This is a genomic window from Streptomyces sp. NBC_01244, assembly GCF_035987325.1.
Classification (GTDB): Bacteria; Actinomycetota; Actinomycetes; order Streptomycetales; family Streptomycetaceae; genus Streptomyces.
In genome coordinates this window covers 3,541,382-3,598,667 of the sequence record NZ_CP108488.1, presented here as the reverse complement: position 1 = coordinate 3,598,667, position 57,286 = coordinate 3,541,382, and the positions used below count along the sequence as shown (strand labels likewise).

47 protein-coding genes, 1 tRNA gene and 1 pseudogene (2 of these 49 cut by a window edge) are annotated in these 57,286 nt (G+C 71.8%); 26 read left to right on the top strand and 23 right to left on the bottom strand.

The window, feature by feature from the left end:
• The 3 genes from OG247_RS15940 to OG247_RS15930 all read left to right on the top strand — a co-directional run.
• On the top strand, positions 1-273 hold the final stretch of the coding sequence (locus tag OG247_RS15940; RefSeq protein ID WP_327252878.1) for a disulfide bond formation protein B. The gene continues 369 nt to the left of window position 1, outside the view; 273 of the gene's 642 nt are visible here — the last part of the coding sequence; its start codon lies off the left edge, out of view; its stop codon occupies positions 271-273.
• Positions 274-385: 112 nt separating this feature from the next.
• Entirely contained in the window at positions 386-1,060 is a 675-nt protein-coding gene (locus OG247_RS15935; protein WP_327252877.1) for an NADPH-dependent F420 reductase, read from the top strand.
• Between the two features lie 79 nt (positions 1,061-1,139).
• Positions 1,140-1,439 carry a hypothetical protein gene (locus OG247_RS15930; protein ID WP_327252876.1) on the top strand — a complete coding sequence of 100 codons (300 nt, stop codon included), beginning with the start codon at positions 1,140-1,142 and terminating at the stop codon, positions 1,437-1,439.
• On the opposite strand, the gene OG247_RS15925 is transcribed toward OG247_RS15930, so the two are convergent.
• Together OG247_RS15925 and OG247_RS15920 are read right to left on the bottom strand one after the other, a co-directional pair.
• The gene (locus OG247_RS15925) at positions 1,357-2,661 is read right to left on the bottom strand and encodes an MFS transporter (RefSeq protein WP_327252875.1); all 1,305 of its coding nucleotides are present in this window, start codon (positions 2,659-2,661) and stop codon (positions 1,357-1,359) included. The genes OG247_RS15930 and OG247_RS15925 overlap by 83 nt on opposite strands.
• A 121-nt stretch (positions 2,662-2,782) precedes the next feature.
• Positions 2,783-3,283 carry a MarR family winged helix-turn-helix transcriptional regulator gene (locus OG247_RS15920; RefSeq protein ID WP_327252874.1) on the bottom strand — a complete coding sequence of 167 codons (501 nt, stop codon included), beginning with the start codon at positions 3,281-3,283 and terminating at the stop codon, positions 2,783-2,785.
• A 102-nt stretch (positions 3,284-3,385) separates the two neighbouring features.
• Between OG247_RS15920 and OG247_RS15915 the strand changes: the two genes are divergently transcribed.
• Positions 3,386-4,237, top strand: a complete 852-nt coding sequence (locus OG247_RS15915) for an NmrA family NAD(P)-binding protein (protein WP_327252873.1) — start codon at positions 3,386-3,388, stop codon at positions 4,235-4,237.
• Between the two features lie 82 nt (positions 4,238-4,319).
• Positions 4,320-6,041, top strand: a complete 1,722-nt coding sequence (locus OG247_RS15910) for an FG-GAP repeat domain-containing protein (RefSeq protein ID WP_327252872.1) — start codon at positions 4,320-4,322, stop codon at positions 6,039-6,041.
• 50 nt (positions 6,042-6,091) lie between these two features.
• On the opposite strand, the gene OG247_RS15905 is transcribed toward OG247_RS15910, so the two are convergent.
• The 4 genes from OG247_RS15905 to OG247_RS15890 form a co-directional block, all read right to left on the bottom strand.
• Positions 6,092-6,164, bottom strand: a tRNA-His gene (locus OG247_RS15905).
• Between the two features lie 96 nt (positions 6,165-6,260).
• Entirely contained in the window at positions 6,261-6,863 is a 603-nt protein-coding gene (gene orn / locus OG247_RS15900; RefSeq protein ID WP_266877785.1) for an oligoribonuclease, read from the bottom strand.
• A gap of 82 nt (positions 6,864-6,945) precedes the next feature.
• A complete protein-coding gene (locus OG247_RS15895) occupies positions 6,946-8,115 on the bottom strand; it encodes a helix-turn-helix domain-containing protein (protein ID WP_243337100.1) in 1,170 nt (389 codons plus the stop codon).
• Between the two features lie 376 nt (positions 8,116-8,491).
• Complete coding sequence (locus OG247_RS15890; RefSeq protein WP_442813296.1) at positions 8,492-8,812, bottom strand: hypothetical protein; 321 nt, start codon at positions 8,810-8,812, stop codon at positions 8,492-8,494.
• Between the two features lie 475 nt (positions 8,813-9,287).
• On the opposite strand from OG247_RS15890, the gene OG247_RS15885 reads away from it, so the two are divergent.
• Both OG247_RS15885 and OG247_RS15880 read left to right on the top strand, forming a co-directional pair.
• Positions 9,288-9,818, top strand: a complete 531-nt coding sequence (locus tag OG247_RS15885; RefSeq protein WP_214951587.1) for a universal stress protein — start codon at positions 9,288-9,290, stop codon at positions 9,816-9,818.
• Positions 9,819-9,917: 99 nt separating this feature from the next.
• The gene (locus OG247_RS15880) at positions 9,918-10,484 is read left to right on the top strand and encodes an acetate uptake transporter (RefSeq protein ID WP_327252870.1); all 567 of its coding nucleotides are present in this window, start codon (positions 9,918-9,920) and stop codon (positions 10,482-10,484) included.
• A gap of 102 nt (positions 10,485-10,586) precedes the next feature.
• On the opposite strand, the gene glmS is transcribed toward OG247_RS15880, so the two are convergent.
• From glmS to OG247_RS15865, 3 genes are all read right to left on the bottom strand, one after another.
• Entirely contained in the window at positions 10,587-12,404 is a 1,818-nt protein-coding gene (glmS, locus tag OG247_RS15875) for a glutamine--fructose-6-phosphate transaminase (isomerizing) (protein WP_243337094.1), read from the bottom strand.
• A gap of 79 nt (positions 12,405-12,483) precedes the next feature.
• Complete coding sequence (locus OG247_RS15870; protein WP_327252869.1) at positions 12,484-12,759, bottom strand: hypothetical protein; 276 nt, start codon at positions 12,757-12,759, stop codon at positions 12,484-12,486.
• Between the two features lie 107 nt (positions 12,760-12,866).
• Positions 12,867-13,808, bottom strand: coding sequence for a DUF4429 domain-containing protein (locus OG247_RS15865; RefSeq protein WP_327252868.1), 942 nt, complete (start codon positions 13,806-13,808; stop codon positions 12,867-12,869).
• A 52-nt stretch (positions 13,809-13,860) separates the two neighbouring features.
• Here OG247_RS15865 and OG247_RS15860 point away from each other — a divergent pair, with 52 nt between their 5' ends.
• Positions 13,861-15,453 (top strand): beta-N-acetylhexosaminidase, encoded by a 1,593-nt coding sequence (locus tag OG247_RS15860; protein ID WP_327252867.1) that lies wholly within the window; start codon positions 13,861-13,863, stop codon positions 15,451-15,453.
• A gap of 28 nt (positions 15,454-15,481) precedes the next feature.
• Here the strand turns inward: OG247_RS15860 and OG247_RS15855 are convergent, their stop codons facing one another.
• From OG247_RS15855 to OG247_RS15830, 6 genes are all read right to left on the bottom strand, one after another.
• A complete protein-coding gene (locus OG247_RS15855) occupies positions 15,482-16,405 on the bottom strand; it encodes a siderophore-interacting protein (RefSeq protein WP_327252866.1) in 924 nt (307 codons plus the stop codon).
• A gap of 87 nt (positions 16,406-16,492) precedes the next feature.
• Positions 16,493-17,539: an ABC transporter substrate-binding protein gene (locus OG247_RS15850; RefSeq protein ID WP_327252865.1), complete on the bottom strand. Its 1,047-nt coding sequence runs from the start codon at positions 17,537-17,539 to the stop codon at positions 16,493-16,495.
• Positions 17,540-17,665: 126 nt separating this feature from the next.
• Positions 17,666-18,826 (bottom strand): acyl-CoA dehydrogenase family protein, encoded by a 1,161-nt coding sequence (locus OG247_RS15845; RefSeq protein ID WP_327252864.1) that lies wholly within the window; start codon positions 18,824-18,826, stop codon positions 17,666-17,668.
• An 8-nt stretch (positions 18,827-18,834) separates the two neighbouring features.
• Positions 18,835-19,767 carry a hydroxymethylglutaryl-CoA lyase gene (locus OG247_RS15840; RefSeq protein ID WP_327252863.1) on the bottom strand — a complete coding sequence of 311 codons (933 nt, stop codon included), beginning with the start codon at positions 19,765-19,767 and terminating at the stop codon, positions 18,835-18,837.
• Positions 19,764-21,995: an ATP-binding protein gene (locus OG247_RS15835; protein WP_327252862.1), complete on the bottom strand. Its 2,232-nt coding sequence runs from the start codon at positions 21,993-21,995 to the stop codon at positions 19,764-19,766. Before OG247_RS15835 ends, OG247_RS15840 begins: the two co-directional genes overlap by 4 nt.
• 16 nt (positions 21,996-22,011) lie before the next feature.
• A complete protein-coding gene (locus OG247_RS15830; protein ID WP_274553205.1) occupies positions 22,012-23,628 on the bottom strand; it encodes a carboxyl transferase domain-containing protein in 1,617 nt (538 codons plus the stop codon).
• Between the two features lie 100 nt (positions 23,629-23,728).
• Here OG247_RS15830 and OG247_RS15825 point away from each other — a divergent pair, with 100 nt between their 5' ends.
• Together OG247_RS15825 and OG247_RS15820 are read left to right on the top strand one after the other, a co-directional pair.
• On the top strand, positions 23,729-24,319 hold the full coding sequence (locus OG247_RS15825) for an SACE_7040 family transcriptional regulator (protein ID WP_327252861.1): 591 nt from the start codon (positions 23,729-23,731) through the stop codon (positions 24,317-24,319).
• Positions 24,320-24,393: 74 nt separating this feature from the next.
• The gene (locus OG247_RS15820; RefSeq protein ID WP_327252860.1) at positions 24,394-25,191 is read left to right on the top strand and encodes a phosphatase; all 798 of its coding nucleotides are present in this window, start codon (positions 24,394-24,396) and stop codon (positions 25,189-25,191) included.
• A gap of 680 nt (positions 25,192-25,871) precedes the next feature.
• Here the strand turns inward: OG247_RS15820 and OG247_RS15815 are convergent.
• From OG247_RS15815 to OG247_RS15800, 4 genes are all read right to left on the bottom strand, one after another.
• Complete coding sequence (locus tag OG247_RS15815; RefSeq protein WP_327252859.1) at positions 25,872-26,837, bottom strand: cation diffusion facilitator family transporter; 966 nt, start codon at positions 26,835-26,837, stop codon at positions 25,872-25,874.
• A gap of 27 nt (positions 26,838-26,864) precedes the next feature.
• Positions 26,865-27,743, bottom strand: a complete 879-nt coding sequence (gene tesB, locus OG247_RS15810; protein WP_327252858.1) for an acyl-CoA thioesterase II — start codon at positions 27,741-27,743, stop codon at positions 26,865-26,867.
• A 17-nt stretch (positions 27,744-27,760) separates the two neighbouring features.
• Positions 27,761-28,918 (bottom strand): acyl-CoA dehydrogenase family protein, encoded by a 1,158-nt coding sequence (locus OG247_RS15805; RefSeq protein WP_327252857.1) that lies wholly within the window; start codon positions 28,916-28,918, stop codon positions 27,761-27,763.
• A 179-nt stretch (positions 28,919-29,097) separates the two neighbouring features.
• The gene (locus OG247_RS15800) at positions 29,098-30,876 is read right to left on the bottom strand and encodes a helix-turn-helix domain-containing protein (RefSeq protein ID WP_327252856.1); all 1,779 of its coding nucleotides are present in this window, start codon (positions 30,874-30,876) and stop codon (positions 29,098-29,100) included.
• Positions 30,877-30,993: 117 nt separating this feature from the next.
• On the opposite strand from OG247_RS15800, the gene speB reads away from it, so the two are divergent.
• From speB to OG247_RS15785, 3 genes are all read left to right on the top strand, one after another.
• Positions 30,994-31,962, top strand: a complete 969-nt coding sequence (speB, locus tag OG247_RS15795) for an agmatinase (RefSeq protein ID WP_327252855.1) — start codon at positions 30,994-30,996, stop codon at positions 31,960-31,962.
• 49 nt (positions 31,963-32,011) lie between these two features.
• Complete coding sequence (locus OG247_RS15790) at positions 32,012-33,679, top strand: thiamine pyrophosphate-binding protein (protein WP_327252854.1); 1,668 nt, start codon at positions 32,012-32,014, stop codon at positions 33,677-33,679.
• A gap of 130 nt (positions 33,680-33,809) precedes the next feature.
• Positions 33,810-37,679, top strand: coding sequence for an ABC transporter ATP-binding protein (locus OG247_RS15785; protein WP_442813293.1), 3,870 nt, complete (start codon positions 33,810-33,812; stop codon positions 37,677-37,679).
• A 202-nt stretch (positions 37,680-37,881) separates the two neighbouring features.
• Here OG247_RS15785 and OG247_RS15780 read toward each other — a convergent pair whose 3' ends face one another.
• Positions 37,882-38,436, bottom strand: a complete 555-nt coding sequence (locus OG247_RS15780) for an EF-hand domain-containing protein (RefSeq protein WP_327252852.1) — start codon at positions 38,434-38,436, stop codon at positions 37,882-37,884.
• 99 nt (positions 38,437-38,535) lie between these two features.
• Between OG247_RS15780 and OG247_RS15775 the strand changes: the two genes are divergently transcribed.
• From OG247_RS15775 to OG247_RS15765, 3 genes are all read left to right on the top strand, one after another.
• Positions 38,536-40,128, top strand: a complete 1,593-nt coding sequence (locus OG247_RS15775) for an aldehyde dehydrogenase family protein (RefSeq protein ID WP_327252851.1) — start codon at positions 38,536-38,538, stop codon at positions 40,126-40,128.
• Positions 40,129-40,237: 109 nt separating this feature from the next.
• The gene (locus tag OG247_RS15770) at positions 40,238-40,639 is read left to right on the top strand and encodes a hypothetical protein (RefSeq protein WP_327252850.1); all 402 of its coding nucleotides are present in this window, start codon (positions 40,238-40,240) and stop codon (positions 40,637-40,639) included.
• Between the two features lie 84 nt (positions 40,640-40,723).
• The gene (locus tag OG247_RS15765) at positions 40,724-42,193 is read left to right on the top strand and encodes a S28 family serine protease (protein ID WP_327252849.1); all 1,470 of its coding nucleotides are present in this window, start codon (positions 40,724-40,726) and stop codon (positions 42,191-42,193) included.
• A gap of 37 nt (positions 42,194-42,230) precedes the next feature.
• On the opposite strand, the gene OG247_RS15760 is transcribed toward OG247_RS15765, so the two are convergent.
• Positions 42,231-44,093, bottom strand: a complete 1,863-nt coding sequence (locus tag OG247_RS15760; RefSeq protein ID WP_327252848.1) for a glycoside hydrolase family 3 protein — start codon at positions 44,091-44,093, stop codon at positions 42,231-42,233.
• Between the two features lie 10 nt (positions 44,094-44,103).
• Complete coding sequence (locus OG247_RS15755; RefSeq protein WP_327252847.1) at positions 44,104-45,060, bottom strand: LysR family transcriptional regulator; 957 nt, start codon at positions 45,058-45,060, stop codon at positions 44,104-44,106.
• Between the two features lie 175 nt (positions 45,061-45,235).
• On the opposite strand from OG247_RS15755, the gene OG247_RS15750 reads away from it, so the two are divergent.
• Positions 45,236-46,177, top strand: coding sequence for an EamA family transporter (locus OG247_RS15750; RefSeq protein WP_327252846.1), 942 nt, complete (start codon positions 45,236-45,238; stop codon positions 46,175-46,177).
• 61 nt (positions 46,178-46,238) lie between these two features.
• Here the strand turns inward: OG247_RS15750 and OG247_RS15745 are convergent, their stop codons facing one another.
• A complete protein-coding gene (locus OG247_RS15745) occupies positions 46,239-47,207 on the bottom strand; it encodes a helix-turn-helix transcriptional regulator (protein WP_327252845.1) in 969 nt (322 codons plus the stop codon).
• Positions 47,208-47,515: 308 nt separating this feature from the next.
• Here OG247_RS15745 and OG247_RS15740 point away from each other — a divergent pair, with 308 nt between their 5' ends.
• From OG247_RS15740 to OG247_RS15700, 9 genes and pseudogenes are all read left to right on the top strand, one after another.
• Positions 47,516-48,319 (top strand): hypothetical protein, encoded by an 804-nt coding sequence (locus OG247_RS15740; protein WP_327252844.1) that lies wholly within the window; start codon positions 47,516-47,518, stop codon positions 48,317-48,319.
• 185 nt (positions 48,320-48,504) lie between these two features.
• Positions 48,505-49,086, top strand: coding sequence for a GNAT family N-acetyltransferase (locus OG247_RS15735; protein ID WP_327252843.1), 582 nt, complete (start codon positions 48,505-48,507; stop codon positions 49,084-49,086).
• A gap of 339 nt (positions 49,087-49,425) precedes the next feature.
• Positions 49,426-50,010, top strand: a complete 585-nt coding sequence (locus OG247_RS15730; RefSeq protein ID WP_327252842.1) for a cysteine hydrolase family protein — start codon at positions 49,426-49,428, stop codon at positions 50,008-50,010.
• A gap of 58 nt (positions 50,011-50,068) precedes the next feature.
• The gene (gene hypE / locus OG247_RS15725) at positions 50,069-51,094 is read left to right on the top strand and encodes a hydrogenase expression/formation protein HypE (protein WP_327252841.1); all 1,026 of its coding nucleotides are present in this window, start codon (positions 50,069-50,071) and stop codon (positions 51,092-51,094) included.
• Positions 51,095-51,117: 23 nt separating this feature from the next.
• Complete coding sequence (hypF, locus tag OG247_RS15720) at positions 51,118-53,592, top strand: carbamoyltransferase HypF (protein ID WP_327252840.1); 2,475 nt, start codon at positions 51,118-51,120, stop codon at positions 53,590-53,592.
• Positions 53,589-54,923, top strand: coding sequence for a diaminobutyrate--2-oxoglutarate transaminase family protein (locus tag OG247_RS15715; protein WP_327252839.1), 1,335 nt, complete (start codon positions 53,589-53,591; stop codon positions 54,921-54,923). Before hypF ends, OG247_RS15715 begins: the two co-directional genes overlap by 4 nt.
• A 59-nt stretch (positions 54,924-54,982) precedes the next feature.
• A complete protein-coding gene (locus OG247_RS15710) occupies positions 54,983-55,705 on the top strand; it encodes a hypothetical protein (RefSeq protein ID WP_327252838.1) in 723 nt (240 codons plus the stop codon).
• 54 nt (positions 55,706-55,759) lie between these two features.
• A pseudogene (locus tag OG247_RS15705) lies at positions 55,760-56,476 on the top strand (hypothetical protein); the annotation flags it as partial.
• A gap of 10 nt (positions 56,477-56,486) precedes the next feature.
• On the top strand, positions 56,487-57,286 hold the 5' portion of the coding sequence (locus OG247_RS15700) for an amidohydrolase (protein WP_327252837.1). The gene runs 505 nt beyond the window's last position; the window shows 800 of its 1,305 coding nt (coding positions 1-800); it begins with the start codon at positions 56,487-56,489; the stop codon falls past the right edge of the window.

The window sequence follows — 57,286 nt, the reverse complement described above, 5'->3', positions numbered from 1 at the left end:
CTGCACCTCTACGTCTGGGCGTTGATCCTCTTCCAGGCCTCGGTCGTCGCCGTCGGCATCGTCCTGGCCTTCGCCCACGCCACCGCGGACCGGGCCGTGCCGGCGGAGGACCCGGGACCGTACCGCGCGGTGGGGACGGCCGCGCTGTGGTTCCTGGGGCTGGTGATCGCCGTGAACCTGGTGGCCGTCTTCCTGGAGGAGGGCTTCCACTGGTTCCTGCCGGACGACCCGACGCGTTACCAGTTCTTCTACGACGTGGGGATCCTGGACTAGCTGAGGTTGGCGTGGAGTTGACGCCCCGTGCGCGGGAATCCGCAGGACCTGCTTGAGTGGGTCCGCCTTCTTCGTTCTCTCCGATTCCTTCCGTATGCGAGGGGAAGCCGTCATGCGCTACGCAGTCCTCGGCACCGGGATCGTCGGCCGTACGGTGGCCGCCCGGCTGCTCTCCCTCGGCCACGAGGTCGTCATCGGCACCCGGGACCCCGGGGCCACCCTCGAGCGCACCGAGTACGCCGCCTGGCAGCAGGCCCACCCGGCGGCGGGCCTCGCCCGCTTCGCGGAGGCGGCGCGGCTCGGCGAGACGCTCGTCAACGCCACGGCCGGGCAGGTCAGCGTGGCCGCCCTGACGGAGGCGGACGCCGCACACCTGGACGGCAAGATCCTGATCGACATCGCGAACCCGCTGGACTTCTCCGGCGGGTTCCCGCCCGGGCTCGACCCGGTGGACAGCGACAGCCTGGGCGAGCTGATCCAGCGGACCTTCCCGGGGCTGCGCGTGGTCAAGACGCTGAACACGATGAACTGCCAGGTCATGGTCGACCCGGCCAGGGTCCCCGGCGACCACACCGTCTTCCTCTCGGGTGAGGACGCCGAGGCCAAGAAGGCCGTACGGGAGCTCCTGTACTCCTTCGACTGGCGCGAGCACACCGTCATCGACCTGGGCGGCATCGAGACGGCGCGCGGTACGGAGATGCTGCTGCCGGTATGGCTCCGGCTGATGGGGACCCTCGGGCACACGGACTTCAACTTCCACATCCAGGGAGCGAACCGGACGGAGTAGCCCGGTGCCCGGACGGAGGCGGAGATGTTGCCGCCTCCCGTACCCGAGCTCAGGGTGGCCGTGACGAAAGGAGCCGCGCATGAGAGTCATGCTCAGGGCCCATTTGGACACGGCGGCGGCGAACGAGGGCATCAAGAGCGGCGCCCTCCCCGATGCCATGAAGAAGCTCATGGAGACCGTTAAGCCCGAGGCCGCCTACTTCGGCCTCCACGAGGGCGTCCGGTCCTGCTGGATGGTCTTCGACCTCCAGGACAGCGCCCAGATGCCGCCCCTGATGGAGGACCTGTTCCTCCAGTTCAACGCCGAGCTGGAGGTCGCCCCGGTGATGAACGCCGAGGACCTGGCGAAGGGGCTGGCGGCGATGAAGAGTTCGGGCTGAGTCCCGGCCCCAGGACCCGGTCGGCGGCCGCCCAAGCCAGCACCGCGGAGGCGGCCGCTGCCGCGCACGAGACGGCGAAGGCCGCCCGGTACCCGTAGGCGGCGGCGAGCGGACCGGCGGCCGCCGCGGCCAGTGCCTGGCCGATGATCAGACCGCTGCCGGCCAGGGTCATGGCCTCGCCCATCCGCCGTGCGGGACCGGCCCGTTCCACGAGGCCGAACAGCGCGATCAGGTGCGGGGCGACGGCCAGCCCGATGCCGGCGACGGCGAAGGCCGCGCCCCACAGGCCGGAGACGGCGAGCAGTGCGAGCGTCAGCAGCGCCTGGACGGCGATGGTCCGGCGCAGCCGGACGGTCAGGCCGGCCGTCCCGGGCCGGGCCACGGTCACGAAGCCGGCGACCGAGCTGGTCACAGCCATGGCGGCCCATACGAGCCCGGCGGCCCCGGGTGAGCCGACCGCCACGGCGAGCGCGTTGACCCCGGTATTGGCCCCGCTCCACGCGGCGCCCTGCAGGACGGCCACGACGAACAGCAGCGCGAGCCCCGGAGACCACAGTCGTACGTCGCCCCGCGCGGCAGGGTCCGGTTCCGTCGGGCCGGGCGCCGTGGGATGCAGGGCGAAGAGCGTCCCGAACACCAGGCCCAGGGCGGCCGCGAGGAGCAGCGCCGACGCGGGATGGACGGTCACGGCGAGGATCCCGGCCAGCGCGGGCCCCACCATGAAACCGACCTCGTCGAGGGTGGTGTCGAAGGAGAGCGCGGCCCCGACCAGGGCCTTGTCCTCTCCGGCCAGCCGCGCCCACCGGGCCCGGGCCAGCGGCCCGACCTGAGCCGCCGTGAGACCGGCGGCGACGGCGAGCGCGATGCGGGCGGCGAGCGGCAGCCCGCCGAGGACGGCGGCGACGAGGGCGAGGAGCACGGCGGCGTTCGCGGCGCAGGCGACCAGGAGGACGGGCCGGTGGCCTCGCCGGTCGGCGAGCCGGCCGATGACCGGGCCGCCGAGGGCCTGGCCGAGCCAGAGGGCGGCGGCGATGGTTCCGGCGTCGCCGATGCCGTCGCGTTCGTTGATGAGCAGCAGGGTTCCGATGGGGCACAGCGCGGCGGGGAGCCGGGCGAGGAACCCGTAGACGGGCAGGGCCCGGCCGCCGAGGGCGAAGACCCCGCGGAAGCCGGCGGGGGCGGTCGTGCGCGTGGGCGCGGGCAGGGGAGTGGGCGCGGGCATGGACAACCTCCAGCCGCACGCCGACCCTCCCGTGTCTCCGGCGCGCGCCGTTGCCCGTTGAGGCGGACGCTAACGCCGGAACGGCCGGTTCGGAAGGTGTCGGCCGGGGGTCGGCCGGGTCTCAGTCGGTGTCGCCGGAGGCCAGCCGCTTGGCCTGGGCACGGCCGACCTCGGCGGCGCGGTGCAGGTAGTCGGCGATGACGGCCAGTTCGGAGTCGGAGTAGCTCGCCAGAACCGCGCCGAAGGCGCGGCCGGGTGTCTCCCAGGCGGCGCCGATCCGGTCGCGGGCGGTGGGGGAGAGGGCGACGAGGGAGCGGCGGCGGTCGTTCGGGTCGGCGTGCCGCTCGACGACGCCGGCCTTGACCATGCGGTCCACGAGGCGGGTGGCGGAGCCCGAGGTCAGGCCGGTGAGGCGGGCGATGTCGCCGGTGCTGACCGGTTCCTGCTCCATGTCGAGGAGGGCGACGCACTGCATGTCGGTGGGGTGCAGGCCTACGTGGTCGGCCATGGCCTGGTTGAAGAGCGAGTAGTCGGCGTAATGCCGCTGGCTCTCGGTGACGATGCGCGCGAGCAGCTCGGCGCGGCTCCACTCATCACTCGAACGAGCGTAATCGGTTGACATCGGCTTCTCCGTGCTCCAAATTTATCTGTGTGGCGCAGAGATTGCGTCACACAGAATCTGCGTCACGTATCCACTCTAGAGCAGGAAGAGCAGGAATCCGCCATGTCGAACACGCCCAACACGCCCAGCACACCGAAGGTCCTCGTCACGGGTGGCCGCGGCTCCATCGCCCGTGGTCTCTCGGCCCTCCTCGCCGCGCACGGCGTCCCGCACCGCCTCGCATCCCGCGAGCCGGACACACCCGGCACCGTCCACTGCGACCTCACCGATCCCGCGACCTTCCCCGAAGCCCTCGCCGGTGTCCGCTCCGTCTTCCTCTACGCCGAGGCCGCCGCCATCGATGCCTTCGTGAAGGAGGCCGTCAGCGCCGGGGTCGAACACGTGGTCCTCCTGTCCTCCTCCTCGGTCCTGGCCCCCGACGCCGCCGACAGCCCCCTCGCGGCCGCCCACCTCGTGGTGGAACGGTCCCTCCTCGCCTCCCCGCTGCGCACCACCCTGCTGCGCCCCGGATCCTTCGCGAGCAATGCCCTCGGCTGGGCCTGGTCGCTGAAATCGGGCCGGCCGGTCCAGCTGCCGTACCCGGGTGCGTACAGCGACCCGGTCCACGAGACCGACCTCGCCGAAGCCGCCTTCGCGGTCCTCAGCGACCCCTCGCTCGCCGGTCGCGCGTACACCCTGACCGGGCCGCGGACACTCACCTTCGCTGCCCAGCTGGCCCTACTCGGCGACGCCGTGGGCCATCCCATACCCTTCGAGCCCGTCTCGCGCGAGCAGTGGAAGTCCGAGGTCGACGGCTACATACCGGGCCCGTACGCGGAGGCCCTGCTCGACTTCTGGGCTGCTACGGACGGGCTTCCGGTCGACCTCACCGGCGATCTCGAGCGGCTCACCGGGCACGCGCCGCGCACCTTCGAGACGTGGTGCGCGGACCATGCGGACGTCTTCCGGGCGTAGCGACTCAGCGGGCCCCCGACGGCGTCTGCCGCCAAGGGTGCGTGCTAGCGTCCGCCGATTGATCGATTTGCTAGGGGGGAATATGCGAAGGCTTTTGGGTGCCGGTGTCGCGGTTGCGACCCTCGTCGCCGGCGGCGTCGCGAGCGCGGGAACGGCCGTGGCGGCCGGGGATCCGACGTTTTACTTCGATGGACTCTCGCACAAGGTGCTGATGCCCGGAGAGGGCCGGGTCCGGCTGTCGCCGGAGGCTTCGGGCGGGCAGAACGACGGACAACCGGACGGCACGTACGTCTATGTGGTGAGCAAGAAGCCGCTGACGGATGCCGGCTGGTCGGGCGGCGGGGTGCCGACGGGTCTGAAGGTGGACCCAACGAGCGAGTGTGCGCCGAAGGCCGGGATAGCCGGGGTGTACTTGTGTGACCTGAAGTACACGAGTTTCCCCTCGCCCGAGATATCGGCGGCGAGCAGCACGGCGGACGACGCGACGGTTTACTACGGCCTCGTCTATGTGCCGCGTGGTGCCAGCATCGCTGCGGGCATCAAGGAGGCGCAGACCGCGGGGTCACAGCCGATCGGCAGCCGTCGGGCGCACGCGACCGTCACCGTGAAGACCAAGGCACACGTCGCGCAGAACACCGTGGTGCTCTCGACGCCCACGCTGCCGGCCGGTGGTTCGGTGAAGCACACGGTGAAGCTGCACGCGGTCGACAAAGGTCTCCTGCGCCTGGGCGTGGCCCCCGCACCGGGCTTCCGGTGGTGGGACGACGGCGAGCTGAAGGTCACCGCCGACGGCATCGACGCCGGCGCCGCCGTAGGGGCCGATTGCTCGCACGGGCTCGGGCAGTTCGACGGCATCCGGTGTGACGTCGAGAAGCCCGGCGACTACACGATCACCTACACGCTGAAGGCGCAGGCGACCGCGCCGGCATGGAAGCTGCGGAACACCGCGGTCTATGAGGTCTACGAGTGGGGCACGGGCAACCCGGAGAAGTCCTCGGACTTCGCGGTCGCCAGTTCGATCCCGGTGACCCAGCGTTTCCGACTCGTGGGCCGGGACGCCGAGGGCGGGCTGTGGGACCACCGGGGCACGGGCAAGGCCACCGAGCTGTTCATACCGGTCGACCCGGTCGGCGGCCGCTTCGACTGGAACCAGTACACCGCGCTGACCCGGCTGGGACCGGTGACCGTGCAGAGCACCGGGCGGGGTGCGGTGGGGCGGGACAAGGCCGGGGTGCTGTGGCTCCACCCGACGTCCGGTGACGGCTCCATCTACAAGGACCGGATCAAGGTCGGTGGTGGCTGGAGCATCTACAACACGCTGGTCGGTGTCTCCGACGTGACCGGCGACAAGAAGGCGGACCTGCTGGCGCGGGACGCCTCCGGCGGCCTGTGGCTGTACCGGGGCACGGGCCTGAACACCAAGCCGTTCGAGAGCAAGGTGAAGGTCGGCAGCAACTGGAACATCTACGACCAGCTCGTCGGCGGCGTCGATCTGACCGGTGACGGCAAGGCCGACCTGGTGGCCCGGGACAAGGACGGCAAGCTGTGGATGTACCCGGGCACGGGGGTGGCCTCGAAGCCGCTCGGGGGCAGGCAGCAGATAGGCACCGGCTGGCAGATCTACAACTCGATCGTGGCGCCGGGTGACCTGACGTCCAACGGCAAGGCCGACCTGGTGGCCCGGGACAAGAACGGCGTCCTGTGGCTCTACAAGGGCACGGGAACCGCGGCGCAGCCGTTCGGCTCGCGGGTGAAGGTCAATGTCCTCGGTACCGGCTTCGACAAGTACAACCTGCTGTTCTGAGAAACGCGGAAGGCCCCGATCCGCTCTCGCGGATCGGGGCCTTCCCACAGGGTGAGTGACGGGACTTGAACCCGCGGCCACCTGGACCACAACCAGGTGCTCTACCAACTGAGCTACACCCACCATGCCCGGTCGGAAAACCGACCGGCCGAAGAAAAGGGTACAGGGTCCGGGAGGGTGCTCGCTCCCCCCTTTTCCCGCACCCCACTCCGGTGGGTGCTAGGCGCCGGGGACGACGTGCTTGGCGGCGATGGTGCGCGCCGTGTCCGAGTCCGGACCGGGCTGCGGTACGAAGACGGCCTCCCGGTAGTAGCGCAGCTCGGCGATGGACTCCTTGATGTCCGCGAGCGCCCGGTGGTTGCCGTTCTTCGGCGGGCTGTTGAAGTAGGCCCGCGGGTACCAGCGGCGTGCCAGCTCCTTGATCGAGGACACGTCCACGATCCGGTAGTGCAGGTACCCCTCCAGTGCGGCCATGTCGCGCAGCAGGAATCCGCGGTCGGTGCCGACCGTGTTTCCGCAGAGCGGGGCCTTGCGGGGTTCCTTCACGTGTTCCCGTACGTAGGCCAGGACCTGTGCCTCCGCATCCGCGAGGGTGGTCCCGCCGGCCAGCTCGTCGAGCAGGCCGGACGACGTGTGCATCTCGCGCACCACGTCGGGCATGGTTTCCAGGGCGGCGTCCGGCGGGCGGATCACAATGTCCACGCCTTCGCCGAGCACGTTGAGCTCCGAGTCGGTGACCAGTGCGGCCACCTCGATAAGTGCGTCGTCCGTCAACGAGAGCCCGGTCATCTCGCAGTCGATCCACACCATGCGATCGTTCATGCGCCCCACCTTATGCGGAAGGTCCCCCGCAACGGTGACCACCGAGGTGACCACTGATGCGGGGGACCTTCACGGGACCTCGTTACGCGTGCTCGCGCAGCACCCGGCCCGGGGCGTAGAGCTCCGTCACCGTGGGACCGGACGCGGCCAGTGCCGCGGCCGCCCGCTGCGGCTGCGGAGTGCGCTGGTGCGGGACCGGCGAATCCGACAGCTGAGCCACCTGGACCACGTCCGCCTGCGGGCGGCGTGCCCGGTAGGCGGAGCGGTAGGCGGCCGGGGAGGACCCCAGCTGGCGGCGGAAGTGCCCGCGCAGCGCGACCGGCGAGCGGAACCCGCAACGTCCGGCGACCTCGTCGACCGAGTAGTCGGAGGTCTCCAGGAGCCGCTGCGCCTGAAGCACCCGCTGGGTGATCAGCCATTGCAGCGGCGCACTGCCGGTGAGCGAGCGGAACCGCCGGTCGAACGTGCGCCTGCTCATGTAGGCGCGCGCGGCCAGCGTCTCCACGTCGAACTGCTCGTGGAGGTGCTCCAGTGCCCAGGCGACGACCTCGGCCAGCGGGTCGGCGCCGATCTCCTCCGGCAGCGACCGGTCGAGATAGCGTTCCTGGCCACCCGTGCGGCGCGGCGGGACGACGAGCCTGCGGGCCAGTGCTCCCGCCGCCTCGCTGCCGTGGTCCGTGCGCACGATGTGCAGGCACAGGTCGATTCCGGCCGCGGTGCCCGCGGACGTCAGCACGTCGCCGTCGTCGACGAACAGCTCGCGCGGATCGACGTGGACGGACGGGTAGCGCTTGGCCAGCGTCGGCGCGTACATCCAGTGCGTCGTCGCGGGCCGGCCGTCCAGCAGACCGGCGGCGGCGAGCACGAATGCCCCCGTGCACAGTCCGACGATCCGGGCCCCCTCCTCGTGCGCCAGACGCAGCGCGTCGAGCGCCTCCGGCGGCGGAGGCGAGGTGATGGAACGCCACGCGGGAACGACGACCGTGCCTGCCCGGGCGATCGCCTCCAACCCGTATGGCGCGGTCAGCTCGAGTCCGCCGGTGGTCCGCAGTGGACCGTCCTCACCGGCGCACACGAGCAATCGGTAGCGTGGAACTCCCGCGTCCTGCCGGTCAATGCCGAACACGGAAAGTGGAATGGAGCTCTCGAAGATCGGTCCGCCGCTGAACAGCAGCACCGCGACGATCTCCCTGCGGCGACGCCCCGCGAGCTTCCTGCCGTCTACGACGACGGCGGTGGAATCCTGGCTCATGGCGCTAAGCCCCCCTTGGGTGTCGCGACTCCTTGGTCTGGTCGCACCTGCACGTATCCCCTCGGCCTTGCACGTGGCTCCCCCGCCGTAAATACATGATCGAATCTACTGCGTCCCGTGGTGTCGGCGTGACAAGTTCAGCACGCAGCGCTATGTCGACTTGGCAACTTGGCGAAAAGCATTCGATCAGGAAGCGTTCCACTCCGCTACCCGGGTGGAAAGCGCACTGTCCGGCCATGGCCAGTACTCGTAGGGTCAAAGACCCCCTGTGGCGCCGTAGTCGCTGATGGTGAGGGGGTCGGGGGGACATTCCGGCAAGGGGGGTGACCTGCCGGGAAGTTGGCTGAAAACATGCGGGTGTGGATGTGCGATTGAGTCAGTCCTGAGGGGACATCCCAGGGGAAACCTGGCATCCGTGCCGGCTTCCGGCCCCGGCGCGCGAGTGCCGGCCCCGATGCGAGGGCGTCAATCGGTCCTCGGCGAGGACCCGGGCGGCATTCCGTTCCGTCCGCTCGGACCGGCGCAGCAGCACCCGGCAGGCCGCCGTGACGGCCGCGAGGCCCAGGGTGGCGACGGCGGCCCCGCCGAAGGAGGTCCCGTAGACGACGAGGACCACGGGGACGAGCAGGCAGCTGAAGGCCGCCCAGCGCACCACGTCACCCGCGGGGTCCTCGTGGGGCCGCCGGGCGGCCTGCACGGACGAGTGAAGAGGAGGAGGTGGCATGTGGACGGACTGCGTCGGCTGAGCGGGCGACTGAGCGGGCTGGACGGGGTGAACCGGATGACCGGGCACGGCGTGCTCCCTGCGGGCTCTTCCTGGACGGTCGGACTCCTGTCCAACGGCGTGCGACGCGGCTCGGTCACTGCGCGCACGGGTGGCACACACCCGATGGGGTGCACCTCGTCACTGGCTGTAGGGGGCAGCGGACATTGCCAAGGAGGCGTGGCTGCGGCATGCTCCCTGGGACGCTCTCCAAGGGCGGCATGACCTGTGCACCACAGGAGTGTCGCCGTACCCTGGTGGGTATGGGCTTGGGAAGATGCTTCCCGGACAGAGCTCGGTCACACTGAGTTGTCGTTTTCTGGAATCGTCCCGCTTGAATCGTCGCTTCCGCCTACTGGCGCCCCGTCCCCTTGTCCCTTCCCCTGAGGACCTCTTCGCCGAGACACCCATGGCCGGTCACGAATTCTCCGAACCCGCGGACCGCAAGCGCAAACGCCTCGCCGATCCAGAATCGGCCGACCTGCGCGCGGTGGAACAACCACGTCATCCCTGCGACCCGGCCTTCCGGCACGGGGTCGTGGTGGGCTTCGACGGATCCACGTCCAGTGAGCGCGCCCTCGCGTACGCGATCGGGATGGCCCGTCGGTCAGGCTCCGGTCTGATCATCGTCCATGTCGCGAACCGGCTCCCCACCACCGTGTGGGCGGGCTGCGAGCCGCCGGTCTTCGTGGACGTGCCGGACCACCGCACCGAGGTGCTGGGGCTGGAGCTGGCCTGCGCGGACTACCTCTCCGAGGTTCCGTGGATCCTCGTCGAGCGGGGCGGGGACATCTGCCACGAGCTGGAGGAGGTCGGCCGGGAGTACTCGGCGGACGCCATCGTGGTCGGCTCCACGCACGGCATCGTCGGCCGGATCTTCGGATCGGTGGCGGGCAGGCTCGCGAAGCGGGCGCAGCGACCGGTCGTTGTCATCCCGTAACCGACTGTATGTCGATTGTGCGGTTGTGCACCCCCATGTAAGGGGTAGATAAAGGCTGCTGGGACGCAGCAAACAACTGCAGATCGAAGGGAGCCCGCCGTGGACAATGGTGTCTCTGCGGGAAGCACGGCCTCGACCTCGACCCTCGGGCACATCGCCCTGGGTCTCACCCTTCTCGCGTTCGGTATCGGGACCACCGGCATCATCGACGGTGTGACCGCGGCCAACTCCGTGTCGCTCGCCATGTACCTCGGCGGACTCGCCCTGTTCGTGCTCGGAGTCCTCGAGTACCGGGGCGGCAACGGCTTCAACGGCACGGCCTTCGCGGGCCTCGGAACCTTCTGGTTCATCTGGGCCAACGGGGCGGACGGAAAGGTTTCGGCAGACGCGGCCGGAATGTTCCTCGTGCTGTTCGCGATGCTGGCACTGACCCTCACCGTCGCGGCCTCGGGCGGACTGTTCGGTCAGGGCGTGTACGGCCTGTTCACCCTCTCCCTGCTGCTCCTGGCGATAGGCACCTTCGCCGAGAGCGACGGGCTGGCCAAGGCGGCCGGCTGGGTGGCGGCGCTCTCCGGACTGCTGGCCTGGTACGGGGCCACCGCGGCGCTGGCGAGCTGGCCGATGGCCTTCGGGAAGGGTTCGCGCGGCGCGGTCGCCGCGAGCTGACGGACCAGGCACCACGCGCACCACGCACCATGCGCACCACGCACCGCGCACCGCACGAAAAAGCCCCCGGGGGATCCCCGGGGGCTTCTTCGTGCGCGAGACCTACTCGACCGTGACGGACTTCGCCAGGTTGCGCGGCTTGTCGATGTCCCGGCCCATGGCCAGGGCCGTGTGGTACGCCAGCAGCTGCAGCGGGATGCCCATCAGGATCGGGTCCAGCTCGTCCTCGTTCTTGGGCACGAGGATCGTGTGGTCGGCCTTCTCCTGCTTGGTGTGGGCGACCGCGAGGATCCGGCCACTGCGGGCCTTGATCTCCTCGAGCGCCGCGCGGTTCTTCTCCAGCAGGTCGTCGTCCGGGACGATCGCGACCGTCGGCAGCGAGGGCTCGATGAGGGCGAGCGGACCGTGCTTGAGCTCGGAGGCGGGGTAGGCCTCGGCGTGGATGTAGGAGATCTCCTTGAGCTTCAGGGAGGCCTCCAGGGCCACCGGGTAGCCCCGGACGCGGCCGATGAACATCATCGACTTGGCCTCGGCGTACTCCGCGGCCAGCTTCTTGATGTCCTCCTCGCCGTCCAGGATCTCCTGGATCTGCGCGGGCAGCTTGCGCAGGCCGTCGATGATCCGCTTGCCGTCGGTGACGGACAGGTCGCGGATGCGGCCCAGGTGCACGGCGAGCAGCGCGAAGGCCACGACCGTGTTGGTGAAGCACTTGGTGGAGACGACGCAGACCTCGGGGCCGGCGTGCACGTACACGCCGCCGTCGGCGGCGCGGGCGATCGCGGAGCCGACCACGTTGACCACGCCGAGGACGCGGGCGCCCTTGCGCTTGAGCTCCTGGACGGCCGCGAGCACGTCGTACGTCTCACCGGACTGGGAGACCGCGATGTAGAGGGTGTCGGGGTCCACGACCGGGTTGCGGTAGCGGAACTCCGAGGCCGGCTCGGCGTCGGCGGGGATGCGGGCCAGGCTCTCGATGAGGCCCGCGCCGATCAGGCCGGCGTGGTACGAGGTGCCGCAGCCCAGGATCTTGACCCGGCGGATGCCGCGCGCCTCGCGCGGGTCCAGGTTCAGGCCGCCCAGGTGCACGGTGTTGAAGCGGTCGTCGATCCGGCCGCGCAGGACGCGGTCGACCGCGTCGGCCTGCTCGGAGATCTCCTTGTGCATGTACGTGTCGTGGCCGCCCATGTCGTAGGAGGCGGCCTCCCACTCCACGGTCTCGGGCGTGGCGGTGGTCGTCGTACCGGAGGTGGTGTAGGTCCGGAAGTCGTCGGCCTTCAGGGTCGCCATCTCGCCGTCGTCGAGGGTGACGATCTGGCGGGTGTGGGCGACGAGCGCGGCGATGTCCGAGGCGACGAACATCTCCTTCTCGCCGATGCCGAGGACGACCGGGGAGCCGTTGCGGGCCACGACGATGCGGTCGGGGAAGTCGGCGTGCATGACGGCGATGCCGTAGGTGCCCTCGACGACCTTGAGCGCCTCGCGGACCTTCTCCTCCAGGGTGTCGGCCTGGGCGCGGGCGATGAGGTGCACGAGCACCTCGGTGTCGGTCTCCGAGAGGAAGACGACCCCGTCGGCCTCCAGCTTGGCGCGCAGTTCGGAGGCGTTGTCGACGATGCCGTTGTGGACGACGGCGACCTTGTTGTCGGCGTCCAGGTGCGGGTGGGAGTTGAGGTCGCTCGGGGCGCCGTGGGTGGCCCAGCGGGTGTGGGCGATGCCGGTGGTGCCGGCGAAGCGCTTGGGGACCCGGGACTCCAGCTCGCGTACGCGGCCCTTGGCCTTGACGACCTTCAGGGCCGCCGCCTTCGGGCTGTTGACGACGATGCCCGCGGAGTCGTAGCCGCGGTACTCCAGTCGCTGCAGGCCCTCCAGCAGCAGCGGTGCCACGTCACGCTTGCCGATGTAACCCACGATTCCGCACATAAGGTCTTTCCCCTCCTGAAGTTCGGTTGTTCTTGCCGCTGTCCGGATCCCCGGCAGGTGGCGCCCGGCCGCGGGCGACCTAGCCGTAGACGATGCGGCGCAGTTGCCGGAGCGAGAGCTCCGGCGGTGATACGGCGCGGTGCGGCAGTTCTGCCGCGATCCGCTCGAAGATGTCCGCGTTGACCGCGCCCCCGGATTGGAGCTCACGGTGGCGCCGACGGACGAACTCCTCGGTGCTCTCGTCGAAGTACGCGAGAACGTCGAGCACCACTCGGGCGGCTTCGCCCCGCTGGAGCGAGGTGCTGCGCACCAAGTGGTCGACGAGGTCGTCGTGCGACGGGCGGCGGTCGGGCATCCGTCGATATTGGCGGTACGAGCCGCAGAACGCAAAAATCCTGCCCGAAATCGGGCAGGAATGCGCTGGTCTGGACCAGGGGAGGGGTGGATTCCGGTCTTTGATGCTCAGAAACGACCCAAAATCGCCGCTTTCGCCGTCGCGAACTCCTCGGCCGTGAGGATCCCCGCCTGATGCAGCTCTCCCAGCTCGCGCAGCCGGCGCAGCAGCGCGTCGTGGTCCTGCGCAGGGGCCGGGGCCAGGGCCGGGGCAGCGGGCGGCCCGGGCTCCGGCGTGGTCCCGGCCGGGAGCGAGGCTGAGGGCGAGGGCGAGAGCGAGAGCTTCGGCGCGGACGCGGACGCGAGCGCCGACGGGTGCGGCATCCGGACCGCCACGGCGGCCGCGACCAGCGCCATCAGGGGGTCCTTCTTGAAGCCGAACAGCTCCACCGAGTGCGGGTCGTACTTCGGCGGCGCGCTCTGGGCGGGGGCGCCGGCCAGGGCGAAGCGGATCCACCCGTTCTCCAGCCCCCGGGACGGGGCCCATTCCACCGACCGCAGGTCCGCGACCCGGAACTCCCGTGCCCCGCCGGACCGTTTCGCCTCCTCCGTCGTCCAGTTCCAGTCCGGGGACACCCGGTCCCCGTCGAAGGCCACCGTCCCGTCTCCCGCGCCGACCGTGATCGGCACCGCGGGGCCCGACAGGAGATAGGAGCCGGCGGGCCCGGCATCCACCTGGTCCAGCAGCAGGGCGCTGCGCACCTCGTCCACGAAGTACTCCGCCACCCCGCCGCGGTCCGGCTCCACGGTCAGCCGGTACGGATCGGAGGCCTCGGGCAGCCGGCCGCCCGTCACCTGGAGCAGCGGGTCCGCGCCGTCACGCAGCCGCAGGCGCAGCCGGCCCGCCTTGCGCCCCGGTTCGTAGGAGATCCCGGCCAGCGCGCGCAGCGGGACGAGGACCTCGCCCAGGGTCTGGCGCAGCAGTCCCACCCCCTTGTCGCGGCCCGGCACGATGCGCACCGCGTCCCCGTCGAAGGTCCATGTGCCGTCCTTCTGGATGATTTCCACCATCCTTGGATTCTTGCATCGGCCCCACGGGCCCGGTTGGCCTATACCTATGGCCATGAGAGTCCCGCGACGCGTCCTCGCCGCCCTCCTCGTCCTCGCCGCCGTCCCCGCGGCCGCCTCCTGCAGCAGTGCCGCGAGGGGGGACGACGCCCGACCCGGCGACGAGCCGCCCGTCGCGCTCGCGCCCTACGAACGGCTCCTGCCCGCTCCCGTCTCCGCGCACGCCGAAGGCCCGGGGTACGCCTTCGGCCCGGGCACGGTCATCCGTACCGGCCGGACCGGCGACGAGGAGGTCCGCAAGGTCGGCGAACTCCTCGCCGAGCAGTTGCGCGGCCCCAGCGGGCTGCCGCTGCCCGTGGTCGACGGCGCGGAGGGCGACGGGATCCGGCTGCGGATCGACGGCGCGGCCGAGGGGGCGGGGGAGGAGGGCTACCGGCTGGAGTCCGGGCCCGGCGGGGTCACCCTCACCGCCCGCACGCCCGCGGGCCTCTTCCACGCCGGCCAGACGCTGCGCCAGCTCCTGCCGGTGTCCGGTCCGGGGACGGTGCCGGGCGGCACGGTCACCGACGCGCCGCGCTTCGCGTACCGGGGGGCGATGGTGGACGTGGCCCGCCACTTCTTCACGGTGGAGCAGGTCAAGAGGTACGTCGACCAGCTCGCGCAGTACAAGATCAACACCCTGCACCTGCACCTGACCGACGACCAGGGCTGGCGCATCGCGATCGACTCCTGGCCGCGGCTGGCGCAGTACGGGGGCGCGAGCGAGGTCGGCGGCGGGCCAGGCGGGCACTGGACGAAGGACGAGTACCGGGACCTGGTGGCGTACGCCTCGGAGCGGTACGTGGGCGTGGTCCCGGAGATCGACATGCCCGGCCACGTGAACGCCGCACAGGCCGCCTACGCCGAGCTGAACTGCGACGGCAAGGCGCGCGAGCGCTACACCGGGATCAAAGTCGGCTTCAGCTCGCTGTGCGTGGGGGAGGAGCGGACCTACGCGTTCATCGACCAGGTGCTGGGAGAGCTCGCGGAGCTGACTCCCGGCACGTACCTGCACATCGGCGGCGACGAGGCGCACTCCACGCCCGCGGCGGACTACGCGGCCTTCATGGACCGGGCGCAGGCGGTGGTGGCCAAGCACGGCAAGACGGTGGTGGCCTGGCACCAGCTCGCCACGGCCCGGCCGGCCCCGGGGGCGGTCCTCCAGTACTGGGGCCACGACCGCACGGCGGCGGCCGAGAAGGCGGCGGTGGCCGCGGCGGCCAAGGCCGGCAACCCGGTGATCCTGTCCCCGGCGGACCGGCTCTACCTGGACATGAAGTACGACAAGGCGACGAAGCCGGGCCTGGCCTGGGCCGGGTACGTACCGGTGCGCCGCGCCTACGACTGGGACCCGGGGGCCTATCTGACGGATCTCCCGGAGTCCTCGGTCCTCGGGGTGGAGGCCCCGCTGTGGACGGAGACCATCGCGACGCGGGGGGACTGGGAACTGATGGCCTTCCCGCGCGTCCTGGGCCTCGCGGAACTGGGCTGGTCCCCGGCCGCCACCCGCGACTGGACCTCGTACCGCCTGCGCCTGTCCGCCCAGGGCCCGCGCCTCGACGCCCAGGACGTCAACTTCTTCCGGACGCCGGAGGTGCCGTGGTCCTGACAGGGGCTTACGGGGCCTTGCGGGGCGCCTAGAGCTCCGCCGTCGGGTCCTCGTCCGGGGCCTGGCCCGCGTAGGCCTCTGCGAGGAGTTGGTCCTCCGTGGCGCCGAGGCGCCAGTAGCCGGTGAAGCGGACCGCGCGGCGGTCGACGCCGCAGTCCTGGACGAAGTGCCTGCGGACCGCGCGGATCGTCGCGGACTCGCCCGCGATCCAGGCGTACGGGGCCGCGGCGGCGGGCCGTCCGGCCGCCCGGAGGGCCTTCAGTACCCGGTCGGTGCGTTCGGGGCCGGCGCCCGGCTCCCGTACGACCCAGGTGATGTCCGCGTCGGCGGACGTCGGCAGGTACAGCCGGTCGTCCTCGTGGGGGACCTCGAACCAGGCCCTGACCGGGGTGCCCTCGGGGAGCCGGTCCAGGATCGCGGAGGCCGCGGGCAGGGCGGTCTCGTCGGCGTACATCAGGATCGTGTCGGTGGCGGCCGGCGGCTGGAAACGTACGGACTTGTTCTCCGCGACGGCCGGACCGATGGCCATGATCCGGCGGCCCGTCATCGCGCGGCCCGCCCAGGACGAGGCGGGGGAAGAGGTCCCGTGCAGGACGAAGTCGATGTCCACCTCGTCCACCCCGGCGGCGGTCCGGCGCTGCTCGCGGACCGTGTACGAGCGCATCACCGGGCGCTCCTCGTCCGGCATCGCCCGCCAGTCACCGAACCAGGTGTCCTCGCCCGTGGACGGCAGCGCCGTGTGCTCCCGGCCGGCGGGCGGCAGGAAGAGGGAGAGGCTCTGGTCGTAGCCGCCCGAGCGGAAGTCCGCCAGGGAGGCGCCGCCGAAGGTGATCCGCAGGAAGGAGCGGCCGAGGCGGCGCGTGCGGAGCACTTCGAGCTCGAAGAACCGGAAGTGCGGGATCGAGGGTGAGGGCGCGGCGGCGTCGGCGGTGTCGGTGGTGTCGGCGGTCATGCGGAGGGTCCCCCTGGGAGCGGCGATGACGGGCGAAGCGGAAGGCCCCGGCGCCTGGGTGAGGTGCCGGGGCCGGACGGCCAGGGGTCAGCTGACCTTCTTGGCGTTCTGGATGGACTTCGCGAGGTCTTCCAGGATCTGCGCGCACTTGTCGTACGAGTAGACCGGCTCGGTGACGCGGGGGGTGACCTGGCCGGCCTTGGCGGCGGGGAGCGTGGCCCAGGTGGGCTTCTCCTTCGTCAGCTGCGCGGGCTGGAGGGCGCTGCTGCGGTTGTCGAGCAGGATCAGGTCGGCCGGGTACTTGCCGGCGTTCTCCCAGCTGAGGCTTTCGAAGAAGGTGCTGCCCTCGTCCAGCTTGTCCGGGGTGACGAACTCGACGCCGAGCTGCTGGAAGTAGCTCAGGTCGGCCGCGGTCTTCGGCGTGGAGATGTAGAAGTGCTCCGCGTCGCCCGAGGCGACGAGCACCTTGATGCCGGGGTTCGCCTTGACCGCCTCGCGGACCTTGGCGGAGGCGGCCTCGAAGCGGGCCTTGCCGTCGACGGCCTTCTTGGCGTTCAGGTCGGCGCCCAGGGACTTGGCGAGGTCCGCGGTGCGGGCCAGGGCCTTGTCCATGGTGACGCCGTCACCGCCCACGCGGACCGCGGCGACCGGGGCGACCTTGAGGATCTTGTCCTTGGACTCGTCGGGCACGTACCAGTACGTGTCGTCCCAGGTGTTGGTGACCAGCAGGTCGGGCTGGAGGGCCGCGTACTTCTCGACGTTGAACTCGCCCCAGACGTTGCCGAGGATCTCGACCTTGGAGATGTCCATCGAGCCGGCCTGCACGTCGGGCTTGCCGTCGGAGGTCTTCGTCGGGCCGAACACGCCCTTGACGTTGACCCCGTAGTCGTAGAGCGCGGCCGCGGTGCCGGTGAAGGCGACGATGTTCTTCGGAGTGGACTTGGCGGTGACGTTCTTGCCCAGGTCGTCCTTGAAGCTCCACGCGCCCGAAGCGGCGCCCGTGCCCTTGTCGCCCGAGCCGTCCTTCGCGGAGTCGCTGCCACCGCAGGCGGTGAGCGCGGCCACGAGGCCGAGGGCGCCGCCCGCCGCGATGAGACCGCGACGGGTGAGGAAGGAGGAGCGGGACTTGGGCATGGGAATGTCCACTTTCGTACGTCTTCGGGCGGCTCGGGTGTTCGATAGGAAGGTTAGCCTAACCTTTGCTGAAAACGACAAGGGGCCCTCCTCGCGGAAGGCCCCGTGCCGCACCACCGACTGCCGTCAGACGGAAAGCCCCAGCTCACGGGCGATCAGCATGCGCTGCACCTCGCTCGTGCCCTCGCCGATCTCCAGGATCTTCGAGTCGCGCCACATGCGGGCCACCGGGTACTCGTTCATGAACCCGTAGCCGCCGTGGATCTGCGTGGCGTCACGCGCGTTGTCGACCGCCACCGTCGAGGAGTACAGCTTCGCGATGGCCGCCTCCTTCTTGAACGGCTCCCCGGCCACGAGACGGGAGGCCGCGTCGCGCCAGCCGATCCGGGCCATGTGGGCGCGCATCTCCATGTCCGCCAGCTTGAACTGGATGGCCTGGTTGTCGCCGATCGCCTTGCCGAAGGCGTGCCGCTCCTTGGCGTACTTCACGGACTCGTCCACGCAGCCCTGCGCCAGGCCCGTCGCGAGCGCCGAGATGGCCACGCGGCCCTCGTCGAGGATCCGCAGGAACTGGGCGTAGCCGCGGCCCTCTTCGCCCACCAGGTTGGCGAGGGGGACCCGGACGCCGTCGAAGGACAGTTCACGGGTGTCCGAGGAGTTCCAGCCGACCTTGGAGTACGGGGCGGCCACCGTGAAGCCGGGGGTGCCCGACGGGACGATGATCGAGGAGATCTCGGGGCGGCCGTCGGCCTTGCGGCCCGTGACGGCGGTGACGGTGACCAGACCGGTGATGTCCGTACCGGAGTTGGTGATGAAGCACTTGGAGCCGTTGATCACCCACTCGTCGCCGTCCCGGACGGCGGTCGTGCGCGTGCCGCCCGCGTCGGAGCCCGCTCCGGGCTCGGTCAGGCCGAAGGCGCCGAGGATCTCCCCGGAGCACATCTTCGGCAACCACTGCTGCTTCTGCTCCTCGGTGCCGAAGAGGTACAGGGGCATCGCGCCGAGCGAGACGCCGGCCTCCAGGGTGATGGCGACCGAGGAGTCGACGCGGGCCAGCTCCTCCAGGGCGATGCCGAGGGCGAGGTAGTCGCCGCCCATGCCGCCGTACTCCTCCGGGAAGGGCAGGCCGAACAGGCCCATGCGGCCCATCTCGGCGACGATCTCGTACGGGAACTCGTGCCGCTCGTACAGATCGCCGATCTTGGGCGCCACCACATCGTGCGCGAACGCCTCTACGGTGCGGCGGAGTTCCTCGTGCTCGGGGGTGAGCCGGTGGTCGAGGGCCATGGTCTTCGTTACTCCTTGTGGGAGAGGGCGCGGACGGTGCGGGAGGGGCTGGGACGCCCCAGCTGCTCGGCCATCCACACGCTCGTGGCGGTGAGGGCGGCAAGATCGACCCCGGTCTCGATGCCGAGGCCGTCGAGCATCCAGACGAGGTCCTCGGTCGCGAGATTGCCGGTGGCGCTCTTGGCGTACGGGCATCCGCCGAGGCCGCCCGCGGAGGCGTCGACGGTGGTCACGCCGTGCTGGAGCGCGGCGAGGGTGTTGGACAGGGCCTGGCCGTAGGTGTCGTGGAAGTGCACGCCGATCCGGTCGGTGCCCACGCCCTCCTCGTTCAGCGCGGAGAGGAGGGCCTGCACGTGCCCCGGGGTGGCGACGCCGATGGTGTCGCCGAGGCTCAGCTCGTCACAGCCGAGGTCCAGGAGGGCCTTGGCGACGCCGACCACCTGGTGGACCGGGACCGGCCCCTCCCAGGGGTCGCCGAAGCACATGGAGAGGTAGCCGCGGACGTGCGCCTTGTGCTCCTTGGCGCGGGCCACGACCGGCTCGAACATCTCGAGGGACCCGGCAACCGTGCGGTTGAGGTTGCGGGAGGCGAAGGTCTCGGTGGCCGAACCGAACACGGCGATCCGGGTGGCGCCCAGCGCGAGCGCGCGGTCCAGGCCGCGCTCGTTCGGGACCAGGACCGGCAGCTCGGCGTGCACGTCGGCGAGGAGGGGGAACAGCTCCTCGGCGTCGGCCAGCTGGGGGACCCACCGGGGGTGCACGAAGCTGGTGGCCTCGATGGTGGTGAGCCCGGCGGCGGCCAGCCGGTGCACGAACTCGGCCTTCACCCGGGTCGGGACGGTCGCCTTCTCGTTCTGCAGCCCGTCCCGGGCGCCCACCTCGTGGATCCGGATCCGGGCCGGGAGGCCCTCCCCCGGGAAGCTCATCGGAAGCCCGTTCATTCGGCCTTCTCCTCCTCGTCCGGGGTCACCACGGCCAGGACCTGGTCCATGGCGACGGTGGTGCCGGGGGTGACGTCGAGTTCGGTGACGGTGCCGGCGTGCGGGGCGGAGATGACGTGCTCCATCTTCATGGCCTCGACGACGAGCAGGCTCTGCCCCGCGGTCACCTTCTCGCCGACGGCGACCTTGACCACCGTGACGGTGCCGGGCATCGGGGCGGCGAGGGTGTCGGCGCCCGCGCGTCCCGCGCCGCGGAGGTTGGCCTCGACCGGGTCGTGCGTCTGCACGTGCCAGGAGTCGCCGTCGCGGCCCAGCCAGGTCCCCTCCGGGGAGGTGGCGTGGCTGAACCGGTGGGTGACCCCGTCGAGTTCGACCGTGAGGTGGTCGGGGGTGCGGTGCACGATCCGGCCCCGGGCCGGGGTGCCGGGGCTCCGCCCCGGACCCCGCGCCTCAAACGCCGGCGGGGCTGGATTTGGCTGAGCGCCGCCGTCGGGTGCGGGATTCGACGGCAGTCCGGAGCCGGCTGCGGGGAGGGGATGCGACCGCGTCGCTGAGTGGGCCGGGTCAAGCGAGTCCGTCCGCGTCGCGGATTCGGCAGAGTCCAGGAGGAGCTCCGTGTCCGGTCCCGTCCCGGCGGGCCGGGTGCGGACCGTGACCGGGTCCTGGCCCGGGAGGCGGAAGTGGTGGACCGTCCAGGCGGGGGTGCCGCCGAGGCGCCAGCCGTTGGCGGAGTCGAACGGGTCGACCCAGCCCTTCGGCCCGTCCGGCGTGTGAGGACCGGGGTCCGGGGCGGAGCCCCGGTTTCGGGAAGGGGCGGGGTGGGGGACGGACAGCAAGGCCGCGGCCGCGTACACCTCCGCAGGCACCCCCTCGGGCAGGAGCTGGGACAGGTCCCGCTCCACCAGCCCGGTGTCCAGGTCACCCGAGACCACGTCCGGATGCGCGAGCAGCCTCCGCAGGAAGCCCGTGTTGGTCTGCACGCCCAGGATCACGGTGTCGGCCAGGGCGCCCCGGAGCACGCGCAGCGCGGCCGCGCGGTCGGGCCCGTAGGCGATGACCTTCGACAGCATCGGGTCGTACGTGGAGCCGGTGTCGACCCCCGCCGCCAGGCCGGAGTCCGTACGGACGGAGCCGCCGTCCGGCTCCGACAGGGCCAGCACCATGCCGCCGGAGGGCAGGAAGCCCCGCGCCGGATCCTCCGCGCAGACGCGGGCCTCGATCGCGTGCCCGGTCAGCCGGACCTCCGACTGCCCGAAGCCCAGCTCCGCGCCCGCCGCGACCCGGAGCTGCTGCTCCACCAGGTCCAGGCCCGTGATCAGCTCGGTCACCGGGTGCTCCACCTGGAGCCGGGTGTTCATCTCCATGAAGTAGTACGAGGAGGGGTCCCCGCCCGGGACGATGAACTCCACCGTCCCCGCGCCGACGTACCCGCAGGACCGCGCCGCCTCCACCGCCGCCGCGCCCATCGAGGCCCGCAGCTCCGGCGTCAGCAGGACCGACGGGGCCTCCTCGATCACCTTCTGGTGGCGCCGCTGGAGCGAGCACTCGCGCTCCCCGAGGTGGACCACGTTCCCGTGCGCGTCCGCCAGTACCTGGATCTCGATGTGCCGCGGCCGGTCCACCCAGCGCTCCACGAGCAGGGTGTCGTCGCCGAAGGAGGACTTCGCCTCGCGGCGGGCCGCCGCGATCTCCTCGCCGAGCAGCGCGGAGTCCCGTACGAGCCGCATGCCCTTGCCGCCGCCGCCCGCCGAGGGCTTCAGCAGCACCGGCATGCCGATCTGCTCGGCGGCGGCGACCAGTTCGGCGTCGGACAGCCCGCTGCCCGAGGAGCCCGGGACCACGGGCACGCCCGCGGCCTTGACGGTCTCCTTGGCGCGGATCTTGTCGCCCATCAGGGAGATCGCCGAGGCCGGCGGTCCGATGAACGCCAGGCCCGCGTCCGCGCAGGCGGCCGCGAAGGCGGCGTTCTCCGCGAGGAAGCCGTAGCCGGGGTGGACGGCCTCGGCTCCCGTGCGGCGCGCCGCGTCGAGCAGCCGCTCCACCGACAGGTAGCTCTCGGCGGCCGCCGCCGGGCCGATGCGCACGGCCGTATCGGCCTCCCGTACGTGCCGGGCGTCCGCGTCGGCGTCGCTGAAGACGGCCACGGAACGGATGCCGAGCTCCCGCAGCGTGCGGATGACGCGGACCGCGATCTCGCCCCGGTTGGCGACCAGAACAGTGCTGAACATCAGTGAGGTCCTCACGTCACATACGGAAGATGCCGAAGCCCGAGTCGCTCAGGGGAGCGTTCGCGCACGCGGTCAGGGCCAGTCCCAGCACCTGCCGGGTCTCCATCGGGTCGATGACCCCGTCGTCCCACAGCCGCGCCGTGGCGTAGTAGGCGTTGCCCTGTTCCTCGTACTGCGCCCGGACCGGGGCCTTGAAGGCCTCCTCGTCCTCCGCCGGCCACTCCTGCCCCGCGCCCTCGATCTGGTCGCGCTTGACCGTGGCCAGGACGGAGGCCGCCTGCTCGCCGCCCATCACGGAGATCTTGGCGTTGGGCCACATCCACAGGAACCGGGGGCTGTACGCCCGCCCGCACATCGAGTAGTTGCCCGCGCCGTACGAGCCGCCGACCACCACCGTGAGCTTCGGGACCCGGGTGCAGGCCACGGCCGTGACCATCTTGGCGCCGTGCTTGGCGATGCCGCCCGCTTCGTAGTCCCGGCCGACCATGAAGCCGGAGATGTTCTGGAGGAAGAGCAGCGGGATGCCGCGCTGGTCGCACAGCTCGATGAAGTGCGCGCCCTTCTGCGCGGATTCGGAGAACAGGATGCCGTTGTTGGCGACGATCCCGACCGGGTGCCCGTGGATCCGGGCGAAGCCGGTGACCAGGGTCTGCCCGAACTCCGCCTTGAACTCCTGGAAGCGGGAGCCGTCCACGATCCGGGCGATGATCTCGCGGGCGTCGTACGGGGTGCGGGAGTCGACGGGGACCGCGCCGTACAGCCCGTACGGGTCCACCTTGGGCTCCTCGGGAGCCTCGACCGACCAGGGCAGGGCCTGGCGCTCGGGCAGGGTCGCCACGATGTTCCGTACGATCCGCAGCGCGTGCGCGTCGTCCTCCGCGAGGTGGTCGGTGACCCCGGAGATCCGGGAGTGGACCTCGCCGCCTCCCAGCTCCTCGGCCGTGACCACCTCACCGGTGGCGGCCTTCACCAGCGGCGGGCCGCCGAGGAAGATCGTGCCCTGTCCGCGGACGATGACGGCCTCGTCGCTCATGGCCGGTACGTACGCGCCGCCCGCCGTGCAGGAGCCGAGGACGGCGGCGATCTGCGGGATGCCGGCCCCCGACATGCGGGCCTGGTTGTAGAAGATGCGGCCGAAGTGGTCCCGGTCGGGGAAGACCTCGTCCTGCATGGGGAGGAAGGCGCCGCCCGAGTCGACCAGGTAGAGGCAGGGGAGACGATTCTCCAGGGCCACCTCCTGGGCGCGCAGGTGCTTCTTCACGGTCATCGGGTAGTACGTGCCGCCCTTGACGGTGGCGTCGTTCGCGACGATCACGCACTCGCGGCCGCTGACCCGGCCGATGCCGGCGATCACCCCGGCGGCCGGCGCCGCGCCCCCGTACATCCCCTCGGCGGCCAGCGGGGCCAGCTCCAGGAAGGGGGACCCGGGGTCGAGGAGGGCGTCCACACGGTCGCGCGGCAGCAGCTTCCCGCGGGCGGTGTGGCGGGCGCGGGCCTTCTCGCCGCCGCCGAGCCGGGCCGCCTCCAGCCGGGCCCGCAGGCCCTCGGAGAGCTCACGGTGGGCGGCCTCGTTGGCCCGCCAGGCATCGGACGCCGGGTCGGCGGCGCTCGTCAGCACTGGTGCCTGCTGCATCGGTCGAGCTCCCTTGCTCGGTGCGCTCTTGTTAATGAGCGTTAACGCATGTGGGACTTAGGTTAACGACCGCTAACGGCCCTGTCTAGAATGGATTCCCATGAGCACCAGAGCGGCCGCCCCGACCCGGCGCGAGCAGATCCTCGGCGAGGCTGCGCGCCTCTTCGCCGAGCGCGGTTTCCACGGCGTGGGCGTGGACGAGATAGGGGCCGCCGTCGGCATCAGCGGCCCCGGCCTGTACCGGCATTTCGCGGGCAAGGACGCGATGCTCGCCGAGCTGCTCGTCGGCATCAGCGAACGGCTGCTCACGGGCGGCCGCCGCCGGGTGGAGGAAGCCGCTGCTGCCCCGCACGGGGATCAGGCAGCCGTACTGGCCTCCCTCATCGACGGCCACATCGACTTCGCGCTCGACGACCGGGCGCTGATCACCCTCCACGACCGGGAACTGGACCGGCTGCGCGAGGCCGACCGCAAGCTCGTACGGCAGCTGCAGCGCAAGTACGTCGAGCTGTGGGTCGACGTCGTACGGGAGCTGCACCCCGAGGTGGGCGAGGCGGAGGTACGCGTCTCCGTGCACGCGGTCTTCGGCCTGCTGAACTCCACCCCGCACCTCGCGGCGCTCGGCCGGGACGCGACGGAGTCGCTGCTGCGACGGCTCGCGAACGGGGCCTTCGGGGCGCTGTCGGGGTGAGGCGGGGCGGCCGGGGTGTCCGGGGGGCGGGATGGAAGGGACGGCTCCGGGCGCGCGGCGGCAGAATGGGCCGCATGCCGAAGCCGATAGAGACGCCTGTCCCCAGCCGAGCCGAACTCATCGACCACCTGGTCCGCACGCGGATCGCGGGGGAGGTGGCCACCCCGCGCGACAACAACCTCTCCCACTACCGCAAGCTCGCCAACGGCGACCGGCACTACTGGCTGGGCCTGGAGCTGGGCGACCGCTGGACGGACGAGCAGGACGTGCTCGCGGTGATGGCGGAGCGCTGCGGTGTGGTGGACGACCCCGCGCACCGCGTCGGCCAGGACACCATCGACCCCGAACTGACCGTGTCCGCCCTGGACCGGATGGCCGCGCGACTGCGCAAGGCCGCGCTGGACCGGCAGAGCGTGCTGCTCGCCACCGGGCACCCGGGCGGCCTGCTGGACGTCCACCGCGCCACCGCCGACGCGCTGCGCGCGGCCGGCTGCGAGATCGTGGTGATCCCGCCGGGGCTGGTCGCCGACGAGGGCTCGGTGTGGCAGTTCGCGGACGTCGCCGTCCTGGAGCGGGGTGCGACGCTCTGGCACACCCACTCCCCGGAGCCGATGGCGGCGATCCTGGACGCGCTGGCGGCGCTGGGCCGCCCCCAGCCCGACCTGGTCGTCGCCGACCACGGCTGGGCGGGCTGCGCGGCGCAGCGAGGGCTGGACGCGGTGGGCTACGCCGACTGCAACGACCCCGCGCTCTTCCTGGCCGAGGCCGAAGGCACCCTCCAGGTGGCGGTACCCCTGGACGACCACGTCCGCGACCCGCGCTTCTACGACCCGATGGTCGCGTATCTCCTCGCGGCGGCGGGCCTGCTGTAACCCTCTCGGCTCCGGTGCGGCGCCGTTGCCGGGGACCGGTCCCCGGGCCCCTGCGCCTCAAACGCCGGCGGGGCTGGGGTGTGGTCGGGGCTCGGGGGCTGCGGGTGGGGGTCGGTGCCGGGGGCGGGGTGGGGTGTCGGCCTGGACTGCATGATTTAGGCGCCCTCGGCTCTACTTCGACAGTTGTGGGGTGTGTCTGCGCCACACATCACGCTTTACGTCCCGGCCAACACCCCACCCCGCCCCCGTCCCCGCCCCGGGCCGCGAGCCTGCGACCCCGGCCGGGTGATAGTCCGGTCCCGCCGGCGGTTGGTCTTTTCAGCCGTCCGGCGTTTGAGGACCGGGGTCTGGGGCGGAGCCCCAGGGGGTCCGGGCGCAGCCCGGGACCCCGCCTTCAGCCCGTCCGGCGTTTGAGGACCGGGCTCCGGGCAGCGCCCGGGGAACGGGCGAAGGGCGGGTAGGGGACTCCGCCCCGCAGGGCCGGACCACCCGCACCCGCCCACCGGACCCCGTGCCGGGACGGCGGGGGCGGCAGCCCTGACCGGCGCCACCGCCGGACGGAGTCCGGCGCAGCGGCGCGAAGCCCGCGCAGCGGTGCGAGCTCCGCGTCGAAAAGGTGCCCGGCGCAGCGGCGCGAAGCCGGTAAGGCCCCCAAGGGGCCGCACCGCGCGAGCGGCGCGTTAAGAAGGAAAAGGAGGAGTGGGCGTCGGGTCCAGGTAGACCCGGCGGATCGCCGGGAAGCGGTCCCGGAGCTGCGCCTCGGCGACCTCGCACGCCGCCTCCACCTGCGCAGCGGACGCCAGATCGTGGAAGTCGACCTTCGCGGCGATCAGCACCTCCGACGGCCCCTGCACGATCGTGGTCAGCTCGAGCACGCCCTCGATGTGCAGCACCGACAGCAGTTCCTCCCGTACCTGCGCCCGCATCGCTTCCGGCAGCGGCCGCCCGATCAGGTACTGCGCGTTCGAGCGCCCCAGCTCCCACGCCACCCACACCAGCAGCAGCCCGATGAGGAGGGAGGCCACCCCGTCGTAGGCGCCCGAGCCCGTGAGCTGTGCGCCGAGCAGGCCGCCGGCCGCCAGGGCCAGGCCGATCAGCGCGGCCACGTTCTCCAGGAGGACGGCCTTCACGGCCGTGTCCGGGGTGTGTTTCACGTACAGGCCCAGCGGCGCCCGCATCCGCGCCGCCTCGCCCTTGACCTGCCGCCAGGCGACCAGGAGGGAGTAGCCCTCCAGGAGGGCGGCCACGGCCAGGATGATGTAGGAGAGGGTCGGATTGCCGGGGTCCTCCCCGTGGACCAGTGTGTGGATGCCGTCGTAGATGGCGAACACCGCGCCGCCGACGAAGGTGGCGATCGATGCGAGGAGTGCCCAGATGTACCGCTCGGGCCCGTAGCCCAGCGGATGCGCCTCGTCCGCCGGCTTCGCGCTCCGCTTCAGCGAGGCCAGGAGCATCACCTCGGTCACCGTGTCGGCCACCGAGTGCGCCGCCTCGGAGAGCATCGCGCTCGATCCGCTGACGATTCCGCCCACGGCCTTGGCCGCGGCGATGCCGAGGTTCGTCACGACGGCGACGATGACCGTGCCGACGCTCTCGCCCTGGTCGTCGCTTCCGTTTCCGTTCACCATCGCATCGCTGCTGGACATGGTGTGACGTTACGTCGGACGGTCGTACTACGCGCGCGGGACGCGCACCACGCCCTCCTGGATGACCGTCACGGCGAGCCTGCCGTCCTGGGTCCAGATCCGGGCCTGGCCCAGGCCCCGGCCGGCGGCAGCCGAGGGCGACTCCTGGTCGTACAGCAGCCATTCGTCGGCGCGGAACGGCCGGTGGAACCACATCGCGTGGTCCAGCGAGGCGCCGACCACGTCGCCGACCGCCCATCCGCCCTTCCCGTGCGCGAGCAGCACGGAGTCGAGCAGGGTCATGTCGGAGACGTAGGTGGCCAGGCAGGTGTGCAGGAGCGCGTCGTCGCTCTCCAGCTTGTCGGCGGTACGGAACCACACCTGCGAGCGCGGTTCGACCGGTTCGCCGACGCTGCCCCAGGGCGGGACCGTCGCGTAGCGCAGGTCGACCGCTCCGCGCGCCTCGATGAGCCGTTCCACCGTGCCCGGGTCGCGGAAGACCTCCCGGTAGTGCGGGAGGGACTCGGCGGCCGTCGGGAGGGTCTCCGGATCGGGGGCCTCCGGCATCGCGGTTTGGTGGTCGAGGCCCTCCTCGTACGTCTGGAAGGACGCGGAGAGGTGGAAGATCGGCTGGCCGTGCTGGACGGCGACGACGCGGCGGGTGGTGAAGGAGCGTCCGTCGCGGATCCGGTCGACCGAGTACACGATGGGCGCGCCGGGGTCACCCGCGCGCAGGAAGTACGAGTGCAGCGAGTGCGCGGTGCGGTTCGCGGGGACGGTCCGGCCCGCCGCCACCAGGGCCTGGGCCGCGACCTGGCCGCCGAAGACCCGCGGTACCAGCGCGGAACGGCTGGTACCGCGGAAGATGTTCTCCTCGATCTGCTCGAGGTCGAGCAGGTCGAGGAGAGTCGTGAGGGCCTCGTTCATGGGGGAAGGCTAGATGCCTACAGGCCCATCGACTTGGCGATGATGGACTTCATGACCTCGCTGGTGCCGCCGTAGATGCGGTTCACGCGGTTGTCGGCGTACAGGCGGGCGATCGGGTACTCGTTCATGTAGCCGTAGCCGCCGTGCAGCTGGAGGCACTTGTCGATGACGCGGTGCGCGACCTCGGTGCAGAACAGCTTCGCGGAAGCGGCCTCGGCGGCGGTGAGCTCACCGGCGTCCAGGGCCTCCAGGGCGCGGTCGGCGACGGCCTCGGCGGCGTCCACCTCGGCCTGGCAGGCGGCCAGTTCGAACTTGGTGTTCTGGAAGTGCGCGACCGGCTTGCCGAAGACGGTGCGGTCGGTCACGTACTGCTGGGCGAACCGGACGGCGGCCTTGGACTGCGCGTACGCGCCGAAGGCGATGCCCCAGCGCTCGGACGGCAGGTTGGCGCCGAGGTAGTAGAAGCCCTTGTTCTCCTCGCCGAGCAGGTCCTCGACCGGGACCTTCACGTCGACGAACGCCAGCTCGGCGGTGTCGGAGGTGCGCAGGCCGAGCTTGTCGAGCTTGCGGCCGATGGAGTAGCCCTCGGACTTGGTGTCCACGGCGAAGAGGGAGATGCCGAAGCGGCGGTCGTCCTCGCGGGGGGCGGAGGTGCGGGCGCAGACGATCACGCGGTCGGCGTGCACGCCGCCCGTGATGAAGGTCTTGGAGCCGTTGAGGACGTAGTGCGTGCCGTCCTCGGAGAGCTTGGCGGTGGTCTTCATGCCCGCGACGTCGGAGCCGGTGCCCGGCTCGGTCATCGCCAGGGCCCACATCTCCTCGCCGGAGACGAACTTCGGCAGGAAGCGCTTCTTCTGCTCGTCGCCCGCCAGCATCTTGATGTAGGGGAGGGCGAGCAGCACGTGCACGCCGGAACCGCCGAAGTTGACGCCCGCGCGGGAGGTCTCTTCGTAGAGGACGGCCTCGAACTTGTGGGTGTCCAGGCCGGCGCCGCCGAACTCCTCGGGGACGTTGATCCCGAAGATGCCCAGCTCGCCGAGCTTGTAGTAGAACTCGCGCGGTGCCTGGCCGGCCGCGAACCACTCGTCGTAGACCGGGACGACCTCGGCCTCGATGAAGGCGCGGATGGTCTCGCGGAACGCCTCGTGGTCCTCGTTGAAAACGGTACGGCGCACGGCCGGCTCCCTTCGGTCGCGGCGGTCCGCCGCTTTCATAGCTAAGCGCTTGCTCATAGCTAAGTTACCCGGCGGTCACTCCGACTGTCCAGGGCGGGGCGGTGTGACCCGGAACCATTCCGCGGGCCGGGCCCCGGGAGACGTGCCACCAACCCGAGACGGGTCCCGCCTGACGCCCCTCAGGGCAGCAGGCGCAGCGCGAACCACAGCTCCATCCGGGTGTCCGGATCGTCCAGGTCGGCTCCGCCCAGCAGGTCGGCGGCGCGGGCGATCCGCTGGCGGACGGTGTTGCGGTGGATCCCGAGGGCGGCCGCGCTGCGGTCCCAGCTCCCGTGATGGGCCAGCCAGCCGCGCAGGGTGTCCCGGAGCGCGGGGGAGAGGGGGCCGAGCAGGGCCTCGGCGTGGGCCCGGGCCTCGGCCGCGCCGACCAGGCCCGCGAAGCCGGGGTCCCGGTGCCGGACCAGCGGGGTACGGGCCGCCTCGGCGCGCTCCAGGGCCCGCCCGGCCTGCGCGTCGGCGCCGGGCAGCCCGCCGGGCTCGGCCGCGGCGCTCACCCCGAGCCGCCATCCGGGCTGCGGGGTGGGCTCGCGGTCGGTGAGCAGGCGTACGGGGCCTGGGTGCGCGGGGCCTGCGTGCGCGGGGCCCGCGTGTGCGGAGTCCTCGCGCACGGGGTCCCCGGGTACGGAGTCACCGCGCGGGTCCAGCAGTACGGTGCCCAGCGCGGCCGCCAGGGCGCGCGGGTCCCCGGTGCCGGTGCCGCGGGCGTGGACGGCGTACCAGGGCCCGGGGCCCAGTGCCCCGGCCGGGTCCCCGCCGAGGAGCAGCCGGGTCAGGGCGGCCTCCGCCCCGGCCGGGCGGTGCGCGGTGAGCAGGGTCAGCAGTACGGCCGCCACCGAGGCGACGGTGTGGTCCCCGGGGGCCCGCGTCGGGGTCGCGAGGGCGAGGACCCACCCGTCGCCCAGGGCGTGGACGCCGAGGTGGAGCCCACCGTGCGTGGCCGTGGCGGTGACCGCGGAGCCGGGTGCGACCCGTCGGGCGAGGCCGCCGAGCACATCGAGGATCTCGGGGACGGGCGTCGTTCCGGCGGAGGCGCCGGGAGCGGCGGGCTGAGCCCCGGCCGCCTCTACGGGGGTCGGCCCGGGCTCCGCCCCGGCGGCGGTCGCCGGCCCGGTGGCCGCCGCCGGGGAATCCGGCCGGGGGGCGGGGAGGAGGCCGGCCCAGCCGCCCAGGGTCGCCGCCAGCCGGCGCAGGACCGCCGGGACCGGGTCCGGGCGGGCGGCGGCCGCGGCCAAGGATTGCTGGGCCTCGGTCACCCGGCGGAGCTCGGCCGTCCGGGCCCGGGCCATCAGCCGCCAGACGCTCCGGCCGACCGCGGTGAACGGGGTCCCGGGCGGCACCTCGACCAGGGGCAGCCCGTACCGCTCGCAGGCCTCGATCAGGGCCCTGGGCACGGTCTCGTGCACCGGGGTCACCCCGAACCCGACCGCTCCGACACCGGCCCGGACCAGCCGCGCGACGTACGGTCCGGCGTCGATCGGCTCGCCCGCCGCGTGCCCGGCACCCACGTGCCCGGTGCCGACCGGCACCGTCCCGGCCCGCTCGGTGTGGGCGCTCCGGGTGTGGGCGCGCCGGGTGTCCGCGTGCCCCGCGCCCCCGTGGCCGGGGCGGACGTCGGCGGGCCCGGCTCCCGCGGGACCGACGTCCGCCCCCGGGGGCTCCGCGCGGCTGCCCGCACCGTGTTCCGTTCCCCCGGCCGGCCAGGCACCCGCCCCGGCGAGGCCCGCTCCCGCCGTCAGGAGGAGCTCGCCGCCCAGCAGGTAGGGGGACGGGTCCGCCATCTCGGAGGCGTGCACCCCGTGCAGTTCGGCCTCGGCGGGCCCGGCCAGGTGGCGCAGCCCCAGCTCGTGGTCGGCGAGCAGCCGGCCGAGCGCGACCGGCGGGGTGGGAGGGGCTTCCATGAGTGGATACTCCGTACACATAGGTGGAGCGTGATGGATGAAACGTACACTTCGCCGACCCGAGGTGTCCGTTTACGCTCGAAGGACCGCACCGCACACCTCCCCGGAAGGCCCCCCATGAGCACGCAGCCGCGCGGCCCCGTCGACTCCTCCCGCATCCCGCGCTACGCGGGCCCCGCGACCTTCGCCCGGCTGCCCCGCCTGGACGAGGTCGGCGGCAAGGCCGACGTGGCCGTCGTCGGCGTGCCCTTCGACTCCGGAGTCTCGTACCGCCCCGGCGCCCGCTTCGGCGGCAACGCGATCCGTGAGGCCTCCCGCCTGCTGCGCCCGTACAACCCGGCGCAGGACGCCTCCCCGTTCGCCCTCGCGCAGGTCGCCGACGCCGGCGACATCGCGGCGAACCCCTTCAACATCAACGAGGCCGTCGACACGATCGAGGCCGCCGCCGACGAGCTGATCGGCAACGGCTCCCGCCTGATGACCCTCGGCGGCGACCACACGATCGCACTGCCCCTGCTCCGCTCGGTGGCGAAGAAGCACGGCCCGGTCGCGCTGCTCCACTTCGACGCCCACCTGGACACCTGGGACACGTACTTCGGCGCCGAGTACACGCACGGCACCCCGTTCCGCCGCGCCGTCGAGGAGGGCATCCTCGACACCGAGGCCCTGTCCCACGTCGGCACGCGCGGCCCGCTGTACGGCAAGCAGGACCTGGACGACGACGCCAAGATGGGCTTCGGCATCGTCACCTCGGCCGACGTCTACCGCCGCGGCGCCGACGAGGTCGCCGACCAGCTCCGCCAGCGCATCGGCGACCGCCCGCTGTACATCTCCATCGACATCGACGTGCTGGACCCGGCGCACGCCCCCGGTACGGGCACCCCGGAGGCGGGCGGCATGACCTCCCGCGAGCTGCTGGAGATCATCCGCGGGCTTTCCTCCTGCAACCTGGTCTCGGCGGACGTCGTCGAGGTCGCCCCGGCGTACGATCACGCGGAGATCACCTCGGTCGCGGCCTCGCACACCGCGTACGAGCTGACCACGATCATGAGCCGTCAGATCTCTGCGGCACGCGGCGCCCGCTAGGCACAGCGCGCAGGCGAGGCGAAGGCGAACCCGAAGGGCAACGAAGAGCGTGACGCACGACCACGACCTGGTACTCCGTCCCACCGAAGCCCAGAAGGCGGCGGCGCTCGCGCCCCCGCCGGGGCGCACGGGCGGGGACCTGGTCGTGGAGACGCTGCGCTCGCTCGGCGCGACCACCGTCTTCGGGCTGCCCGGCCAGCACGCGCTGGGCCTCTTCGACGCCGTCGGCCGCTCCGACCTGCGCCTGGTCGGACTCCGTACGGAGAACAACGCCGGGTTCGCCGCGGACGCGTACGGCCGGATGACGGGCGAGGCGGCGCCGCTCCTCCTGTCCACGGGCCCGGGCGCGCTCATGGCGCTCCCCGCCCTGGCCGAGGCGGCGGCGGCGTCGGCGCCCGTCCTGGCGATCTCCTCGCAGGTCCCGACCCCGGGCCTGGGCGGCGGCCGGCGCGGTCACCTGCACGAGCTGCGCGACCAGTCGGCCTCCTTCCGGGACGTGGTCAAGTCCGTGCACACCGCCCGGACCCCCTCCCAGATCCCGTCCGTGATCGCCGAGGCCTGGGAATCGGCGCTGACCGCCCCGCACGGACCGGTGTGGGTGGAGATCCCGGAAGACGTACTGCGCACGGAAACCTTCATCCCGCAGGTCACGGGCATGGACGCGACCCCGCACGAACTGACCCCGCGCCCGGAGCTGACCGCACTGGCGGCCCACTGGCTGGAGAACGCCGAGCGCCCGGTGATCATCGCGGGCGGCGGGGTGATCCGCTCGGACGCGGCGGGCAAGCTGAAGCAGCTCGCGGAACGCCTGAACGCCCCCGTCGTCAGCACCTTCGGCGGCAAGGGCGCCTTCCCCTGGACGCACCCGCTCTCCCTCCAGTCCTGGCTGGAGGACCGCCACATGACGGACTTCCTGGAGGATGCCGACGTCCTGCTGGTGGTCGGCTCGGGCCTGGGCGAACTGTCCTCGAACTACCACACGTTCTTCCCGGAGGGCCGGGTCGTCCAGATCGAGGCGGACCTCGGCAAGCTGGAGTCCAACCACGCGGGCCTCGGCATCCACGCGGATGCCCGCCTCGCCCTGCAGGCACTCCTCGAAACGGTCGCCGAACGCCCCGACCCGCAGGCCCCGGAGCGCGTCGCCCTGCTCCTGTCCGCCATCGCGGCCCGTCTGGACTCCCAGGACCTGACCCTGGAGCAGCGGCTCCTGACCTCGATCCGGCAGGCCCTGCCGCCACGTTCCCCGTCCTTCTGGGACATGACGATCCTGTCGTACTGGGCCTGGTCGGCCTTCGACGCCAAGCACCCCAACACCATGCACTCGGCGCAGGGCGCGGGCGGCCTCGGCTACGCCTTCCCGGCCGCTCTCGGTGCGGCCGTGGCGGAGCCGGGCACCCCGGTCCTCGCGGTCTCCGGCGACGGCGGCGCGATGTACTCGATCGCCGACCTGGCCACCGCCCGCCAGCACGACCTGGACGTCACCTGGCTGATCGTGGACGACGGCGGCTACGGCATCCTGCGCGAGTACGGCTGCGAGACGGGCACGAGCCTGACCCGCCCCGACTTCGTGGCCCTGGCGGCCTCCTTCGGCGTTCCGGCGACCACGACCACCCCGGAATCCCTCCGCGAGGACCTGGCCGCGTCCCTGAAGACCCCGGGACCTTCGCTGCTGCTCCTTCCGGCCGAGCTGAAGATGTTCGAACCCACCCACGTCTGAGGGCTGCCCGGCCGGGCGTGGACCAGAGGACCTGCGGCAGGCCGCGGTGGCCGCGGTGGCCGCCGTAGCCCCCGTAGGCCCAGCACCGCGCGCGGAACCCGCGGACCCCAGTTCGAATTGTTGCGGCGGGATGAAATCCGCCGGTCGGAGCGTTGGCGCTTCCGGTAGGGCAGGACGAACGGGGAGGCAGTACGTGGCTACGGCGACGGCGGAAACGGCGGCTGGAAGCAAACAGGGGTGGGGCAGGCGGCTCGCCGCCTACACCTGGCGGTACAAGGCCAATGTGCTGCTGGCCCTCGGATCCTCGCTCGGCGGCATGGCCGTCATGGCCCTCGTGCCGCTCGTCACCAAGGTGATCCTCGACGATGTCATCGGCGACCACAGCAAGCCCATGGGGCCCTGGGCCCTGATGCTCATAGGCGCCGCGGTCCTCGTGTACGTGCTGACCTACATCCGCAGGTACTACGGCGGCCGGCTCGCCCTCGACGTGCAGCACGACCTGCGCACCGACATGTACGACACCATCGCCCGGCTCGACGGCCGCCGCCAGGACGAGCTGTCCACCGGGCAGGTCGTGGGGCGGGCGACCACCGACCTCCAGCTGATCCAAGGGCTGCTCTTCATGCTGCCCATGACCATCGGCAACTTCCTGCTCTTCGGGATATCCCTCGGGATCATGCTGTGGCTCTCGCCGCTGCTGACCGTCGTCGCGCTGCTCATGGCCCCCGCCCTCTGGTTCATCGCCAAGCGCAGCCGCAAGAAGCTCTTCCCCGCCACCTGGTACGCCCAGAGTCAGGCCGCCGCCGTCGCCACCGTCGTCGACGGGGCCGTCACCGGCGTCCGCGTCGTCAAGGGCTTCGGCCAGGAGGAACAGGAGACCGGCAAGCTCCGCGAGGCCGGGCGCCGGCTGTTCGCCGGGCGGATGCGCGGCATCCGGATGAACTCCCGCTACACCCCGGCGCTGCAGGCCGTACCGGCCCTCGGCCAGGTCGCCATGCTGGCCCTCGGCGGCTGGATGGCCACCAAGGGACAGGTCACCCTCGGTACCTTCGTCGCCTTCTCCACCTACCTGGCCCAGCTCGTCGGCCCCGTCCGCATGCTCGCCATGGTGCTCACCGTCGGCCAGCAGGCCCGCGCAGGCGTGGAGCGGGTCTTCGAGCTCATCGACACCGAGCCGGTGATCGAGGAAGGGAAGCACGAGCTTCCCGCGGACGCGCCCGCCACCGTCGAGTTCGACGACGTGCGGTTCGGGTACGACCCCGAGCGGCCCGTGCTCGACGGGTTCAGCCTCTCGATCGCCGAGGGGGAGACCGTCGCCCTCGTCGGTTCCTCGGGCAGCGGCAAGTCCACCGTTTCGCTGCTGCTGCCGCGCTTCTACGACGCCGACCGCGGCGCCGTCCGGGTCGGCGGCCACGACGTGCGCGAGCTGACCTACGACTCCCTGCGCGATGCCATCGGGCTGGTGCCCGAGGACTCCTTCCTCTTCTCCGACAGCATCCGCGCCAATGTCGCGTACGGACACCCCGGCGCCACCGACGAACAGGTCCGTGCCGCCGTCCGCGCGGCCCAGGCCGAAGGGTTCATCGAGGCCCTCCCCGCCGGGTACGACACCAAGGTCGGCGAGCAGGGCCTGACCCTCTCCGGCGGCCAGCGCCAGCGCATCGCGCTCGCCCGCGCCATCCTCACCGACCCCCGCCTGCTGCTCCTCGACGACGCCACCTCCGCCGTCGACGCCCGCGTCGAGCACGAGATCCACGAGGCGCTGCGCGCCGTCATGGCCGGCCGCACCACCCTGCTCATCGCCCACCGCCGCTCCACGCTCGCCCTCGCCGACCGGATCGCCGTACTGGACCACGGGCGGCTCTCCGACGTCGGTACGCACGAGGAGCTGGAGCGCCGCTCCGCCCTGTACCGGCGGCTGCTCACCGATCCGGACGCGCTCGGCGCAGGCTCCCCGCGGACGCCCGGGGCGCCCGCGATGGAGGAGTTCGAGCGAGCCCTGGACCGGGATATGGAGCGGGAGATCGAACTCGAAGCCGAGATCGACTCCGAGCCCGTGAACGCGAAGCGCCGGGTGGCCGGCGGGATCACCCCCGAGCTCTGGCGGCGCCAGGAGGAGGCGGACGAGAAGACCACCGCCCCCGCGGGGATGTCCGCCACCCCCGAACTGCTCGCGCAGGTGGCCGCACTGCCGCCCGCCGACGACACCCCCGACGTGGACGAGACCCGCGCCGCCTCCGCCGAGGACAGCTACAACCTGGGCCGCCTGCTGCGCGGCTTCTGGGCCCCGCTCGCGATATCCCTCGGCCTCGTCGCCCTCGACGCAGGCTCCGGCCTGCTCCTGCCCATCCTGATCCGGCACGGCATCGACCAGGGCGTCGAAGCGGCCGCCCTCGGCGCCGTCTGGGCGGCGTCCCTGCTCGCGCTCGGCGTGGTCCTGGCCCAGTGGGCCGCGCAGTTCGCCGAGACCCGGATGACCGGCCGCACCGGCGAGCGCGTGCTCTACGCCCTGCGCGTCAAGATCTTCGCCCAGCTCCAGCGCCTCGGCCTCGACTACTACGAGCGCGAACTGACCGGCAAGATCATGACCCGGATGACCACCGACGTGGACGCCCTGTCCAGCTTCCTGCAGACCGGGCTCGTCACCGCCGTCGTCTCCGTCCTCACCTTCTTCGGCATCCTGGTCGCCCTGCTCGTCCTGGACGTGGAGCTGGCGCTGATCGTCTTCGCCACGCTGCCCCTGCTGATCATCGGCACCGTCTTCTTCCGCCGGAAGTCCGTCGCCGCCTACGAGCTCGCCCGCGACCGGGTCGGACTGGTCAACGCCGACCTCCAGGAGTCCGTGGCCGGACTGCGCATCGTCCAGGCCTTCCGCCGCCAGCGCGCCGGCGCCGTCCGGTTCGCCGAGCGCAGCGACTCGTACCGCCAGGCCCGGGTCCGCGGCCAGTGGCTGATCTCGGTCTACTTCCCCTTCGTCCAGCTGCTGTCCTCCGGGGCGGCCGCCGCCGTCCTGATCGTCGGCGCGGGCCGGGTGGAAGCCGGCACGCTCACCACCGGAGCGCTGGTCGCGTACCTGCTCTACATCGACCTGTTCTTCGCCCCCGTCCAGCAGCTCTCGCAGGTCTTCGACGGCTACCAGCAGGCCACCGTCTCCCTCGGCCGGATCCAGGGCCTGCTGCGCGAGCCCACCAGCACCCCCCGCCCGGCTGACCCCCGCCCGGTCACCGAGCTGCGCGGCGAGATCGCCTTCGAGGGGGTCGAGTTCTCGTACGGCACGGCCGAGGAGCGCGGGGAGAAGGAACCGGCGCTCAGCGGGATCAGCCTGCGCATCCCCGCCGGGCAGACCGTCGCCTTCGTCGGCGAGACCGGAGCCGGCAAGTCCACGCTGGTCAAGATGGTGGCCCGGTTCTACGATCCGACCTCCGGCCGGGTCACCGCCGACGGGGTGGACCTGCGCGAGCTGGACCTGACGGGCTACCGCCACCGCCTCGGCGTCGTCCCCCAGGAGCCGTACCTCTTCCCGGGGACCGTCCGCGACGCCATCGCCTACGGGCGGCCCGAGGCGAGCGACGCACAGGTGGAGGCCGCCGCGCACGCGGTCGGCGCCCACGCCATGATCGCCACCCTGGACGGCGGCTACCTGCACACCGTCACCGAACGCGGCCGCAACCTCTCCGCGGGACAGCGCCAGCTGATCGCACTGGCCCGCGCCGAGCTCGTCGACCCCGACGTGCTGCTGCTCGACGAGGCCACCGCCGCCCTCGACCTGGCCACCGAGGCCCTGGTCAACCAGGCCACCGACCGGCTCGCGGGCAAGCGCACCACCCTGGTCGTGGCGCACCGGCTGACCACGGCCGCGCGCGCCGACCGGGTCGTGGTCATGGACCGCGGCCGGGTCGCGGAGGACGGCACCCACGCCGAGCTGCTGGCCCGCGGCGGCCGGTACGCCGAGCTGTGGCGCACCTTCGCGGGCGAGGACGAGCCGGCCGCCGTGGCGTAGCACCGGCGGATCGCCGCGTCGACCGGCGCCCCGTGGCATCCGGGGCGCCGGTCTTCGTGTGGCGTGCGGGGCGGGCCCTACTCCTTCGGGTGAGGGTGGAACGGCCACGCCTCTTCGACCGTTCCAGTACGCCCCGCCACCCGTGCGGTGTCACGGCCCGACATCTCGTGGCTTGACGGAAGCCGGCATCCCGTTGCCGCGGCTAGAGCTCGCCGAAGAGCAGGTTCCCGGGCGCGTCCTCCGCGGTGCCGGTGTAGTACTCCCGCACCGCGCCGAGGAGTTCGTCCACGGACAGGAAGCCGTCGTGGTCGGCGTCGATCCGGGCGAAGAGCGCCTCGGTGTCCGCGTGGCTCAGCTTCGTGTCGAAGGCCGTCTGGGCCTTCTGGAACTCCTCGGGGCTGATCCGGCCGTCGTCGTCCTTGTCGGCGACCAGGAGCATCGCGTGGGCCATCGGCCGGAACGACTTGTCGTACGCCGCGAGGTCGTCCTGGAAGAGGCGCTTCATGCCCTGCTTGTACTCCTCCGGCGTGACCTTCCCGTCCCGGTCCATGTCCAGCTCGGTGAAGAGCTCCTGCCAGAAGTCGACCAGCCCGCCCATCACCCGGGTCGCCTTGGGGGAGGTCGCCGGCTCACCGAGGGCCGACAGCAGGCGGGAACCGAGACCGATGATGTCGTGCTCGTCGATCACCTGGTCCTCGTTGACGTCGAGGTGGGTGAAGGCGCGGTCCAGCTTGCGGTCGAGCAGGTCGTTCGTCATATCGGTTGCCTTTCACGGCTACGATGCGGGGTCTCTCGATCACCTAGCGTAATCTCCTGCGTGATCACGAACTCCCGTTATCCGGCTAGGAAGTTGTGGATGCACTCTTACGAGGTATGGGTCAACGGCGCCGAGGAGCCGGGCACCCGATGGATCTACTGGCCGCGGGTGGGTCAACTCCTGCGTGAGCCGTTCGAGGTGCTCGGGCTCAAGGCCCGGCTGGAGCGCGGCGAGGACCTGCCGTACGACGACCGGCTGCTGGCGGGGCGCGTGGCCATGTCCACCCCCGAGCAGGGGCTGCGCGCCCTGGCCGCCGCCCGAGCCGCCCAGCCGGGATGGGCGGGGATCCCGCTCGCCGACCGGCTGGAGCTGCTGCACGGCATCCACCGGGCCGTGGTCGAGCGGCGCGAGGAGCTGACGGGCCTGCTGGTCGCCGAGGGCCACCCCGTACGGCTGGCCGGCTGGGAGCTGGACTCCGTGGCCGCCTCCTTCCACCCGGACTCCGTGGCCGACTTCGCCGGGCGGCTGCGGGAGCCCGAGCGGACCGCGGCCGGCCGGCGCACCCGCATGGTGCGCAAGCCGGACGGGGTGGTGTGCCTGAGCCCGCCGCGCAACGCCCCGACCTCCAACTCCTTCTACGGGGCGATGGCGCTCGCCGCGGGCAACACGCTGGTCGTCAACGCGCCGCCCACCGCCCCGCTGGGCGTCGGCTTCGTGTACCGGGAGATCGTGGCCCCGCTCCTGGAGCGGCTCGGCGCCCCGCCCGGCACCCTCAACGTGCTCTGCACGCACGCCCGCGCCGTGGTGCGCCAGTGGCTGGACAGCCCCGACTGCGACGACCTGGTCTTCTTCGGCGGCTCCGAGCAGGGGCTCAAACTGGAGCGGGAGTGCGTGGCCGCGGGGAAGAAGCCCGTACTCGAACTGTCGGGCAACGACGGGGTGCTGGTGTGGCACGACGCCGAGACCGATCTCGCCGCGCGGGCCCTGTGCGAGCGGTACTACGGCTCCGGGCAGATCTGCATGACCCCGAAGTTCGCCATCGTCCATCCGGAGGTGGCCGACCGGCTCCTGAAGGAGCTGGTCGAGCAGGTGCGGGAGATCCGGCCCGGTCCGCCGGAGGATCCGCGCACGGTGCTGAGCCCGGTGGTCAAGCGGGCGGAGTTCACCGAAGTCCTCGGCGAGGTGCTGGCGGCCGGCGGGGAACTGCTGTGCGGCGGGGAGGTCGTGGACGTGGACGACGAGCCCTCGGCGGCGGGGCCGTTCATCCGCCCGGCGGTCGTCCGGGTGGACGGGCTGGCCGGGGCCGCCCGGCTGCGCGCCTTCCGCGAGGAGACCTTCTTCCCGCTGCTGTGCGTGGTGGTGCCCGAGGCGCCGGTCCGGCTGGAGGAGGCCATCGGCTTCCTCAACGCCAACCGCTACGGTCTGCGCAACTCCCTGTGGACCCAGGACGAGCGGGTCGTCGAGCGGTTCTGCGAGGAAGTGGTCAACGGCGGCATGCTGAAGGTCAACGACTCGCACATCGGCTGCGTGCCGGGGATCCCGTACAACGGCGGCACGGGAGCGACGGGCGGCATCTTCGGCGAGGCCAACCTGCCCGCCGTGCGCACCACCCACCTCCAGTCGATCGCCGTGGCCACCCTGGTCCGGCCGCGGGAGTCGGTCTTCGACCACGGGGCGGGCGTCACGCGATGACCGGCCGGGCGGGCGCCACGGGCTGAGTTCTTGTTCCACGCAACCATTCGAGGGGGTCCGGCGTCGTACGAACGTACGCACGTTGTACGTACGACCGATGGGGGGCAGGGTGTCGAAGGCGCGGAACCGGAACGGGCGATGGGCCGCCCGCGCGGTGGTGATCACGGTGACGCTGTGGCTGGGCGCGGCCGGACTGCTGACGGCGCAGCCGGCGCAGGCGGCGACCGGCTGGTGCGCGGGGAACCTGGTGCGGACGCTGCCGTTCTCCACGGGGGAGGTGCGCGTGTACAAGACGCGCGACCGGGCCTGCGCGGTGTCGGTCGCCCGGGAGCCCGGTCAGCGGCGGCAGATGTCGGTGAGCATCCAGCCGCGCGGCGGCTACCCGGTGCGCGACGCGGGGCGATTCACCCGGTACGCCGGCCCCGTCGGGGTCCACTCGATCAACCGCTGCGTGTATGTAAAGGGGAGCGTGGGGTCCGGATCAGTGGATTCCGGCTGGATCCTTTGCTGATGGAGCGGCCCAACTAGGTCTGTTCAGCCGCATGTTCCCCCGGCTAGGTTCACGGCGACCGATGTGAACTTTTGGGGAGTGTGAATGCGCAAGAAGCTCGGATGGCTGCTGTCGCTCGCGGTGCTGATCGGCACCGTGGGTGCGGCCGGCACCACGGCGCAAGCGGCCACCGCCGCGGAACCGTCCGCCGTCACGGATGCCACCGCCACGGATGCCAAGGCCGCCACGGAAGACATCAAGGACCGGATCCTCGCGATCCCGGGGATGAGCCTGATCGAGGAGAAGCCGTACCCCGGCTACCGCTTCTTCGTACTGAACTACGAGCAGCCGGTCGATCACCGCGCGCCGTGGAAGGGCACCTTCAAGCAGCGCCTGACCCTGCTGCACAAGGACGTCACGCGGCCCACGGTGTTCTTCACCTCCGGCTACAACGTCAACACCAACCCGCGCCGCAGCGAGCCGACGACCATAATCGACGGCAACCAGGTGTCGCTGGAGTACCGTTTCTTCACCCCGTCCCGCCCCGACCCGGCCAACTGGGCGAACCTCGACATCTGGCAGGCCGCCAGTGACCAGCACCGCGTCTTCACCGCCCTGAAGAAGGTCTACAAGAAGAACTGGCTCTCCACGGGCGGCAGCAAGGGCGGCATGACCGCCACCTACTTCGAGCGCTTCTACCCGCGCGACATGGACGGCGTGGTGGCGTACGTCGCCCCCAACGACGTGGTGAACAAGGAGGACTCGGCCTACGACCGGTTCTTCGCCAAGGTCGGCACCAAGGAGTGCCGCGACAAGCTGAACGCGGTGCAGCGCGAGGCGCTCGTGCGCCGCGAGCCGCTGGAGGCCAAGTACGCGGTCGCCGCCGCCGAGAACGGCTGGACCTTCACCACCGTCGGCAACCTCGACAAGGCCTACGAGGCCGTCGTGCTCGACTACGTGTGGGCCTTCTGGCAGTACAGCCTGCTCGCCGACTGCGCCACGATCCCGGCCGCCGCCACCGCGACCGACCAGGAGATCTGGGACACGATCGACGCGATCTCCGGCTTCTCGGCCTACGCCGACCAGGGCCTGGAGACGTACACGCCGTACTACTACCAGGCGGGCACCCAGCTCGGTTCCCCCGACATCAAGCAGCCCCACCTGGGCAACCTCAGCCGCTACGGCTACCAGCCGCCGCGCAACTTCGTGCCCCGCGACATCCCGATGACCTTCCAGCCGGCGGCGATGCGGGACGTCGACACCTGGGTGAAGAACAACGCCCACCAGATGCTCTTCGTCTACGGGCAGAACGACCCGTGGGGTGCCGAACCGTTCCACCTCGGCTACGGGGCCCGCGACAGCTACGTGATGACCGCTCCGGGCGCCAACCACGGGGCCAACGTCTCCAAGCTCATGGAGGCCGAGAAGGCGCTGGCCACCGCGAAGATCCTGCAGTGGGCCGGAGTGGCCCCGGCCGCCGGGTCCACCGGTGCGGCGAAGGCCGCGCCCCTGGCGAAGCCGGACGCGCAGCTCGACCAGCGCGACATCGAGCGCGAGCCGATGCTGCGCCCGTAGCGGCTCCGCAGTGGGGCCGCGGGAGGGGTGCGGGGACTTACCCGTACGCCAGCCCGTGGCCCAGCGGGTAGCGGCCCGGAACCGGAACCGGCAGGCGCCCCATGGGGCGTACGGTCCCGGTGACCACCCGGGCCGCCGCCCGCAGCTCCACGTCCGTCCAGGTGTAGGTGGCCAGTTCGGCCGCGCAGGCCGGCAGCCGGGCCGGGTCGTAGGGGTTGCGGATCGCCACCAGGACCACCGGCACCCCGGTGGCCAGCAGTCGGGTGACCAGCTCGCGCTGCGGACTCTCGCCCTCGGGGACGTTGTACGTGCACACGAGCACGGCCGCGTTTCCGGGGGCGGCCGCCACCGCACGCGCGGGCGGCAGGGCCGTCGCCCGGCAGCCCAGCGCGGACAGCTCCCGGGCCAGTACCGCGGTAGGGGGTCCCGTCGTACCCGTGGGGGAGACCGGGTCGGTCCCGGTGACCAGGAGCACCGGCCGGTCCGCCGGATCCAGCGGGAGCAGCCCCACCGGATTGGCCAGCAGGGTCGTCGTACGGTCCGCGATCTCCCCGGCGGCCGCCAGGTGCGCGGGGATGCCGACGGTCGCGTCCACCGTGTCCATCGCCCGCGCCGCGTCCGCGTCCCGCGCAGGCGCGTCGAACAGGCCCCGTCGGGCCTTCAGTTCCAGGATCCGCAGCACCGACTCCTCGATCCGGGCCCGCGTCAGCTCGCCCGACTCCACGGCCGCCAGCACGCTGCGGACGGCCAGCCCCAGGTCCGGCGGGTTCAGCAGCTGGTCGCAGCCCGCCTTCAGGGCCAGCACCGGGACCCGGTCGTCCCCGTACTTCTGGCGGACCCCGGCCATGTCGAGGGCGTCGGTGACCACCACCCCGCGGAAGCCCAGGCGTTCGCGCAGGATCCCGGTGACGATGGGCCGCGAGAGGGTCGCCGGATCCCCCGAGGGGTCGAGCGCGGGGAAGACGATGTGCGCCGTCATCACCACGTCCACGCCCGCCTCCACGGCGGCCCGGAACGGCGGCTCGTCCAGCTCCTCCCACTGCGCGCGCGTGTGCTTCATCAGCGGCAGCCCGACGTGGCTGTCGGTGCCGGTGTCCCCGTGCCCCGGGAAGTGCTTCGCCGTGGCGGCCACCCCGGCGCCCTGATAGCCGCGGATCTGGGCGGAGACCAGGGCCGCCACGGCGTGCGGGTCGGCGCCGAAGGACCGTACGCCGATGACCGGGTTGGCGGGATCGACGTTCACGTCCGCCACCGGGGCGTAGTTGTGCCGGATGCCCATGGCCGCCAGCTCGGCGCCCGCGATGCGCGCGGCCCGGCGGGCCTCGGCGGTGGACCCGCCCGTCCCCAGGGCCAGGGCCCCCAGCGCCATGGCGCCCGGGAGCAGGGTCGCGGGCCGTCCCACGCGGGCCACGGCGCCGTGTTCCTGGTCGATGGAGAGCAGCAGCGGGACGCCCGCTCCGGAGTCCGTGGCCGCACGCTGGAGCCCGGCGGACAGCTCGGCGATCTGGCGAGGGGAGCGGGAGTTGTGGGCCCAGCCGAAGTAGACGATCCCGCCGAGGTGGTAGCGGGCGACCAGTTCGGCGGGGGTGCGCACCCCGAACGCCTGCTGATTGAGCGCGGCGTCCTCGGGGTCGGGCTCGGTAGCCGCGTGCCCGTACGCCCGCGATACGAAGAGCTGCCCGACCAGTTCGGCCAGGCTCATGCGCGCCATCGTCTCGTGCGGCCGGACCCGCGGGGCCGGGGTGTGCTTCGGTGCGCGATCGCCCGGCCGGGGGTCGTCGGGGGCCGGGCCGTCTGGGTTCCGGTCGGGGCCCACCGCGGCGGACGCGGCCCCGGCAGCGGTGGCGGCGGCCACGGCGGCCACGGTGAGCAGGGTCCGGCGGGAGGCGTGGTTCGGCACGCGCCGGACGCTACTGCGGGGCGGGGCCTTGGGCGCGGGGGACACTCGCGGAGTCCCCCGTACGGGGTGCGACTCGGGGCCAGTGCTCGCGCAGGGTCCGTACGGCCTCGGTGATCGCCGGCCGGCGGGCCGCCCCGGTCCGCCACAGGGCGTACAACCGGCGTACGGGGCCCGGCTCCAGCGGTACGGCCACCGCGCCGGGCGGCAGCGTCCCGGTGCCCAGCCGCGGTACGACGGCCACCCCGAGTCCGGCGGCGACCAGCGAGACGATGGTGTGGTTCTCCTCGGCGACGTGCGTGATGTCGGGCTCGAACCCGGCCGTGCGCAGGGTCCGCACCAGCCAGTCGTGGCAGACGCGGCCGGGCGGCTGGCAGACCCAGCGCTGCCCGCCCAGGTCCGAGCGGTGGATGACGGTGCGGGAGGTGAAGGGGTGCCCGGCGGGCACGAGGAGGTCGCAGCGGTCGTCCCCGATCACGGCCTGCTCCACGCCTTCGGGGGCGGGCAGCGGTGCGATGTCCCAGTCGTGGGTGACGGCCAGGTCGGTGACCCCGCGCGAGACCAGGTCCATCGAGAGATGGGGATTGATCTCGGTGAGCCGTACTTCCAGGGCCGGGTGACGGTGGGCCAGGTCCGCGAGGACCCCGGGGAGCAGGCCGCGGGCGGCCGAGGCGAAGGCGGCGACCCGCAGCCGGCCGATGGGCTGGCCGCGGGACTCCTCCAGCGCGGTCTCGGCCTGCTCGGAGATGGCCATCAGCTGCTGGGCCGTCTCGGCCAGCAGTTTGGCCTCCTCGGTGAGGGCGACCCCGCGGCCGTGGCGTTCGAGCAGAGTGGTGCGGGTTTCCCGTTCCAGCTTGGCGATCTGCTGGGAGACGGCGGAGGGGGTGTACCCGAGGGCGGCCGCGGCGGCGCCGACCGAGCCGTGGACGGAGACGGCGTGCAGGGCGCGCAGCCGGGAGAGGTCGAGCATGCCGGTCAGCTTAGGGCGTGCCGTCCGGATCGGGCCGGGCCCGCGTCGGGCCCGCGTCGGTCGGCTTCGGGCCCGCGTCGGCCGGCGCCGCGGAACCCTGGATGAAGCATTGCTACATCCGACCCTGAAGACATTGGCGCTGGTGCTAAACGGTTGATGAGCCGATGCTCGGGTCATGCGACCCATGCACACCGCCCTCGCGGTCCTCGTAGCCGCGGTCTGGGGTTTCAACTTCGTCGTCATCGAGTTCGGACTCGGATCCTTCCCTCCGCTGCTGCTGTCCGCCCTGCGCTTCCTGGTCGCCGCCCTGCCCGCGGTGTTCTTCGTCGGCCGGCCCAAGGTGGCGTGGAAGTGGGTGATCGCGGTCGGCGTGGTCCTCGGCATCGCGAAGTTCGGGCTGCTGTTCTCCGGGATGGACAACGGGATGCCGGCAGGACTGTCCTCGCTGGTCCTCCAGGCGCAGGCGGTGTTCACGGCCGTGTTCGCGGCCGTCGTGCTCAGGGAACGGCCGGGCCGGCTGCGGATCGCGGGCATGGCCGTGGCCTTCGCGGGGATCGCCGTGGCCGCCGTGGACGAGGGCGCCTCCGGGCCGGCGCTGGGCTTCGTCATGGTGATCGCCGCCGCCGCGTGCTGGGGCGTCTCCAACGTGCTGACCCGCAAGGCCTCCCCGCCCGACGCGCTGAACTTCATGGTGTGGGTGAGCGTGGTGCCCGTGCTGCCGCTGGCGGGGCTCTCGCTCCTGCTGGAGGGTCCGGAGCGGGACCTGGCGGCGCTGCGCGGGCTCGACTGGAGCGGGGTCGGGGTCATCCTCTACCTCGCCTGGATCACCACGGTGTTCGGCTTCGGGGCGTGGGGGTTCCTGCTGCGCACCTATCCCGCCTCCTCGGTGGCACCCTTCTCGCTGCTGGTGCCGGTCTTCGGGATGAGCTCGGCGGCCCTGGTGCTCGGGGAGGGCGTGAGCGGGCTGCGCTGGGTGGCGGCCGTCCTGCTGGTCGGCGGGGTGGCGGTGACCTCACTGGTGCCCTCGAAGTCACGACCCGCGGCGGCGGTGCAGGGCGCGGAGGCGCCCGCACCCGCCCCCGGCGCGGTTCCGCTTCCGGTCGCGGGCGGTCGCTAGTGGGAACGCTTCCGGCTCCCCGGCCGCCCGGGCCGGACCCGTGACCCGGGCGAACGGAGGGTCAGACACCGTTGAAAGGCTCTTTGCCCAGCAGATATCCGGCGTGCAGCCGGTTGCGGGCTCCGATGCTCTTCATGATGTTCGCAATGTGGCGTTGACAATTTCGCAACGATATTCCGACCACATGCGCTATTCGGTTGTCCGACTCGCCCTGGATGAGCAGCGAGACGATCGTCTGCTGAATATCCGAGGTAATGGCCGCGCGGGCCGGCCGGTCGTCGTCCGAGGTGAATTTCTCGGCGGCGCTCCAGGCCCGCTCGTAGGCCTCCACGAGGAATGAGACAAGGTGGCTGTTTTTCGTTACCACCGCACCGTGGGAGCCGTCCGAAAGCGGCAAGATCGCCACTTCCTTGTCGAAGATGATGCAGCGCGGAAAACCGTGTGCGAGCGTGCACACCTCCGCTCCGAGCGGCGCGACCCGCTCGACAAAGGACGCGGTGGCCGGGCTGAACCGGGCCGTGTGCTGGTACAGCGTCCGCATGCGGACGCCGCGTTCCAGCAGCCGTTCGGTGCGTTCCAGGCTCTCCTGGAGCACCTCCGTGTCCCGGGCCCCGCCGGGCTGGGAGGTCATCACCTCGGTGCGGCAGCCGACCGCGAGGCCGGCGATGAGTTTGCGGACGTCCCCTACGCCCGGCACCAACTCCAGTGCCGTGTCGTCCTGAAGGTGCGCCGTCGTGAGCGTCAACAGATCTAAATCCCCGCGCAGTTGATCGAGGAAGGTCTGGGTCTCGTTCAGGCTGTGCTGCGCCGGGTTGAGGATCTTGATGCGTGCGTGCTCCACGGGGTACGGGGTGTAGATCTCGGTCACGGGGCACGTGCTGAGCAGCCCCAGGGTGTCCAGGGACGCCGCGGCCGCCTCTATTTCCCCGGCGGTCATGCCGAGTGCCGCGGCGGCCGTATCGCGCGTTGTTCCCGGTGTCTGTGTGCAGTACCGGTAAAGACGATCTCCGGCAGGGGTGAGCCGGGGCACGGGAAAAGGGTGGACTTGTCTGATTGTGTTCAATTCATCCCCCTGTCATGTTTTCGCCAGCGGCAACATGATCCCAGAAAGGGATGGCTCTGGATGTCGTGGAAACGACAGGATGAGGCCGAAGCTGATCCGGACCGCAAGACATCTTGAGGGGCAGGCAAGCATGCCACGTATAGCGAGTTTCCTCATCGCCATTGCGGCAACTTTCGCGGTGACCGTCTTCCTGGCCCCGTCGACCAGTGGTGCGGCGAACCTCGCCGGATCCACGGGTCCGGGTCGGGTAACCAACGATCTCGGCTGGGGATGAGATGCCTCGAAGTAAGTCGTACAACACGTACTCCAACCTGCAGCGCCCTGAGTTCCGCAAGCGCGTCGACGAGCTCCTGCTGAAGTTCGAGCGGGACTTCTACGAGCGCAGCGCGGGCGCCGACGGCATGCTCGACAAGGACAAGTTCGACCTCGAGCTGTACAAGCGGCACAACGTCGAGACGATGATCCGGATCGGCCTCAAGCGTGCCGTCGACCCGCTCATCGCCAACTACTGGGCCACCCGGGACCCGCAGCTCTGCAAGGAGTGGGGCCTGTACGGCGCGGAAGAGGGCCGTCACGACCGCATGTTCGCCGGGGACCTGCACAAGGTCGGCATGACGGACGAGGAGATCTACGCGATCCGTCCGACCTTCGCCACCGAGCTGCTCAACGGCTACTTCTACTACACGATGGCCACCGAGGGTCCGCTGGCCGCGATGATCAGCGGGTTCTACCTGGAGTACATCGCGGGCAAGACGCAGCCCGACTGGCTCGACATCATGGAGCAGCATGTCGGCGCCGACAAGACCAAGGGTGCCCGCGCCCACCTGGCCCTCGACGAGGACGACGACCACGTCGACATGGTCTGGAACCTCATCATGCGGATCATCGAGGACGAGGCCGGCGAGGAGCGGTTCGTCGAGCACCTCATCAAGATCAACTCGCTGTTCGTGTCCTACTTCGTCGAGGTCTACGCGGCCACCGTGCTCGGCGCGGGCGCCGACGCCTCGCTGCTGACCCAGGCCGCACCGGCCGCCGCCGTGCAGACCAACCTGCAGACGAAGGCCACCGCTTCGGTCTGACCGAGGGGCCCACACCTGCCGGCGACGCCCTGAAAGGCCGAGGGGCCGAGGGGCTGAAGGGCCGACACTCCCGCAGTCCGGCGATCCCGGGCATTGCGTTCCAGATGTGCCGCACGGCCCCCACGGGGCGGTGCCGCGATGTCCGGGGTCCGGCTGCTCCACCCGTCTACTCACCAAGGAAGACGATGCACTATTCGTGGCCTCGCGAACTGTCCGAACAGGACATGCGCGAAATGATCGAGCTGATGGACGCCGTCGCGGTCAAGGAGATGACCCTCGGCTTCTACGAACCGGTGGGCCTGGAGAAGGGCCTGCCCCTGATGCGGGCCTTCGAGGCCGACCTGCGCAAGGGCGCCGTCGACCTCCTCCACGTCCGCAACGACGAAGGCCGCATCGTCGGCATGGTGACGCTCGCCCGGGCCCCGCTGCCCGCCCGGCGCCACATCGTCGAGATGCGCCGCTGCGTCGTGGCCCCCGACCACCGCGGGCAGTTCCTGCTCGAAGGCTGGGCCGAGGCCCTGCGCAAGGTCGGCGAGATGGGCTGCGACGTCATCACGCTCGAAGTCCGCGACGACGGCCCCTCCGTGCTCTGGCAGCGCCTGGGCTTCCACGAGTACGGCCGGCTGCCCGACTACGCCCGAGCCGACGGCCGCCCCGTCACCGGCTTCTACATGCACGCCCGGCTCGCCGACGTCACGGCGCACTTCGAGGCCACCGGCACCTGGCTGCACGAGCTCGAGTCCGACCGCGTCGCGGTCGCGAGCTGACGTCCCCACCGGCAGGCCGTACGCGCAGACCTCGTACGCGCAGACCTCGTACGAGTAGCACCTCGTACGCGCGCCAGGCCTGAGGCACTCCCCGCGCACCCGCATCCGCGCCCCTCCTGACCGCCGCGCCGCCCGACCCGGCCGCGCGGGCCCCGTACCGAGCACGCGGTACCGAGCACGCCCCACATCGCCCCGGGCCGATCCGCCCGTGCGCCACGGCCCTTCGCGGTCGACCGGCCGGTGCGCGCTCCTCCCGCCTCACCCACCGCCCGCCGGGGCGCACGTCGACGTGCGCCGGCCGGGCTCCGGGACCACACCACTCCACCGAAGGGCACAGCCATGTCCAAGATCGCCGTCCTGACCAACGACCTCCAGTACGAGCTGGTCGAGAAGAACCCGGAGCGCGTCGCCGCCGTCGAGGCCGCCACCCCCCACTTCACGGGCTTCCTCGACGAGATGCGCAGCCGCGGCCACCACATCTTCCACCTCCAGCTCGTCAACGACCCGGACGACCCGAACGCCGAGCGCTACGACGGTCACCTCCCGGTCCAGCGCGGCACCCACGGCGCCGACATCATCGAGGCCTTCCTGGCCCCCGAGGACGTCGTCATGGAGAAGAGCAAGGACTCCGGCTTCTACGAGACCGACCTGCACGACCGCCTCCAGGCCCTCGGCGTGGACACCGTGCTGATCACCGGCATGCAGACGCAGATCTGCGTCCAGACCACCGCCGCCGACGCCTTCTTCCGCGGCTACAACATCTGGGTCCCCTCCGACTGCGTCGTCTCGGCCCGCCTGGACGACAAGCAGCGCGCCCTGGACTGGCTGGAGGGCTACTGCGCCACGGTGACCGACTCCACCGAGGTCATCCGGGTCCTCGACGCCGAGGGCGGGCTGCCCCGCAAGAACATCAAGACCCCGTGACCACGCCCCTGCCCGCAACTCCCCGTTCCGGCCCCACTCCCGAAAGGAACGAACCGGCATGACCACCAGCGTGGATCCCACCGAATTCATCGTCCTCGACCACGGCACCGGCGCGAAGCTGAGCCAGGACCTGGTCCAGCTGATCGCGGCGACCCTCGGCGACGTGTACGTCGGCATCATGGAGGACAGTGCGGTCCTCAAGATCGAGGGCGACCGCATCGCGATGACCACCGACTCCTTCGTGATCGACCCGCCGTTCTTCGGCAACGGGGACATCGGGAAGATCGCGGTCTGCGGCACCGTCAACGACCTGGCCGTGGCCGGCGCCCGGCCCAAGTACCTCACCCTCGGGATGATCCTGGAGACCGGGCTCCCCGTCCCCAAGCTGGTCCGGGTCCTGGAGTCGATCCGCGACACCGCCCGCGAGGCCGGCGTACAGATCGTCGGCGGGGACACCAAGGTGGTCCGCAAGGGCGAGGCCGACCAGATCTACCTGAACACCGCGGGCGTCGGGGTCTTCGAGCGCGAGCCGCTCACCATGACCGACGTGCGCCCCGGCGACAAGGTGATCCTCAGCGGCCCCATCGGCAACCACACGGTGCACCTGCTCTCCATCCGCGAGGGCCTCGGCTTCGAGCAGCGCGTGGACAGCGACTGCGCGCCACTGAACGGCCTCGTCGACACGGTCCTGTCCACCGTGGAGGCCGGCGCGGTCCGCTCCATGCGCGACGTCACCCGCGGCGGACTGACCGCCGTGCTCCACGAGTACGCCCACAAGCTCGGCCGCACCATCCGCGTCGACCAGGACGACCTGCCCATCCAGCACGAGACCGCGATGGCCGCCGACATGCTCGGCATCAACCCGCTGCACTGCGCCAACGAAGGCTGCCTCGCGGTCTTCGTGGCCCCGGAGGCGGAGGCCGACGTACTGGCCGCCCTGCGCTCGCTGCCCTACGGCCAGCACGCGGTCACCATCGGCGAGATCTCCGAGGACACCGAGGCCCTGGTGCTGCTGCGCGACAAGGACGGCCGCGAGACCCAGCTGGAGGAACTCCTCGGCGCCGAACTCCCCCGGCTCTGCTGAGACAAGGGACCGAGGAATCCGCCATGAGCACCGAGCAGACCGTCACGGAGCGGCCCTACGGGGCCGACACGGCCCACGGGACCGACAGGACCGACAGGACCGACAGGACCGACAGGACCGACAGGACCGGCAGCGCCTCGGGCGCCGTCGAGGAATGGCGCATCCGCGTCACCGGTGTGGTCCAGGGCGTCGGCTACCGGCCGTTCGTCTACAAGCTGGCCCGTGAACTCGGCCTCTCCGGCTGGGTTCGCAACGACCCCGAGGGCGTGCTGGTGGAGGCGTCCGGGCCGGTCGCCGCCCTGGAGGAGTTCGCGGCGGGCCTCAGCGGCCGCGCCCCCGAGCTCGCCCGGGTGGACGAGGTCCGGACGACGCGGGGGCCGGAGCGCGGCACCGTGCCCACGGGCCCGTTCACCATCGTGCACAGCGAGCACACCGGAGCCCGGTCCGCGCTGCTCCCGGCGGACACCCACGTCTGTGGCGACTGCCAGGCGGAACTTCGCGACCCGAAGGACCGCCGGCACCGCTACCCCTTCATCAACTGCACCAACTGCGGGCCCCGGTACTCGATCATCCGGGACCTGCCGTACGACCGCCCGATGACCACCATGGCCACCTTCACCATGTGCGCGGTCTGCAAGGCCGAGTACGAGGACCCGATGGACCGGCGCTACCACGCGCAGCCCAACGCGTGCCCGGACTGCGGCCCCCGGCTGCTGCTCCGGGACCGCGAGGGGAACACGGCAGAAGGGGACGAGGCGCTCCTGCACACCGCCCGGGTGCTCGCGGACGGCGGGATCGCGGCCATGAAGAGCGTCGGCGGCTTCCACCTCGTGGTGGACGCGACCAACGCGGAAGCCGTGGCGCTGCTGCGTCGCCGCAAGCGACGCGACTCCAAGCCGTTCGCGGTGATGGTCCGCGATCTCACCACGGCGCAGGGCCTGGTGGACCTCTCCGAGGCGGAGATCGCCGTCCTGCGCTCGCCGGCCCGCCCCATCCTGCTGGCCCGCAAGCGCGCGGGCTCCCTCCCGGAGTCCGTGGCCCCGCGCAACCCCAACCTGGGGATCATGCTGCCCTCGGCACCCCACCACCACCTGCTGCTGGACGCGCCCGGCCTCGAAGCGCTCGTCGCCACGAGCGGCAACATCTCCGGCTACCCCATCGCCTACCGCAACGAAGAGGCCCTGGAGCAGCTCTTCGAGATCGCGGACGTGATCCTCTACCACGACCGCGACATCGAGATCCGGGTCGACGACTCGGTGGTCCGCCTCTCCGACCACCCCGAACTGGACCAGCCGCTGCTCCAGTTCATCCGCCGGGCCCGGGGCTACGCCCCCTACCCGGTGGACGTCGGCCGCGAGGTGGTCCCCGTGGTCGCCCTCGGCGCCGAGCTGAAGACGACCGTGGCCCTCACCAACGGCTCCCAGGTCTTCCTCAGCCAGCACATCGGCGACCTCAAGAACGACGAGACCTTCGCCGCGCACCACCGCACCGCCCGGCACCTGGCGCAGCTCTACGCGCTCAAGCCGGAGGTCACGGCGCACGACATGCACCCGCAGTTCCGCTCCACCCGCGCCGCCCTGGACGACGACGGCGCGGGCCCGGCGCTCCCCACCGTGGAAGTCCAGCACCACCACGCCCACATGGCCTCCTGCATGGCGGAGAACCACGTGAGCGGCACCACCCTCGGCGTGATCTTCGACGGCTTCGGCTACGGGGAGGACGGCACGGTCTGGGGCGGGGAGTTCCTCCTCGGGGACTTCGCCGCCTACCGCCGGGTCGGCCGGATGCGCGGCCTGCCGCTGATCGGCGGGGACCAAGCCGTACGTGAACCCATCCGCACGGGGTACGCACTCGCCCTGGACGCCTTCGACGGGGACGCGGACCGGGCCCTGGCGGGCTTCCCGGCCCTCGCCGCGCTCGACGAGCAGCGCCGGCAGGTCTTCGCCGCGATGGCCGCCCGCGGGATCAACTCGCCGCCCACCTCCAGCATGGGCCGGCTCTTCGACGGGGCCGCCGCCCTCGCCGGGGTCTGCGCCAGGGCCGAGTACGAGGCCCAGGGCCCGATCGAGCTGGAGGGGCTGCTCGACCGCGACGCCGCCCCGGAACCGCAGGCCTCGTACCGCTTCGGGGCCTACGAGGCCGACGGACTGACCGAGGTGGACCCGCGGCCCGTGATCCGGGCCATGGCGGCCGACATCGCCGGCGGACTGCCCGTGGACCGGATCAGCCGCCGGTTCCACACGGCCGTCGTCGCGATGGTGCGCGAGCGCTGCAAGGCCCTGCGGGAGGAGACCGGGGTCAACCAGGTCGCCCTCTCCGGAGGCGTGTTCCTCAACGAGTTCCTGTTGCTCAACTGCCTGACCGGGCTGATCGCCGACGGTTTCGACACCCATGTCCACCGGCTCGTCCCGACCAATGACGGAGGGATCGCCCTCGGCCAGGTCATGGTCGCGGACGCCCGCTCACGCCTGAGGAATCGAAGTGGAGTGACGACGTGACCACCCTCACGCCGAACGAGATGTACACCTTCGTCGAGGCGCGCGAATCGGGCGCCCGGACCTACGCCAACGCCTTCGGCAAGCTCCTCACCGAAGGCCGCGGCGCGCGGATCCGCGACGGGCACGGCCGCGAGTACCTGGACTGCCTCGCCGCGGCGGGCACCCTCGCCCTGGGGCACAACCACCCCGGCGTACTGGCCGCGGTGGGGGAGTACCTCACCTCCGGGCAGGTCCAGCAGGCACTGGACCTGACCACCCCGGCCAAGTACGAGTACCTGCGGGCGCTGTACGCACGGCTGCCCGGCACCATGGCGGACACCTTCAAGACGCAGTTCTGCGGACCGGCCGGCGCGGACGCCACCGAAGCCGCCATCAAGCTGTTCAAGATCGCCACCGGCCGCCGGACGGTGATCTCCTTCCACGGGGCCTACCACGGCATGACGGCGGGCGCCCTCGCCCTCACCGGCAACCTGGGCGCCAAGGAGCCCGTGCCCTCCCTGATGCCGGACGTCCACCACCTGCCCTTTCCCTACGACTACCGCTGCCCCTTCGGAATCGGCGGCGAGGCGGGCATCCAGGCCGGCCTGACCTACATCGAGCGGCTGCTCACCGACCCGGAGAGCGGCATCACCACACCGGCCGCGATCTTCGTCGAAGCGGTCCAGGGCGAGGGCGGGGTGATCCCGGCACCGGCCTCCTGGCTGCGCGGCCTGCGGGAGATCACCGCCCGGCTGGACATCCCGCTGGTCCTGGACGAGATCCAGGCCGGCTTCGGACGCACCGGCACCATGTGGGCCTTCGAGGAGTCCGGGATCGAACCGGACGCCGTGCTCGTGTCCAAGGCGGCCGGCGGCGGCTTTCCGCTGTCGCTGCTGCTCTACCACGGCAAGTACGACGCCTGGACGCCCGGAGCCCACGCGGGCACCTTCCGCGGCAACCAGATCGCCCTGGTCGCGGGGCTCGCCGCCATGCGGGTCACGGAGTCCGAGGGACTGATCGAAAAGGCCGCCGCCAAGGGCCAGTCGATCGCCACCCTCCTCGGGCGGCTGGCCGCCGGCCACCCGGAGATCGGCCAGATCCGCGGCCGGGGCCTGATGTGGGGAATCGAGATCGTCGATCCCGCGGGCCCGGCCGACCGGCTCGGTGCGCTGCCCGCCGACGGGGCCCGGGCCAAGCGCATCAAGCGCGCCTGCCTGGACCACGGGCTACTGCTGGAGAGCGGCGGCCGGCACGGCGCCGTGCTCCGGCTGCTCCCGCCACTGGTGATCACCGACGAGGAGATCCACGAGATGGCGGCGGCGCTGGAGAAAGCTCTGATCGACTGCGCCTGAGCCGGAGAAGCCGGTTCGGCACGGCAGAGCACGGATCCACGGAGAGAAGGACATCGAACATGGCCATGGCCACGGGAACGAACAACAGCGGTGAGCGGCGGGTCGACTTCGACGCGGAGATCGTCTTCAGCAACGGAGGCGCCCTGCAGATGCAGGGGTTCCGCCTGGACATCCCCGGCGACGACATCACCGACGGGGAACTGGGCGAACTGATCGTCCGCCACCTCGGACTGCTGATGGTCGGCAGCGTGAAGATCACCCGCCGGGAGCTGCTCCGGGAGCCCCACAAGGGCTCCCGGAACACCGGCCCGACCGGTTCGGGCCGCACCACGACGGACCTGACCGGCCCCGCCACCCGGGCCGCCTGGCCGACGGGCCCGGGCGGCGCCGCACCGGGCCTGGCCGGCCTGGTGGACCTTCCCGTGGTCCTGGTCCGCCTCCTCGGAGCCGGAGCGCCGGTCGCCGACCGGCTCGCGCTGGCGCCCTTCGACCTCGCGGGGCACGCCGTCGTCGTGCAGACCGGCCGCGCGGCCGGTCCGTACCTCACCGAGGACGCCGTGGCACTGCTCGCCGCGCAGGGCGCGCTCCTCGTGGCCACGGACAGCCGCGAGGGCAACGGTCCGGCGTCGGCGGCGCTCGCCGCCGCCGGCCTGCCCGCCCTCACGGGCCTGACCGGCCTGGAAGCCCTCCCGGCGACCGGGGTCCGGCTGCACGCCGTGCCCTTCCCCGGCCGGGACACCGCATTGATCAGGGTCTACGGAGTAACGGATGACCACCACTGAGACCGGCCGTCACGTGCGGGGCGGCCTCCCGGCGGCCGGCGCCCTGGCCCGCCCGCTGGGCAGCGTGCTCATCGGCCGGCTCACCGACACCCGCGGCCGGCGCTACGGACTGACCCTCACCGTCGGCCTGATCGCCGCCGGCGGGCCCATCTCGGGCGCCTCGCCCTGGTGTTCGCCCTCACCTCGGGGGCCACCACCGCCTTCTGCTTCGTCACCGTCGACTTCCCCTCGTACGCCGAGAGCGCCGGGGCCGCCGGCAAGGAGGAGACCTCCGCCGCACTGCTCCTCGGCATGGCGGCGCTCCTCGCGGCCATGCTCGGCGGTGGCAAGGCCGCCGACCGGTTCGGCGCCCTGCCCGTACTGCGCCTGGGCTTCGCCGGGCTCGCCGTGGGCACGGTGCCGCTGCTGGCGGCCATGACCTGCGGACGGGTCCCCGTCCACCTGGTCACCGTGGTCCTGCTCTTCCTGCTGGGCCTCCCGCTCGCGGTGAGCAACGTCTTCGCGGGGCAGCTGTTCCCGCCCGCGGTGCGCGCCGTCGCCGTCGGCCTGCCCACCGCGGCCGCGATCAGCCTCTTCGGCGGCACGTTCCCGGTGCTCGCGGAGCTCCTGAGGTCGGCGGGCCACAACTCCTGGCTGCCGTGGTGGCCCGCACTGACCGCCGCGGCGGCGCCGGCCGCCTCGTGGGGTGTGCGCGAACACCCCGGTCGCGAACACTCCGGTCGCGAACACCCCGGTCGCGAACACCCCGTGCCCGTAACCCCTCATGCCTGAGAAGGACGTCATGACTGCACTGCTCGACGGTCTCGACTCGCTGATGCCGGCCCTCGAAGCCGACTACCGCGCACTGCACACCCACCCCGAACTCGCCTTCCAGGAGAAGCGGACGGCGGCCCTCGTCGCCGAGCGGCTGGCCGCCCAGGGCGGCTGGGAGATCACCACCGGCGTCGGCCGCACCGGCGTGGTCGCGGTTCTGGGCAACGGCGACGGACCGGTGGTCATGCTGCGCGCCGACATGGACGCGCTGCCCGTCAAGGAGGCCACCGGGCTGCCCTACGCGAGCACCGAGACCGCCACCGACGAAGCGGGCACCGAGGTCCCGGTGATGCACGCCTGCGGCCACGACCTGCACGTGGCCGCGCTGATCGGGTCCTGCGCCCTGTTCGCCCGCAACCGCGGGGCCTGGAGCGGCACCGTCGTCGCCGTCTTCCAGCCGGGGGAGGAGAGCGGCTACGGAGCCCGCGAGATGGTCGAGGACGGCCTCTTCGAGCGCTTCCCGCGCCCCGACGTGATCCTCGGCTCGCACGTGGGACCCGGTCCCGTCGGCCTCATCGCGACCCTGCCGGGCACCGTCATGGGCGCCACCGACTCCCTCACCGTCAAGCTCTTCGGGCGCGGCGGCCACGGCTCCAAGCCCGAGGCGGCCGTCGACCCCGTGGTGATGGCGGCCTCGCTCGTGCTACGGCTCCAGACCGTGGTCTCCCGCGAGATCGCCGCCCAGGAGCCGGTGGTGGTCACCGTCGGAAAGCTGCACGCCGGCACCACCGCCGCGGTCATACCCGACACGGCCGAGCTCGGCATCAA

Bases quoted from the DNA above. Each gene is read 5' to 3' on its own strand.
- OG247_RS15935 (WP_327252877.1), top strand. From the start codon at position 386: ATGCGCTACGCAGTCCTCGGCACCGGGATCGTCGGCCGTACGGTGGCC.
- OG247_RS15930 (WP_327252876.1), top strand. From the start codon at position 1,140: ATGAGAGTCATGCTCAGGGCCCATTTGGACACGGCGGCGGCGAACGAG.
- OG247_RS15925 (WP_327252875.1), bottom strand. From the start codon at position 2,661: ATGCCCGCGCCCACTCCCCTGCCCGCGCCCACGCGCACGACCGCCCCC.
- OG247_RS15920 (WP_327252874.1), bottom strand. From the start codon at position 3,283: ATGTCAACCGATTACGCTCGTTCGAGTGATGAGTGGAGCCGCGCCGAG.
- OG247_RS15915 (WP_327252873.1), top strand. From the start codon at position 3,386: ATGTCGAACACGCCCAACACGCCCAGCACACCGAAGGTCCTCGTCACG.
- OG247_RS15910 (WP_327252872.1), top strand. From the start codon at position 4,320: ATGCGAAGGCTTTTGGGTGCCGGTGTCGCGGTTGCGACCCTCGTCGCC.
- orn (WP_266877785.1), bottom strand. From the start codon at position 6,863: ATGAACGATCGCATGGTGTGGATCGACTGCGAGATGACCGGGCTCTCG.
- OG247_RS15895 (WP_243337100.1), bottom strand. From the start codon at position 8,115: ATGAGCCAGGATTCCACCGCCGTCGTCGTAGACGGCAGGAAGCTCGCG.
- OG247_RS15885 (WP_214951587.1), top strand. From the start codon at position 9,288: ATGGCCGGTCACGAATTCTCCGAACCCGCGGACCGCAAGCGCAAACGC.
- glmS (WP_243337094.1), bottom strand. From the start codon at position 12,404: ATGTGCGGAATCGTGGGTTACATCGGCAAGCGTGACGTGGCACCGCTG.
- OG247_RS15870 (WP_327252869.1), bottom strand. From the start codon at position 12,759: ATGCCCGACCGCCGCCCGTCGCACGACGACCTCGTCGACCACTTGGTG.
- OG247_RS15865 (WP_327252868.1), bottom strand. From the start codon at position 13,808: ATGGTGGAAATCATCCAGAAGGACGGCACATGGACCTTCGACGGGGAC.
- OG247_RS15860 (WP_327252867.1), top strand. From the start codon at position 13,861: ATGAGAGTCCCGCGACGCGTCCTCGCCGCCCTCCTCGTCCTCGCCGCC.
- OG247_RS15855 (WP_327252866.1), bottom strand. From the start codon at position 16,405: ATGACCGCCGACACCACCGACACCGCCGACGCCGCCGCGCCCTCACCC.
- OG247_RS15850 (WP_327252865.1), bottom strand. From the start codon at position 17,539: ATGCCCAAGTCCCGCTCCTCCTTCCTCACCCGTCGCGGTCTCATCGCG.
- OG247_RS15845 (WP_327252864.1), bottom strand. From the start codon at position 18,826: ATGGCCCTCGACCACCGGCTCACCCCCGAGCACGAGGAACTCCGCCGC.
- OG247_RS15840 (WP_327252863.1), bottom strand. From the start codon at position 19,767: ATGAACGGGCTTCCGATGAGCTTCCCGGGGGAGGGCCTCCCGGCCCGG.
- OG247_RS15835 (WP_327252862.1), bottom strand. From the start codon at position 21,995: ATGTTCAGCACTGTTCTGGTCGCCAACCGGGGCGAGATCGCGGTCCGC.
- OG247_RS15830 (WP_274553205.1), bottom strand. From the start codon at position 23,628: ATGCAGCAGGCACCAGTGCTGACGAGCGCCGCCGACCCGGCGTCCGAT.
- OG247_RS15825 (WP_327252861.1), top strand. From the start codon at position 23,729: ATGAGCACCAGAGCGGCCGCCCCGACCCGGCGCGAGCAGATCCTCGGC.
- OG247_RS15820 (WP_327252860.1), top strand. From the start codon at position 24,394: ATGCCGAAGCCGATAGAGACGCCTGTCCCCAGCCGAGCCGAACTCATC.
- OG247_RS15815 (WP_327252859.1), bottom strand. From the start codon at position 26,837: ATGTCCAGCAGCGATGCGATGGTGAACGGAAACGGAAGCGACGACCAG.
- tesB (WP_327252858.1), bottom strand. From the start codon at position 27,743: ATGAACGAGGCCCTCACGACTCTCCTCGACCTGCTCGACCTCGAGCAG.
- OG247_RS15800 (WP_327252856.1), bottom strand. From the start codon at position 30,876: ATGGAAGCCCCTCCCACCCCGCCGGTCGCGCTCGGCCGGCTGCTCGCC.
- speB (WP_327252855.1), top strand. From the start codon at position 30,994: ATGAGCACGCAGCCGCGCGGCCCCGTCGACTCCTCCCGCATCCCGCGC.
- OG247_RS15785 (WP_442813293.1), top strand. From the start codon at position 33,810: ATGAAATCCGCCGGTCGGAGCGTTGGCGCTTCCGGTAGGGCAGGACGA.
- OG247_RS15780 (WP_327252852.1), bottom strand. From the start codon at position 38,436: ATGACGAACGACCTGCTCGACCGCAAGCTGGACCGCGCCTTCACCCAC.
- OG247_RS15775 (WP_327252851.1), top strand. From the start codon at position 38,536: ATGCACTCTTACGAGGTATGGGTCAACGGCGCCGAGGAGCCGGGCACC.
- OG247_RS15765 (WP_327252849.1), top strand. From the start codon at position 40,724: ATGCGCAAGAAGCTCGGATGGCTGCTGTCGCTCGCGGTGCTGATCGGC.
- OG247_RS15755 (WP_327252847.1), bottom strand. From the start codon at position 45,060: ATGCTCGACCTCTCCCGGCTGCGCGCCCTGCACGCCGTCTCCGTCCAC.
- OG247_RS15750 (WP_327252846.1), top strand. From the start codon at position 45,236: ATGCGACCCATGCACACCGCCCTCGCGGTCCTCGTAGCCGCGGTCTGG.
- OG247_RS15740 (WP_327252844.1), top strand. From the start codon at position 47,516: ATGCCTCGAAGTAAGTCGTACAACACGTACTCCAACCTGCAGCGCCCT.
- OG247_RS15735 (WP_327252843.1), top strand. From the start codon at position 48,505: ATGCACTATTCGTGGCCTCGCGAACTGTCCGAACAGGACATGCGCGAA.
- OG247_RS15730 (WP_327252842.1), top strand. From the start codon at position 49,426: ATGTCCAAGATCGCCGTCCTGACCAACGACCTCCAGTACGAGCTGGTC.
- hypE (WP_327252841.1), top strand. From the start codon at position 50,069: ATGACCACCAGCGTGGATCCCACCGAATTCATCGTCCTCGACCACGGC.
- hypF (WP_327252840.1), top strand. From the start codon at position 51,118: ATGAGCACCGAGCAGACCGTCACGGAGCGGCCCTACGGGGCCGACACG.
- OG247_RS15710 (WP_327252838.1), top strand. From the start codon at position 54,983: ATGGCCATGGCCACGGGAACGAACAACAGCGGTGAGCGGCGGGTCGAC.